Source organism: Corynebacterium sp. 2571A (assembly GCF_055700935.1).
Genome location: NZ_JASTTE010000005.1, coordinates 47,173 through 104,843, shown reverse-complemented (window position 1 = coordinate 104,843; position 57,671 = coordinate 47,173). Strand labels below are relative to the sequence as shown.

Sequence of the window (57,671 nt, the reverse complement as noted above, 5' to 3'; positions counted from 1 at the left end):
CCGTGGAGACCACCAGGCCCATGCGCCGGCCCTTGTAGGCGCCGGGCTTGCCGAACAGCGTCACGTCAGTCTCCGCGACCGCCATCGCCTGGCCCACGCCCTGGTAGGCGACGTCCTCGATGTCGTCGTCCGCGTGCAGCACATACGCCGCCCCGGGAGAGACCAGCGTGACGTCAATCGGGTAGCCCAGGATGGCCCGGGCCTGCAGCTCAAACTCGGAGAAGCGCTGGGTGTAGCCGGTCAGCATCGCGGTATCCGACGGCCGCGGGGACACGGAGGAAAAGTACACGTCATCGCCGGCGACGAAGAGTTCCACTCCGTAGACACCGCGCCCGCCCAGCTCGTTGGAGATTCGCGCCGCGACCGAGCGGGCGTTTTCCAGCGCGCGCTGGCTCATTGCCATCGGCTGCCAGGACTCCACCAGGTCGCCGTGCTCGTGGCGGTGCCCGATGGGCTCGCTGAACCAGGTGGCCATCTCCTTGGTGGACGGATCGATAGACCGCACCGCCAGCAGCGTGACCTCGTAGTCGAAGTCCACGAAGCGCTCCGCCACCACGCAGTCTGAGTCTGAGGACACGCGGCGAACCTTCTGCCAGGCGCTGGCGATTTCCTCCGGCTCGCGGACCAGCATATGCCCCTTGCCCGAGGTCGACACGTCCGGCTTGATGATGCACGGAAAGCCGAGCTCCTCGACCGCGGCGACGAGCTGTTCCTCCGAGTTCGCGAAGCGGTAGGCCGTCGTGGGCAGACCCAGCGACTCCGCCGCGCTCCGGATCGATTCCCGGTCCCGGGTGAGCTCGCAGGCGCGCGCGGTGGGCACCACCACGGCATCGGTCTCCGCTTCTAGGCGGGAGAGGGCGTCGACAGCCACCATCTCCACCTCGGGGACTACGAAATCCGGCTGGACCTGGGAGGCGATCTCCCAGACCGCCTGCGGGTCGGAAATCTGCGCCACGTGCGCCACGTGGGCGATGTGCAGCGCCGGCGCGCCCGGGTAGGAGTCCACCGCGTGCACCTCAAGCCCCAGGCGCTGGAACGCGGCCGTCAGCTCCTTGCCGAGCTCACCACCGCCGAGCAGCAGCACCTTCGTGGCGTTCGATGTCAGCGGCGTTCCGATATGTTGTGCAAAGTCCATAGATTGCTCCTCCAGAAGCTGTGAGACACCACAGCAAACTCTGCGCCCCATTATCGCATAGCGCCAACTATCTGCCGCATTGGAACAGGCCATAGCCTTGCACATGTGCCGGTCCCCCAACGCACAAACTCCCGCCCAGCTGCCAGCACAGCATTCGACGGGGGTGTGTGTTCTATTAGTTTTTCTGCCTGTTTAGGCGTCCTCGAGGACGTCGTGGCGCACGATGGTCTGGTCGCGGCCGGGGCCGACGCCGATGTAGGAGATGCGGGTGCCGGACAGTTCCTCGAGGCGCAGGACGTAGTCCTGGGCCTTCTGCGGCAGTTCCTCGAAGGTCTGGCAGCCGGTGATGTCCTCGTCCCAGGCCGGCATCGTCTCAAAGATGGGTTCGGCGTGGTGGAAGTCGGACTGGGTCATGGGCATCTCGTCGAAGCGCTTGCCATCCACGTCGTAGGCCACGCAGATGGGGATCTCCCCGATGCCGGTCAAAACGTCCAGCTTGGTCAGGAAGTAGTCGGTAAACCCGTTGACGCGGGTGGCGTAGCGGGCGATGACGGAGTCGTACCAACCGCAGCGGCGCTTGCGGCCGGTGTTGACGCCGATCTCCCCGCCGGTGGTCTGCAGGTACTCGCCCCACTTGTCGAAGAGCTCCGTGGGGAACGGGCCCGCGCCCACGCGGGTGGTGTAGGCCTTGATGATGCCCAGGGAGGTGGTGATCTGCGTCGGGCCCACGCCCGAGCCCACCGAGGCGCCGCCGGCCGACGGGTTGGAAGAGGTCACGAACGGGTAGGTGCCGTGGTCCACGTCCAGCATGGTGGCCTGGCCGCCCTCCATGAGGACGTGCTTGCCGTTGGACAGGGCATCGTTGAGCTCCAGCTCGGCCTCGATGACCATCGGGCGCAGGCGCTCCCGGTAGCTCAGGAAGTACTCAACGACCTGCTCCGGATCGATGGCCTTGCGGTTGTACATCTTGACCAGCATCTGGTTCTTGATGTCCAGCGCGGAGGTGACCTTCTGGCGCAGGATGGACTCGTCGAAGATGTCCTGGACGCGGATGCCGATGCGCGCGACTTTGTCCGCATACGCCGGGCCGATGCCGCGGCCGGTGGTGCCGATGGCGCGCTTGCCCAGGAAGCGCTCCTGCACGCGGTCGAGCGTCTGGTGGTACGGCGCCACCAGGTGCGCGTTGGCGGAGATCTTCAGGCGGGAGGCTTTCGCACCGCGGGCTTCCAGCCCGTCGATCTCGTCGAAGAGGGCCTCCAGGTTAATCACGACGCCGTTGCCCAGGATCGGGGTGGCGTTTTCCGACAGGATGCCGGCGGGCAGGAGCTTGAGCTCGTACTTCTCGCCGCCGACCACGACGGTGTGGCCGGCGTTGTTGCCGCCGTTCGGCTTGACGACGTAATCGACCTTGCCGCCGAGGATATCCGTCGCCTTGCCCTTGCCTTCGTCGCCCCACTGGGCGCCAACAATGACGATTGCTGCCATGGTTGCTAGTTCACTTCCCCATTGTAATTGGAGTCAAATACGCACTAACTCTACCTGCTTAGCCATCCGCGTGGGCGCTCCTACCCCGGCGAAGTAGCATAGAAAACATGCGTGTAATGATCCTGCGCTGCGGCGCGCCCCAGTTTTTGCTGCCCCACGATACGGAATCCAACTGGGAAATCCTGGATTGCAGCGCCGTGCCCACGCGCAAGGAGCTCAAGGCCGTGGACGCCGCCGCCCGCGAGATCCTGCCCGAAGACCCCACGCCGTCGCTCGACGAGATCGCCGCCCAGCCCGACGTGGCACACCTGGGCGCGCCGGCGCCCGCGCCCCAACCGGTGCCGGAGGCCCTGCGCGTGGTCGTCATCGGCACGGATGCGGCCCTGTCCGCGGTGATCACCCGGCTCATGCGCGCCGACACCATGTGGGTCGAGGTCGCCTACGTGCCGGTGGAAGAAACCTCCGCCGCCGCCCAGAATTGGGGCCTGCCCCAGCACACGGACGACGCCTTTCGCCTGGCGCTCGACGGTGCGGTCGCGCCGGTACCCACCATCCGCAACGACGCCGGCCAGGCCGTGGCGGGATCGGCCACCATCGGCCAGTGGGACCCCGGCGCCATGACCGGAGAAATCATCGTGGACGACCACGTGCTCGTCCGCCAAGACGGCCAGGCCCTGCGCGGGGGCCAGAAAGGCATCTACGGCGCGAAATTGGTGCCCATGGTGGACGCCCCCGGCATCGTGGCCGCGGCGGCGCCAGTGGCCCGCCAGGGGCTGCTAGAGCGCCTGCGGCGAAAGGGTGCCGAGGCGCAGCCCGGCCCGGTCGATCCCACCACCGTGGCCACCGGGCGCGCCGTCCAAGCCGGCGGGCCCGAACTACGCGTGACCGTGGACGGGGTCTCCCGCCCCCGCCCGGTCGACCGAGTGACTTTCTACCGGCACCTGCGCGACCTGCAGGTGGTGCGGGTGGCGCGCCCCTAGCACCTAGAGGTCGTGTTCGTCCTCGTCGTAGATCTCCGGCGGGTAGGCCGGGGTCTGCGAGGTCGGGATAAGCACGGCCACGGCGGACTCGCGGGACATGCCGCAAATCATCAGCAGGTCCACCACGATGGAACGCGTCTGCGCCAGGATGGCGTAGGCCGACAGCTGGCTGCGTCCTTCCACGATGTCCATGCTCGCCCGCGCACCCGCCCGCCGCAGCCGCTGAACCAGGTGGGGCAGCTCCTGGGCCTCGTTGAGACCGCGCCGGCTGCCATAGATCTCGGCCAGCTCCTCCATGACCGAGCACAGCTCCTCGATGAGCTCGATTTGGACCGGGGAGACGCTGTCGCCATCCTCCGTAATCACCAGCGCGCGGCGGGAGAGCACGCGCACCCCGCGCACACCGTTATCCACCGGCACCAGGATGCGTTCCAGCGAGCGGATATTGCGCCGCGAGCCCCACATGATGGGCGAGACCTCGGAGGCCTCCCGGCCCTGCTTGGCGGCATCGGCCAGCTTCTCGATATTGGTCTGCGTGCCGAAGACGGCCTGCCGGGCCTCCTCGATGATCTCCACATCCTGCTTTTCGAGCCCGCGGGAGACGTCGTAGAGCACGCTGGCGGCGATGCTAAGCACCTTGCAGACTTCCCGGCGCGCCTGGGCCAGCGGCGAGTTCGGGATCAGCGCGATGGTGATGACGCCGATGGCGGAGCCGATGAGGGCATCGATAGCGCGATTGAGCCCTCCGGCGCCTTCCGTGGGCGGGAAGATGGTGGCAATCAGGATGGAGCCAAAGACGATCTGGTTGGTCAGCAGCGGCGACTTCGTCATGAACGAGCCGAGCAGCAGGGTCGCGCCCACGATCACGGTGATCTGGAACGGGCCCTGGCCGACGAATTGAAAGAGGATATCTCCCACCGCCACGCCGGTGATGCCGCCGATGGCCATCTCCACCGCGCGCTTTAGCCGGTCGCCGCCGGACAGGCCCAAGATGATCACCGTGGAGATCGGCGCGAAGAAGGGCTGCGCGTGGCCCGCGATGTCGTTGGCCACCCAGTAGGACAGCCCGGCGCCGACGGTGGCCTGCAGGATAAACACGAAGCGCGAGCGCACGCGGTTCAACCGGGCCATTAATGACCGGTCGATACTGCGCAGGCGCTCGCGCGTGGTGAGTCGTTTTCGTTCTTCGGCCATGGGCGCCATTCTAGGACACTTTTATAGCGCCGCGGCCCGAAAAGACTGCTTTAGCGGGAAACCGTCTTCCCCACGGAGTGCAGGTCCTGGCACGCCTCGATGACGCGCTCGGACATGCCCTGCTCCGCCTTCTTCAGGTAGGAGCGCGGGTCGTAGACCTTCTTGTTGCCCACCTCGCCGTCGATCTTGAACACGCCGTCGTAGTTGGTAAACATGTGGCGGGCGACCGGGTTGGTGAACGCGTACTGGGTGTCGGTGTCCACGTTCATCTTGATGACGCCGTAGCGCAGGGCCTCTTCGATCTTTTCCTTCTCGGAGCCGGAGCCGCCGTGGAAGACGAAGTCGAAGGGCTTAGCGCCCTCGTCCAGGCCGAGCTTCTTCTGCGCGGTCTGCTGGCCTTCCAGCAGGACCTCCGGGCGCAGCTTCACGTTGCCCGGCTTGTAGACGCCGTGGACGTTGCCGAAGGTGGCGGCCAGCAGGTAGCGGCCGTTCTCGCCGGTGCCCAGGGCGTCGATGGTCTTTTCAAAGTCCTCGACGGAGGTGTAGAGGTTGTCTCCGGCCTTGGCCTCCACGCCGTCTTCCTCGCCGCCGACGACGCCGATCTCGGCCTCCAGGATGATGTGGGCCTTGCGGGCCTTTTCCAGCAGCTCCTGGGCGATCTCCAGGTTCTCATCGATCGGGATGGCGGAGCCGTCCCACATGTGGGACTGGAACAGCGGCAGCTCGCCGCGGTCGACGCGCTCCTGGGAGATGGCGATGAGCGGACGGACGTAGTCGTCCAGCACCTCCTTCTGGCAGTGGTCGGTGTGCAGCGCGACGTTGATGCCGTAGTGCTTGGCGGCCTCGTGCGCGAAGGCGGCCAGCGCCTGGGCGCCCGCTACCTTGTTCTTGACGGCCAGGCCGGAACCGAACTCCGCACCGCCCGTGGAGAACTGGATAATGCCGTCGGACTCGGCCTCAGCGAAGCCCTTGAGCGCGGCGTTGATGGTCTCCGAGGAGGTGCAGTTGATGGCCGGGAAGGCGAAGCCAGACTGCTTCGCCTCATCCAGCATGGCGTTGTAGACCTCTGGGGTAGCAATAGGCATAGAAGTGAATCTTCCTTACTTGGTTCGCGTTTGACTTACTGCACTACCAAGTATGCCTGTGATTTGGCTTGCGCGCCGCAGGTCCCGGTTAAGGAAAGGTGTGAGTTTGTACCTAGCCGGTGTCTGGCCCCGGCTAGGGGTGGCTCGTGATTGCTAGGACCGACGGTCTGCGCGGTCGCGGGCAACCCGGGCGGCGGCCTCCATCAGCATCCAACCGGACAGCTGCACCGACAGGTCGCGCTCGGCGATGCGGATAACGCCGACCTTCTCGCCCAGGGTGGTCGGGCCCAGGCCGAAGTTGTGGGGCAGGCGCGCGTCCGCGGTCCAGTCCGTGCCGAAAATCGGCAGGCCGTCGACCTCTAGGCGGTGCTCCCAGACCGAGGCGGCCGAGGACATCACCAGGCGGGCGGCGAGCTTCTTCGCCGCGCGGTTGGCGGGCGAATCCCCCGGCAGGCGCACGGCGGCGTCCGCCAGGTAGCGCACCAGGATGCCCTTGAACAGGCCGCCGTCGCCGTCGCCGGTATCCCAGTCGATGACCCCGGCCGGGGTGGCCATATACGAGGCGATGGCCTGGATGAGCCCGCGGATGCGGGTCAGGTACTGCACGGTGTCCTCGGCGCGCTCGGCCTCCTGGACCGAGTCGAGGTGTTCCAGGGAGGAAAAGCCGGCGCGCTTGCGCAGGGCCAGTGCTATCTCCAGGCAGGCGCCCAAAACCACGCCTTGGCAGTAGGGGTGCAGGTTGCGCACCCACTCCGGGCCGTCCATGCGCATGCGGACGCCGTCCATGATGAGCCCCTGGTCATCGACCAGGTTGTCGTAGATCCACTCCACAATCTCCTGGGCCTCGGAAAGGTGCCCGGTGCGCGCCAAGAGGATCGCCGCCGGCCCGTTGGAGGGCACGTTGAAGAAGTTCTCGCCCTCGCGCCACGGCAGCACGCCCAGGTGCTCGTCGCGGCCGGCGCGGATGTCGTCCTGCAGCTCCGCGAGCTTCGAATAAGGCTTGACCTTGCTCAGCTGCCCGGCGCGCTGCAGGGCGAGCGCCAGCCAGGCCTTGTCGTCGAAATAGCGGTTGTTCTTCAGCGGGCTGAGGTTGCGCACCCGGATGCCGCGCACGGTCTCCGTAATCCGCTTGCGCCGCATCTTGGTGTTGTGGCGCTGGGCGGCATCCACCAGGCAGTCCAGGTAGTGCGCCTGCCACCAGTAGTGCCAGTGGAGGAAAACCTTTTCCTTACCGGTGGGCGGCCAGCGCACAATGGCCAGGTTGGTCTTCGGCAGTCCCCACACGCGTGCCGCGTGGCGGTCATTGATGGCGGTTTCTGCCAGATCCGCGCGGTGTGCCCACTTTTCGTCCACTCAGGTGCCCTAAAACTAGTCGATCTACTACTTCCAGGAAGTCTAGCGCGCTGCCAGCTCACCCGTGCAATTTTGCGCAACCGGCTGGCGCGCCCGCCTACCAGCTCTGGGCTAGATCCGCGTGCTGGCGAATCCAGGCATGCATGGCGATGCCGGCCGCCACCCCCGCGTTGATGGACCGGGTGGAGCCGAACTGGGCGATGGAACAGGTCATCACCGCCCCGTCCTGGGCGGACTGGCTCACGCCGGGGCCTTCCTGCCCGAACAGGAGCAGGCATTTCTCCGGCAGCTCGGCGGTCTCCAGCGGCACGCACCCGGGGGTGTTGTCGATGGCCACGACCGTCAGCCCCGCCTGCACCGCCCACTCCAGCAGCTGTTCCACCGTGTCGTGGTGGGCCAGGTGCTGGTAGCGGTCCGTGACCATGGCGCCGCGCCGGTTCCAGCGGCGGCGGCCGACGATGTGGACCGTGTCCACCGCAAAGGCGTTGGCCGTGCGCACGACCGTGCCGATATTCGAGTCGTTCTCGAAGTTCTCAATGGCGATGTGCAGGCTGTGGCGCCGGCTATCGATGTCGGCGACGATCGCCTCGCGCCGCCAGTAGCGGTAGGCGTCCACCACGTTGCGGCGGTCGCCTTCGGCCAGCAGCTCCGGATCGTAGCGCTCTGCCTCCGGGCCGGTGGGCCACTGCCCTTCCCACGGGCCGACCCCGTGCCGGCCCTCGTTCCATTCGGTGGGGCCGGGCTGTTGGTCGACTTCGGTGCCGCGGGCGTCCGGCTTAGGCAAGGTCGAGGTCCTCCAGGCCCAGCAGGAAGCGGTACTCCAGGCCCTCGGCTGCGATGGCCTGGTCCGCGCCGGTGGCGCGATCCACGACGGTGGCAATGCCGACGACCTCGGCGCCGGCCTCGCGCAGCGCGGCCACCGCGGTCAGCGGGGAGTTGCCCGTGGTGGTGGTGTCCTCGACCACCAGGACCTTCTTGCCTTCCACGTCGGCGCCCTCGATGCGGCGCTGCATGCCGTGCTTCTTGGCCTCCTTGCGCACCACGAAGGCGTCGATCGGGCGGCCGTCCGCGTGCATGATGGAGGTGGCCACCGGGTCCGCGCCCAGGGTCAGGCCGCCGACGGCGTCGAAATCCCAGTCCGAGGTCAGCTCGCGCAGCAGCGCGCCGATCAGCCGGGAGGCCTCGTGCTGGAGGGTCGCCCGGCGCAGGTCGACGTAGTAGTCCGCTTCCTTGCCCGAGGACAGAGTCACCTTGCCATGCACGACGGCCAGCTCCTTGACCAGCTCGGCTAGTCGGCTCTTCTTCTGCTCGTCCAGGTTCATGAGGTCAAAAACTCCTTTACTTTGCCCGCGCGGGGGCGAAGAATGCGTCCGCTGCTCGCGCTCCTGCGATTTTCGTCGTTTTCTAGCTTAAGACACCCCGCGGGTGAAAACCACGCCGAGGGGCAGCCTAAGGGTTGCGGTCGTCGCCGCTATCGCTTACGGGGTGCTCCGGGATATCGCCGATGGGGCCTAGCTCGGCCTCGATCTCGTCGAAAATCGAGGAGCCGCGGCCCAGGTCGCGCGGCAAGCGGGCGACGGATTCGTCCGCCTGCGGGCGTTCCTGCCCGTCGGCGATGGCGTCCACCTCGTCCGCGCCCAGCGCGCGGTGTTCCATGGACCCGTGCGCGGCGCCGGCGCGGCGGCTGGGCAGCACCATCGGTTCTTCCGGGCGCTGGACCGGCGGGCGCGCCATGTCCTCGGTCGGGTTGGGCACCGCGGTCGGGCCCGTCGGCGCGACCGGCTGCGGCGGGGGCACCACACGCGTGGGATCCCCCTGTTCCGGGTGGTAGACCAGCCCGGCCGCGGGGCGCGGCGGCAGCACGCGGGCAACATCGGCCAGCACCGCCATCGGGGCGAGCATCTCATCCCACTCGGCGCTGCGGGCAGTCTTATCCGTCTGGCCCAGCACCCATTCGTTTTCCATCCACACCGCGGTCACTGCCTCCGGCAGGTACTCCAGCCCGGTGGCCAGGCGGTCGTCGTTCATGCGCTCGACCACGCCCGGTTCCGTGGCGTAGACGCTAAAGCCGGCGATCTCGGTCGCGGCAACCAAGTCCTCCGAGGCCTCCTCCGCCAGCGGCAGGCCCGTGCGGCGGAAGTCCACCACCACGTCGGAGCTCGCGCCGGTGCGCAGCGCCATCACGTTCACCCCGCCCAGGTCGAGCAGGAAAAGCTCGTGGCCGAAGACCGTGCCGTGGGCGATGTCCCGGGGGCGCGCTCCCCCGGCGGCCGCGCCCCGCGTCCACTCATCCGCCAGGTAGGAATCCTCCTTGGCGAAGTCGAAGCCGTGCTGGTTGGCCCACGCCTTGCGCTCGCGCCGCAGCGCGCCCGGCAGGAGAGGACGCCCGATCTTCTTCTTCGGCGCCGCCTTCGTAGCAGTCTCCGGCTCCGGCTCGTGCGTGGTTTCGGGCGCGGGCTCCTCCTGCTCCTCGGCGGCCGGGGTCTCTGGCTCCTCGGCGACTACTGCGCCTGCCTGTGCCCCCGCCTCCGGGTCTGCCTGGTCGGCCGTGCTGGCGTCGTCGGCATCCTCGGCGCCGTCGGCATCGTCGGCTGCGAGTTCGTCTGCGGGGCCCGCGGGTTCCTCGTAGACGATGTCCGGCGCCGGCGAGGCATCCGGCTCCGGTACCTCGGTCGCCTCCGGGGTGTCGTGATCGGGGGCGGCCGGGGAGGCATCGGTGGCGTCTGCAAGGCTGTCGTCGCGGTTGTCGTCGCGCTCGGCCAGCGAGCGCTGCTGCGCGGCCTCCTGGGTCTGGGCGGCGCGCCACAAAAAGACCGCGCCCGCGGCGGCCAGCAGGGCCAGGATCAAAAGCAAAATAGGTGTCATTAGCGCCCTAGTTTACTGCCTGACGCCGGGGCGCGGGGTCTTAGGCACCGAGGGAGACGCGGTCGCCGCGCTCGACCGGGTTGGTGGCATCCGCCGACCACTGCGACCAGCCGCCCACGTAGTGGCGCGCGCCGTTAAGGCCCACCCAGTCCATGGTGGCCAGGGCCAGGCCGGAGTGGTTGCCGGAGCCGGAGTAGACGATGGCGCCGTCGACGTTGTCCTGGTTGATGCCGGCGTTGTGGAAGACTTCGAGGATCTCCTCCTGGGTCTTCCAGGTGCGGTCCGCGTGGTGGAGGTAGCGCTCCGGCACGTTGACCGCGCCCGGGATGTGGCCGGCCTTCAGGTCCAGGTTCTCGCGGCGGCCGGCAAAGCGGTTGGGCTCGCGGGTGTCAATCAGGATGCCGTCGTGCTCCTTGACCTCGTCGATGGTGGCGACCATGTCCGGGTTGGGGTCCACGGTGGCGTTGGTCTCCACGGAGATATTGCCCGGGCCGGTCAGGGTGGGCAGCTGCTCCCGGCGCCAGTGGGCCAGGCCGCCGTCGAGCACGCGCACGTCCTCGATACCCGCCCAGCGCAGGATCCACCACGCGCGGCCGGAAAACAGCCCGCGGCCCTCGTCGTAGACGACGACCGGGCGGTCCTTGCGCAGCCCCCAATTCACGAACCATTCCTGCAGCTTGTCCGGGTCCGGCAGCGGGTTGCGGCCGTTGCGGGAGCCCGGCAGGCCCGCCATGGCGGCGGAGACGTCGCAGAGCTGGGCGGTCGGGATGTGGAGTGCGTGGAACTGGTTTCGGGCGCTGTTGGCGCCCGAGCCCCACAGGCAGGCCAGAACGGTGAGGCGATCGCCGGCGTAGATGGCATCGTAAAGCTCGCGGGGGGAGACCAAAATACTCATGTTCCCCACTCTAGAGCCAAAGCGGACTCCCCGCCCGCCGGGGCGCGTCGACTAGGCCGCGCGCAGGCGAAAGGCCCCGGCTACCCCGCCTTGAGAAGTGGGGCGGCCGGGGCCTTAACGCGTGTGCCTTAGTCCGCCGGCTGCTCGGTGGACTGCAGGTCCAGGGACTCGCCGTCGGCGGCCACGGTGACCTGCACGGTGTCGCCGTCGCGGATCTCGCCGGCCAACAGCTTGCGGGCCAGCTTGTCGCCGATGGCCTGCTGGATAAGCCGGCGCAGCGGGCGGGCGCCGTAGTCCGGGTCGTAGCCGCGCTCGCCCAGCCAGGTCTTGGCCTCGTCCGCCACGTCCAGAGTTAGGCGCTTGGCGGCCAGGCGCTCGGCCAGGTTGGCCAGCTGGATGTCCACGATGCCACGCAGCAACTCAGTCGACAGGCTCTCGAACATCACCACGTCGTCCAGGCGGTTGATGAACTCCGGCTTGAAGGCCTTCTTCACCGCCGCCATGGTCTCCTCCTTGGTGCCGCCGGCACCCAGGTTGGAGGTCAGGATGATGACCGTGTTGCGGAAGTCCACCGTGCGGCCCTGGCCGTCGGTCAGGCGACCTTCGTCCAGCACCTGCAGCAGGACGTCGAAGACGTCCGGGTGGGCCTTTTCCACCTCGTCGAAGAGCACCAGCGTGTACGGGCGGCGGCGGACCGCCTCTGTGAGCTGGCCGCCGGCCTCGTGGCCAACGTACCCCGGAGGGGCACCGACCAGGCGGGAGACGGAGTGCTTCTCCCCGTACTCCGACATATCGATGCGTACCATCGCCGAGGCGTCATCGAACAGGAAGTCCGCCAAGGCCTTGGCCAGCTCGGTCTTACCGACGCCGGTCGGGCCCAAGAAGAGGAAGGAACCGGTCGGGCGGTTCGGGTCCGCGACCCCGGCGCGCGAGCGGCGCACCGCGTCCGAGACGGCCTTGACAGCCTCGGACTGGCCCACCACGCGGCGTCCCAGGATCTCCTCCATGTTCAGCAGCTTCTCGGTCTCACCCTCGAGCATCTTGCCGGCCGGGATACCCGTCCACGCGGAAACGACCTCCGCGATGACGTCCGGGCTGACTTCCTCGGTCAGCATGGAGTTGCTCTCCGACTGGGTATGCGCCCGGGATTCGGCATCCGCCAGCTGCTTCTCCAGCTCCGGGATGCGCCCGTAACGCAGCTCCGAGACCAGCTCGTAGTCGCCGTCGCGCTCGGCGATCTCCGCCTTGCGCTTGAGCTCCTCGAGCTCCTCCTTGGCCTCCTGGACCTCGTCGATAGCCTTCTTCTCGTTAGCCCAGCGGGCCTTGAGCTCGCCCAGCTTCTCCCGCTCATCCGCCAGCTCCTGCTGGAGCTTGGCCAGGCGGTCCTGGCTGGCGGCGTCGGATTCCTTCTTCAGCGCCAGCTCTTCGATCTCCAGCCGGCGGACGACGCGCTCGAGCTCGTCGATCTCCTGCGGGGAGGAATCAATTTCCATCCGCAGGCGGGATCCGGCCTCATCGACTAGGTCGATGGCCTTGTCCGGCAGGAAACGGTTGGTGATATAGCGGTTCGACAGCTCCGCCGCCGAGACCAGCGCCGAGTCCTGGATGCGCACGCCGTGGTGCACCTCGTAGCGCTCCTTCAGACCACGCAGGATGCCGATGGTGTCCTCCACCGAGGGCTCGCCCACGTAGACCTGCTGGAAGCGGCGCTCCAGGGCCGCGTCCTTCTCGATGTACTTGCGGTACTCGTCCAGGGTGGTCGCGCCCACCAGGCGCAGCTCGCCGCGGGCCAGCATGGGCTTAATCATGTTGCCCGCGTCCATCGAGCCCTCGCCCGTCGCGCCGGCGCCGACCAGGGTGTGCAGCTCATCGATGAAGGTGATGATCTGGCCCTCCGAGGCCTTAATCTCATCCAGCACCGCCTTCAGGCGCTCCTCGAACTCGCCGCGGTACTTCGCGCCCGCGACCATCGAGCCAAGGTCCAAGCTAATGAGGGTCTTGCCCTTCAGCGACTCCGGCACGTCACCGGCCACGATGCGGCGGGCCAGACCCTCCACAATCGAGGTCTTACCGACGCCGGGCTCACCGATGAGCACCGGGTTGTTCTTAGTACGACGCGACAGCACCTGCACCACGCGGCGGATTTCCTGATCGCGGCCAATAACCGGGTCGATCTTTCCTTCCCGCGCCCGGGCGGTCAGGTCGGTGGAGTACTTCTCCAGGGCCTGGAACTGGTCCTCCGGGTTTTCCGTGTTGACCTTGGCGGCCCCGCGCACCGACGGGAACGCGCCCTTAATGGCGTCGTAGGTAGCGCCGCGGCTGGTCAAAAGCTCCGCCGCGTCCGTCTTCGAGCCGGCGATGGCTGCCAGCAGCACCTCGGTCGAGACGTAGTCATCCCCTAGCTCGCCCGCCAACTCCTGGGCCCGGGTCAGCACGTTGAGCGCGTCCCGGTTGAAGTTCGGGTTGGCCATATTCGACCCCTCGGCCTTCGGGTAACCGTCGACCAGGCCGCGGGCCTCCTGCAGCACGGTCTGCGGGTCCACGCCGGTGGCCTTGAGCACCGGGGCGGCGATGCCGTCCTGCTGGTCCAGGATGGCCGCCAGCAGGTGGGCCGGGCGGATATCCGGGTTCCCGCCCGCGGAGGCGGTCTGCAGCGCCTGCTGCAGGGCCTCCTGAGTTTTCGTAGTTGGGTTGAATGAATTCATAATCTGCTTTCTCCTTTAAGTAAATCTCCCTACCTCGGGGCGATGATCCCACTGTAGAGGCTTCACTAGATGTAACGCAGAAAAACTTGAGTATATTCCACTCAACTTTCGAAAATCTTATTTTTCTTGGGTTTCGGCCGCCTTCTTGGCTTCGGGTTGGTTCGGTGGCTACCCTCGTAGCCACCCTCGTGCTCGTCCTCGCGCCAGCCGCTGGGCTGCTCCTCGTCGCTGTCGCGGCGTTCGTTCTCCCGGTCAGAGAACGTCGCGCGGCGCACCTTGGCCGAACCGTCGAAGTTGGAGCCCAGGGCGCCACCCATGATGCCCAGCGAGGTGGTAAACCACGCGATATCCACGTAGTCACGCCAGCCAACCGCTTCGCCGAGCTGCTCGGTTAGGTAGTCCGGCGGGATGACCACCACGGTCAGCGCCGCCATGCCGCAGAAGGTCAGCGCGAACATCATCAGCACCGTCACCAGCACTGTCAGCCCCGTCGAGGCGTTGTCCAGCCGCGCGCGCTGCCGGGAGGTCTGGTGGGAGACCCGGTGCCACATGCCGTTGTAGATGACCAGCCAGGTGGACAGCACCACGATGGCCACCACGCTGACCAGGGCCAGGCGCTGGGGGCTGAGCGCGTGCGCCATCTGCCAGACCGAGCCGTAGAAGATACCGAACCCGCCGGTGGCGACCGTGACCGCCAGGCAGCTGGCCAGGGCGGTCAGCATCCGGCCGGGGCGGTTGGTGCGCACCATGCCGCCGACGAAGCGGGCGCGCTGGCCGGTGACGAAGGTGGCATCGGCGTGCTCATCCGCGCCGTCGACGTGCGACGGGGCCACCTCCTTGCCCGGCCCCGACCACTGGCCACTTTGCCCGAAGGCCCGGACCCGCTCGGCTAGGTTCTGGCGGCCGAGCCGGAAGCCGAAGGCCGGCAGGCTCACGATGGCGGCATCGCCGGCCTCCCCGACCACCTGCGCGGCCACGGGGTCGCCGTCCGCGGTCATCGGCATATCCGTGACGTAGACGAACCGGTCCCAGCCATAGCGGGTCCGAATAGCCTCCGCCGAGGCCGACAGCGCGATGTTGCCGGAGCCATCCGTGGGCACCGACTCCACCACCACGTCCGCATCACTTAGTTCTTGATTGACCACTCGGGCGGGCAGGCCATTATCGACCAGCACTCCCCACTTGGACACACGCGTCACGCACCTTTTCTCTCTATATATTCGGGGAAGCTTATTCTACGCGCGGGGCCGGCCGCGGATCGAACCCTGGATCGACAAAGCCGCCGCGACCCCTGTGCGCTCGGGGTGCGGCGGCTGGCGGCGTAGAGCTTTTAGGACTTCTGCCCCACGTGGCCGATGCCTTCCTTGAAGATCGTGCCGCGCGGCGGCAACCAGCCGGCAAACCGGAAGGTGAGGTAGATGCCGACGGCAATCGCCAGCGAGATCCAGCCCAGGCCGGCGGTGAAGCCGTAAATCACGGCGATCGGGGCCACGACGGTCATGCCAATCTCGAAGGGGCCGAAGCCCACGTAGGCCATGCCGTATTCCGACAGGGTGCCGGACTCCAGCTTCGGGTCGACGATCTTGAGGATGGCGATACCGGTGGCGACGGTGGCCGTAGCCCAGCCCCAGCCGAAGATGCCGCGCTCAATCCAGCGCTCGCCGAAGAACTCGGCCGGGAACCACAGCAGGAAGAAGGTGCAGTAGATGGTACCCAGCACGAACAGGACCAGCAGCGGGATCCAGTAGCTCGCGATGGCGGCCGGCACGATGGCGGCAATACCGAAAGCAATCAGGTAGTCGGTGGCGGCACCGGAGACCGTGGAGATGGCCTCGCGGTCCAGGTAGTCGTTAGCGCCGATGGCGTTCATGATGGCGCGGATGATGAGTCCGACGACCATGGACATGGCGAACAGCGGGATGGAGACGTTCTCCCAGACCGAGGAGATAGCCGAGTTGATGAGGTAGGCAATCATGACGGTCAGAACGATGAAGCCCAGGTGCAGGGTCAGCGGCTCAATCGCGGACGGGTTGGTGGTCGCCCGCCCCAGGGACGGGCGGTCCTCCACGTTGCGGATGTAGCCGCGGCGCAGCTCCTCCGGCAGCTCCTTCGGGACGTGGGAGACCTTGCCGCGGCGAATGCCCCAGTTGCCGGCGACGACGCCGCCGATAATAGCGGCCAGCGTACCCACGGTAGCCGAGGTGAAGCCCAGCGACGACGCGGCCTCCGCGCCGACGCCCTCCAGCGCACCGCCGACCGCCGCGGCGGTGCCGAAGCCGCCGGTGAAGCCGACCGGCAGCATCATGCCGAACCAGTTCGGGGTGTCAAAGGCCGGCATGAACAGGAAGACGCCCAGCAGGATGAACAGGCCCCACTGGCCCGTGAACATCATGGTGGAAAAGCCCCACATGTTGCGCGCGCCCTTGCGCATGGAACCGCCGACCTCCATGGAATACGCCATGGAGGCGAAGACGACGGCGATCAGCAGGGAGGTGTAATCACCCAGCGCGTCGGAGAAATTGATCCAGCCCAGCACCTCGGGGCCCAACAGCAGGCCCAGTAGGCCAGCCGTGATCGGGGCGGGCAGGAGCAGGTCCTGGAAAATGAACTTGACCTTGTGACGCAGGACGTTGCCGATCACCATGAGCAACGAAATCCAGCCCACGTCCAACATCAGGGAATAAGCAGAAAACTCTTCCACCGGCTATCCTTTCACCTTCATCGTGAATTGCCGCCGCCCACCGTGGGCCGCGGCCGCTCCCCGCGGGGCGCCGGCCTGTGAATCCGCCGTGGAACCGCTGTCACCGCGGCACGCCAAATTCGAAAAAGCTGACTTTTGGGGGAGGTCTGACCGTGAACACATTACTTGCTTACGGGTGATATACAACATACCGGGGTGTTTTATTTGGACCCCATTACCCCCGAATAAAAAGGGCCAATCCTCGGCAAACCATTAGACTAGCGGGCATGCACTCAGCCGAAGTTGTGGTCATCGGCGCCGGTCAGGCCGGGCTCGCGTCCGCCCAGCAGCTAAAGCGACGCGGCGTGTCCACGATCGCCCTCGACGCCAACCGCGGCCCCGGCGGCGCCTGGCGCCACCGCTGGGATTCGCTCACCCTGGGCAAGGCGCACGGGATTGCCGATCTCCCCGGCCTAGCCGCCCCGGCCGGCGACGACTCCACGCCGGCCTCCCGCGTCGTCGCCGACTATTACGGCACCTACGAAGACCGCTTCGGCCTCGACGTGCGCCGCCCAGTCCGGGTGGAAAACGTGCACTACGATGCCACCGCCCGCCTCTTCCACCTGGCGACCACCGCGGGCAGCTTCCACGCGCCGGTACTCATCAATGCCACCGGCACCTGGGACAGCCCCTTTATTCCGCACGTTCCCGGCGCGGCGAAGTTCCGGGGCCGCCAGCTGCACACCAAGGACTACACGCGCGCGGCCGATTTCGCCGGCCAGCGCACCCTCGTCGTCGGCGGCGGCCTGTCCGCCGTGCAGTTCCTGCTGGAGCTCGAAGGCGTCACGGAGACCATCTGGGCCACCCGGCGCCCGCCGGACTTCGTCGCCACCGCCTTCGATGCCCGCTGGGGCCGCGCCGTCGAAGACAGCGTGCGCGCCCGCACCCACGCCGGCCAGCGCCCCGCCTCCGTCGTGTCCACCACCGGGATTCCGCCGTGGCAGAACTACCTGGACGCCGTCGACCGCGGCCTGCTGGTCTCCCGCGGCATGTTCAGCGCCATCGATGCCACCGGCGTCACCTTCTCCGCTCCCCGCGACTCCGCGACGGGCGGCCCGGAGGTCCACGACGCGGACGCGCAAACCCGCGCGAAGGCCTGGCGCCCCTTTCCCGCCGGCACGCACATCGAGGTCGACGCGATCTTCTGGAACACCGGCTTCCGCCCGCACCTGGGCCACCTGGCGGGACTGCGGTTGCGGAGTGCGCGCGGGGGAATCGAGATGCTCGACGAGGTCACCCCGGCCGCCAACCCGCGCGCCTTGCTGGCCGGGTACGGCTCCACCGCCTCGACCGTGGGCGCCACCCGCGCCGGCCGGCTGGCCGCTAAGCGTGCGGCGGAGATTTTGGGCGAGGCTTAGGGTTTCGGGCCGGTTTTGGGCTGGTTTTGGGCTGGTTCTGCGAGTTCCGATCAACTTTTGACCCGCAGCTCCCCTCCGGAGGCGAAAACTTGATCGGAACTCTCCTAATCGCGGGCCCGCCGACTCGCGCCGGCTAGCGCCGGCTAGCGATAGCGCGCCCAGGATACCTCCCGGATAATGCCCGAGTGCCAGTTCCACACCCCGTTGGATGACATGGGCGCCGGCCGCGGCTGCGTCACCTGCTTGACCACCCGATTGAGGTGGTAGTGCACGCAGCTGCCGCTGTAGCGCAAGACGGTGTACCCCGCCTGCGTGGCCTCGTTGGCCTTCCACCGGTCCCGGATGAAGGTGTCGGGCGACTCCGCGGTGTGAAACTGATAGCCGTCCACCTCGATGAGCATCTTCAGCTCCGGCAGGTAGAGGTCAAAGAAGTACTGCCCTACCCGCACGTTGGTCTCCACCCGGTGCCCGGCGTCCCGCAAGGCCCGCACGAGTTTGCGCTCGAGCGGGGAATCGCTGCCGATGGAAGCCCGCCCAATAAGGTCACGCGCCCGCTTGCTGAGCCGCAGGCCGGAGTTGTGCCGCTCCAGCACGCTCTTCGCCTTTCTGCCCTGGTAGGTCTGCTCCAGCAGCTCGATGGCCTCTTCGTCAGCGCAGTGGTCAATAGCTTGGGCAGGTATATGCACCCGTGCCCCTTCCATCTGGAGCACTGCCAGCCGCTGGGTCCGGTAGCCGGCCACGTACGCAGACCGCGGGAGCTTGCGCGAGGCCGCCAGGTGCAGCGGGAAGCTGAGCGGCTGGCCCAGGTAGATCTCGCGCGCGGTCGGCCCGGTGGCCACCGCGCGGGGCCAGCGGCGCATAATTATTGCCAACAGCTCCCCCGGCGTCGGCTCCCGCGTCAGGTACAGCCCCTTGGCAATCTTGACGTAAACTCCGGCCGCCGCGCGCCGCCACAGCGTCTTGGCGTCCACGCCGGACACGACGATGTCGTCCATAAAGTATTCCCCCCTGCGCTACAGGCTAGCAGCGGAGGGCGCGTGGCCGGGGCGCGCGAGAATCCTGCCGGAGCGCGCGAGAGTTCCGATCAATTTTTCGCGACGGGAGCGTGCCCACGGACCAAAACTCGTCCGGAACTCTCGTTGCGCCCCGCTTGCGAGCCCCACGCCCCTACACCCCCTACGCCCCCTGCACCCTGCACCCAGCCCCTTCCCCTTTGTTGACACGTCCACTACAATGGCGGGCATGAAAGCCTTCGGATTCTTAAGCTTCGGACACTACGCATTCGGCAACCAGCGCGGCCCCTCGGCCAGCAAGGTCGCCCGCATCCACCTCGACCTCGCCCAGGCCGCGGACGAGCTGGGCGTGAACAACGCCTCCTTCCGCGTGCACCACTTCGTGCCTCAGGCCTCCGCCCCGATGCCCCTGCTGGGCGCGGTGGCCGGCAGCACCAAGCGCATCGAGGTGGGCACTGGCGTTATCGACATGCGCTACGAAAACCCGCTCTACCTGGCCGAGGAAGCCGCCGCCCTGGACCAGATCGCCGACGGGCGCGTCGCGCTGGGCATCTCCCGCGGCGCGCCGGAGGTGGCCGAGCGCGGCTGGGAGGCCTTCGGCTACCGCGCCCAGGCCCCCAACGGCGCCGACCTGGCGCGTGCGAACTTCGAGCGCTTCCTGGCGGGCATCGATGGCACGGGCATGGCCACCGCCGCGCCCCTGGACCGCCAGTACCCGAACATGTTCCAGCCGGGCTCGCAACTGCCCGTCTTCCCGCACTCGCCTGGGCTGCGCCGCAATATCTTCTGGGGCTCGGGCACCTACCAGTCGGCGGAGCAGGCCGCCCGCGACGGGGTGAACCTGATGTCGTCCACCCTGGTCTCGGAGACCTCCGAGCAGACCCTGGGCGAAATCCAGGCCGAGCAGATTCGCCGCTACCGCGCGGCGTGGGCCGCGGCCGGCCACGATTGGGCCCCGCGCGTGAGCATCTCCCGGTCCATCTTCCCCATCGTCGACGGCGCCGACCACCAGCTTTTCGGCATGCAGGCCACCAGCCACGACCAGGTGGGCATCCTGCCGGACACGGGCGCGTCCACCTTCGGCCGCACCTACGCGGCGGAGCCGGACAAGCTCATCGCCCAGCTGCGCGAGGACCCGGCCATCGAGGCCGCCGATACCCTGCTGCTGACCATCCCGACCGCCATGGGCCTGGAGACCAACGTGAAGATCCTGGAGAACTTCGCGAAGCACGTCGCCCCGGAGCTGGGCTGGCAGCCCAACACGGAAGGCCCGGTCACCGGCTACGAGATCTAGCCCGCCCGCGCCGGCCGGCCGAACCGACCCAGTAGACTGAGGGGCATGAATTCGCGTGTGGAGACCTACGGGCTGGCGGCTGCCTTTTCCCTGGAGGAAGCGGCAGAGCTTATCGAGGCCGGCCACCCGGACGCCGATCGCCTCCACCGCGCGGTGCACGAGAACCTGTTTATAGACGTGGTCGAGTCGCGCCAAGTCTTCTCCTGGGACCAGCACCGCGTCCACGCGGACTTCCTGCCCGCGCTGGCCTGGCTGTTGCGCTCCGTGCGCGTCGAACCGGGCGAGCTGGTCATCCCCGCCGCGGTCACGAAGCGGCTCGAGGACATGGCCCGCGCGCACCGCCGCCACGGCTTCCCCGCCGAGCTCTATTCCACGCTGGCTGGCGCCTTTGGGAAGGCGCTGCAGGATGTGGGGGCGTCGACGACCATTTCGCGGCGGCTTTCCAGCGTCTTCACGCAGGTCTGCGAGGTGATGCGCTCGGCCCACCACGCCGCGGACGTCGCCGGCGTCCCGCCGGCCTACGCGGGCCGCGTGGTGGCGGTGGGCAAGCCCAACCGGGCGACCGCCATCGTGCACGTGGAAATCGGCACGGCCGTGGACTGTGCACCCGGCCAGTCCGTGCCCGTGACGTCTTCCCTGCTGCCCGGCACCTGGCGGGAGATGACCCCGGCCGCCCCGGTGGATGCGACCGGACAGCTGGAATTCCACCTGGCCGCGGCCGGCGATGCCTCTACCTCCCTCATCCGTTCCCACCCCGGGGATTGGTGGACGCTCGGCGCCCCGGCCCAGGATTTTGCCGACGGGGCCGCCAACGCCGAGGTCCTGGTCAGCCGCAGCACCGGCTGGGCCGCGCACAAGGCCCACCTGCTAGCGCTGTGGGCCGACGTCGCCGCGGGCAAGGTGCCCGAGCCCGCGCGCATCGATGTCATTCGGCTGGCAGCTAGCCCCGGCGCCTTCTACGACACCCATTTCCAGGAGAACTTCGCCGCGCTGGCGCCCTGGGTACACTTCCACCACCTGGCCGAAAGCCCGCGGGATCCGTGGCTGCTGAGCCCGGCGGATCCGGCGCAGTCCCTCGACGTCGCGGTCACAGACGATGCCGCGGCGGCCATCAGCGCCATCGCCGGCGGGCGGCCCACCCACGTGGTCGGCCCGGGCATCACGCGGCTAGCCAGCCGCGTCGGGGGCGAAGCCGCGGACTGGCAGCCGGCAGGTTTCCAGGCCTAGCCGTGCGCTGCTTTAGGTCCGCGACTCCAGCACCGGCAGGGAGCGGCGCACCTCCGCGACCTCGTCGGCGTCAATGTCGGCGTAAATGATCTCTTCCTCGTAGCCGGCCTCGGCCAGGCGCTTGCCCTGCGGGTCCACGATGACCGAGTGGCCGATGCCCGTGGGCCCGGAGGGGGTGCCCGCCTCGTCGTTGCCGCCCGGGCGGGCCTGGCCGGCCGCGCACAGGTAGCTGGTCGAGTCCAGCGCGCGGGCCGCAGACAGCAGGCGCCACTGCTCGAGCTTGCCCGGGCCGTCGGCCCAGCTGGTAGGCACGACGATGAGCTGCGCGCCGCGCTGAGCCAGGGCACGGAACTGGTCCGGGAAGCGGATGTCGAAGCAGACTGCCACGCCGACGGTCCACTCGCCCACCTCGAAGGTCACGAGGTCGACGCCGGGGCGCACGGTGTCGGACTCGCGGTAGTCGAAGGCATCGTAGGTGTGGATCTTCGCGTAGCCGCGGTGGATATCCGGGCCGGTAATCAGCGCGGTGTTGTAGACGCGGTTGATGGTCTTGTCGCCTTTGACGTAGCTGTCGGCGGGGCTGAACATGCCCGCCACCACGGTCACGTTCAGCTCCTTAGCGAGCGCGTGCAGGCGCTGAGCAAATTCACCATCTAGGTCTTGGGCGCCCTCGTCGAGGCGGCCCGTGGCGAAGGCCTGCATGGTCGCTTCCGGTAGCACCACCAGTTGCGCGCCGTCGGCCGCCGCTATGCGTACCTGACCTTCGGCTTTGGCGAGGTTTTCCGCCCAGTCGGGACCGGTGGTTACCTGGACTGCTGCAATCTTCATGGTCTCCACACTAGGGGGATATCCGCCGGGTTGCGAGGAAAATACTGGCCCTGGATCCGTGACAGCCCTAGCGCCGGCGTGGACGAAGCCTTCAGACTAAAGGCATGAACCAGTTAACTATTAGCAGCTCTGCCCGTGAACTAGTCCGCCGACAACTATCCGCCACCTACCCTTACCCGGTACGAGAGACCTTCCCGCCGGTGGGGCGCTACGGCGCTCGGACGGCGGCGGCGCTCCACCGCGCACACGCCGCCTGGAACGCCCGCACCGCCGGCTGGGAGGCGCGCCGCCAGGAACAATTGACCGACCTCTCCCGCTTCCTCGACCACGCGGTAGGCATCGATGAGACGCTGGCTTCCGCCTTCGAAGGTGGGCAGCTCCGATGACGACCTCGCTCGCCCTCCGGCAAGCCGCCGGGGACCTCGACGCGGCCAGCGGGACGCTCGCCGAACGCTCGGAACGCCTTACCCATGATGGGGCTACGCTATTATGGGCCGGACTAAGCGGCGACGCATCGCTGGTGGCCAGCCGAAACCTGCAGCACTACGCCCGGCAGCTCGATCCCGAAGCGCAGCAGATGCGGCTGGCCGCCGGGCTCCTGCACACTTACGCGGAGCTTTACGCCCACCTAGAAGACCTGGAGGGCCGCGTCGTCCTGGCGCTGGGCGGGGCCGCGGCGACGCCGCTATTGATGGCCCTGCGCGGCATCGGCGACGGGTTGGACTGGGCGTGCGCGCGCAGCATCGACGCGCTGTGCACGGGCACGCTGCCGGAGCCGCCGCAGTGGCTGGGCGATTTTGAGGACCTGAGTGTGAATGCCATCCACGAGCTCAACCTGGTGACCTCCTCCGACTTCGTTCAGGAGCTGGCCCGGTCCAACCCGGATATCCGCCTCCTGGAGGTCTCGGAAGGCCGGATGGTGGCACTCGTCCCGCCGCCCGGGGAGCCGGTGGCAACCGAGCCGGCCAGCGTCACCACCTTCATCGAAGGGGTGGGCTCGGCCGAGCCGGAGAAATGGCAGCGCACCATCGACAGGACGCGGCAGATAGCCCAGGCCACGGGCGGGCCGGCCATCGCCTGGGCCGGTTACGCCGCCCCGCCCGGCCTCGCGCACGGGGTCCACGCGGAGCCCGCCCAGCGCGCCGGCCGGGACCTGTCCCGCTTCCAGCGTTCGTTGCGGCAGCGCTACCCGGAGGCGCGGCAGACCGTGGTGGGCTATTCCTACGGCAGCGTCGTCGCCGGCTCCGCCGCCGCCCAGTCGGAAGGCTTGGAAGCGGACAACCTGGTCCTGCTGGGCAGTCCCGGCGCGGTGGCCGAAAGCACGCGGGACTACCGCCTGCACGGCGACGACCCGCAGGTGCATGCGCTGACGGCGAAAGGGGATCCGATCGACGCGGTTGCCTCACCGTGGGGCGGTATCCACGGCCCCGATCCCACCAGCCGCGGTTTCGGGGCGAGCCCCTGGCCCGACCCGGTTTATGGCGATCACGGTTCGTATTTCTCGGATCCGCGGTTCTTTTCACACCTCGGCGACATCGCCCGTGGGAAGGCAGGAGGTTAGAACAGGCCGGTCGGCTTCTCGGAGTAGGACACGAGCATGTTCTTGGTCTCCTGGTAGTGATCCAGCATCATCAGGTGGTTCTCGCGACCCAGGCCGGACTCCTTGTAACCGCCGAAGGCGGCGTGCGCCGGGTAGTTGTGGTACTGGTTAATCCACACGCGGCCAGCCTGGATGGCGCGGCCGGCGCGGTAGCAGATGTTCTGGCTGCGCGACCACACGCCGGAGCCCAGGCCGAAGTTGGTGTCGTTGGCGATCTGGATGGCTTCGTCGAAGTCCTTGAAAGTCGCCACGGACAGCACCGGGCCGAAGATCTCCTCCTGGAAGATGCGCATGTCGTTGGTGCCCTTGAAGACGGTCGGCTCGATGTAGTAGCCGTTTTCCAGGCCGTCGAGCTGGTTGACGTTGCCGCCGATGAGGGTCTCGGCGCCTTCGTCCGGGCCGATTTTCAGGTACTCGGTGATCTTGTCCATCTGCTCCTGGGAGGCCTGCGCGCCCATCATGGTCTCGGTGTCGAGTGGGTGACCGATCTTGATCTTCTTCACGCGCTCGATGGCCAGCTCCAGGAACTTGTCCGCGATGTCCTCGTGGACCAAGGCGCGCGACGGGCAGGTGCAGACCTCGCCCTGGTTCAGCGCGAACATGACGAAGCCCTCGACGCACTTTTCCAGGTAGGAGTCGTCTTCGTCCATGATGTCCGGGAAGAAGATCGACGGGGACTTGCCGCCCAGCTCCAGGGTGACGGGGATGACCTTGTCCGCGGCGGTCTTGTTGATGATCTTGCCGACCGGGGTGGAGCCGGTGAACGCGATCTTGGCGATCCGGTCGGAGCCCGACAGCGCGGCGCCGGCTTCGTCGCCCAGGCCGTTGACCACGTTGAGCACGCCGTCCGGCAGGATATCGCCGATGAGATCGAGGAGCAGGAGGATGGAGGCCGGGGTCTGCTCGGCGGGCTTGAGGACAATGCAGTTGCCGGTGGCCAGGGCCGGGGCGATCTTCCACGCGGCCATCAGGAGCGGGAAGTTCCACGGGATAATCTGGCCCACGACGCCAAGCGGCTCGTGGAAGTGGTAGGCCACGGTGTCCTCGTCCAGCTGGGAGATGCCGCCCTCCTGGGCGCGGATGGCGCCGGCGAAGTAGCGGAAGTGGTCCACGGCCAGCGGGATGTCCGCGGCGAGGGTCTCGCGCACGGCCTTGCCGTTTTCCCAGGTCTCGGCGACGGCGATCTTCTCGAGGTTTTCCTCAATGCGGTCCGCGATGCGCAGGAGCACGAGGGAGCGCTCGGCCGGGGAGGTCTTGCCCCAGGTCTCGAAGGCCTTCTCGGCGGCATCGATAGCCAGGTTGATGTCAGCCTCCTTGCCGCGGGCGACCTGGCAGAAGACCTCGCCGGTCACGGGGGTGATGTTGTCCAGGTACTCGCCGTCGACCGGCGGGACCCACTGCCCACCGATGTAGTTGTCGTAGCGCTCGCGGAAGTTAACAATTGCGTCCGGGGTGCCGGGGTTTGCGTACTGCGTCATGGTGTGAAGTCCTTCAACTGGTAGTCGGCATTGAAAGTGGCTTATGTGAAGACGTTCGCACGAAGCTCCGCTTAGTGAGCCCAGTCACGAATTCTTGCCCGCCATCATATCCAGTTGACGCGCCCGCCGCTAGGGGTTTTCTTTTCCCAGCCAAACCACCAGCCAAATCACCTGCCAAACCACCAGCTGAAAGAAACAAAATCCCTGCCCCCGCAGTCGGGGAACAGGGATTGACCCGGCCGTGCACATCGCACAGCGCACAGCGCACAGGGCGCGGTCTAAACAGAGCGCAAACGCCCACGCTTAAGCCGGGCGGTGCTTGCCACCGCGGCGCGGGGACCACATGACCACGGAGGTCGAGCGCGGCACGTGGACCAGCTCGCCGCGCTGCGGCTGGCTGCTGCGCTTTTGTAATTCGGCGCGCAGCTGCGCGACCTCGTTTTCCAAGTCGTCGCGCTCGGCGGCCAGCTTGTCGCGCTCCTCGGTCAGCTCGATGATCGCCTTGATGCCGGCCAGGTTGACCCCGTCTTCTTGAGAGAGGTTCTGGATCTTGCGCAACATCGAGATGTCGCGGTCCGAGTAGCGACGGCCGCCGCCACTCGTGCGGGCCGGGGTGACTAGCCCCAGGCGGTCGTAGGTACGCAGCGTCTGGGCGTGCATACCGGACAGTTCCGCGGCTACGGAGATGACGTACATGCTAGAAAACTCGCTCATAGCTTCTCACCTCCTAGTTCCGCGTGGTGTCCCCGGCCCATCCGGCGCGGGGGTTGAACCCGGAGTCCTTTTCGGCCTGGGCGTAGGAGCGCAGCGCGCTGGAGGCGGCGGCGTCCAGGTTGCTCGGAACCTTGACCTGGACGGTGACCAGCAGGTCGCCGGACTTGCCGCCGCGGGTCGGGATACCGCGGTTGCGCACGCGCAGCGTCCGGCCGTCCGGCGTGCCCGCCGGGACCTTGACGCGCACCGGGCTATCCAGGGTCGGCACCGCAATGGTGTCGCCCAACGCTAGCTCCGCGAAGGAAACCGGCACGGTAATTTCCAGGTCGTCGCCCTTGCGGCTAAAGACCGGGTCGGGTTTCACGTGCACGGAGACGAACAGGTCGCCGGCCGGGGTGCCGTTGGGTCCGGCCTCGCCCTGGCCCGCCAGGCGCACCTTCTGGCCGTCGATGACGCCGGCCGGGATGCGCACGGTGATAGAGCGGGTGCGGTGGACGGTGCCGGTGCCGTTGCAGGTAGAGCACGGATCGGTGACTGTCTGCCCGGTGCTGCCGCAGTTCTGGCAGGGCGCGGAGAACCCGAAGCTCCCACGGTTTTCCGAGGTAAAGCCGGTGCCGTTGCACTGGGTGCAGGTGGTGGTATGGCCGGTCTTCGAGCCTGAGCCGTGGCAGGTGGTACACGGGGCCTCGCCGCTGAGCTGCAGCGGGATGGTGCTGCCCTTGGCGGCTTCGCGGAACTCGAGGGTTATTTCCGTTTCGACGTCCGCCCCGCGCGTCGGCCGAGCTGCGTGGCCAGCACCACCGCCGCGGTTGAAAACGCCACTGAAGATATCCCCAAAACCACCGCCTCCAGTTTGTCCAGCGTTCCCGAAGAGGTCGGAGAGGTCGAAGTCTTGCGCCCCGTGCGTTTGGCGAAACCCGCCGGGAAATCCGGCGCCTCCTGCCCGGCCGAAACCGCCGCCCCTGCGCAGCATGGCCTTAAAGTCGTCGTACTCCTTGCGTTCCTTTTCGTCGGAAAGGACGTCGTACGCCTCGGCGGCTTTCTTAAACTTCTCCAGCGCCTCCGGGTTGTCCGGGTTGGCGTCCGGGTGGTTTTCCCGGGCTAGTTTGCGGTAAGCGTGCTTAATCTCGCTAGCGCTCGCGGACGAGGAGACCCCCAGATCCGCGTAATAATCTTTGTCTGCCCATTCTGGTTTAGCGCTCACTGGGCATCTCCTCCTTTCGAGGTGAAATAGTGTTTCTCATCCTCGCTATGTGGTTACTAAAAACTTTATCTAAGACTAAATAAAAGGGGCGCCGAGGATAACCTCCCCCGGCGCCACCATTAGGAACTAGCTCTGCTCGGACCCGTGCGAGTCCGCGCCGCCGTCCGCCGCATCCGCGGATGCGGACGAATCACTGGGGTCGGCGATGATGACCATCGCGTTGCGCACCAGCCGGTCGCCGACGCGGTAGCCGCGTCGCAGCACGGTGCCCAGCACCTTCTCGTCGCCGCTGGAGAGATCCTGCACTGCCTCGTGGATCTCCGGGTCGAAGGCGTCGCCCTCTTCGCCGAAGGCGGCGAGCTTCTGGCCCTGCAGCACGTTGTTGAGCTTGTCGGCCATGGACTTGAGCGGGCCGTCCTCCAAGTCCCCGTGCTGGCGGGCCAGCTCGAGGTCGTCGAGGATGGGCAGCAGCTGGGCGATGACCTGCGCCTTGGCGTTGTCGATCACGCTTTGGCGCTCGCGCTCGGTCCGGCGGCGGTAGTTGGTGTACTCCGCGTTCAGACGCTGCAGGTCCTCGGTGCGTTCGGCCAGCTGTGCCTCGAGGTTCGGCTCGCCGGCCGCCTCCGGGTCGACGTCGCCCTCGACGTCGGCCAGGGCCTCGTCGACGTCTGCCTCGAGCGTGGGATCCAGCACGGCCTCTTCGGCGGCGTCCGCCTCCGCGTCGGCCTGGGCTTGGTCGCCTGCGGCCGACTGGGCATCGGCAGCCTCGGCGGCAGCTTCCTCAGCACGGTCCGCCGAGGTAGCCTCCGGATCGGTGTTGTCCGGGTCGCCGGGGTTATCCGGCATTCCGTTGAACTGAGTCATTACTTGTCGCCATCCTTGTTGTCGGTGTTGTCGGTGTCCTCGTCCACGACCTCAGCGTCGACGACGTTCGGATCTCCCTGGGCGCCAGCGTCACCGGCCTGGCCTTCCTGGCCGGCCTCGGCAGCCTGTGCCTCGTAGATCTCCTTGCCCATCTCCTGGGAGACGGTGGACAGCTTCTCCACGGCGGACTTAATAGCCTCGATGTCGTCGCCCTTGAGGGCCTCGTCGACGGCATCGGCAGCCTCGGTCACCTTGGTCTTGGACTCTTCGGAGACCTTGTCGGAGTTCTCGTCCAGGAACTTGCGGGTCTGGTAGGAGGTGGATTCCGCGTTGTTGCGGGTCTCCTGCTCCTCGCGGCGCTTCTTGTCTTCTTCGGCGTGCTGCTCGGCGTCCTTGACCATGCGGTCAATCTCCTCCTGGGACAGGCCGGAACCATCCTGGATCTTGATGGTGTTTTCCTTGCCGGTGCCCTTGTCCTTGGCGGACACGGAAACGATGCCGTTGGCGTCGATGTCGAAGGTGACCTCAATCTGCGGAACGCCGCGCGGTGCCGGAGCGATGCCGCCCAGCTCGAAGGAGCCCAGCAGCTTGTTGGCGGAAGCCATCTCGCGCTCGCCCTGGAAGACCTGGATCTGGACGGAAGGCTGGTTGTCTTCCGCGGTGGTGAAGGTCTCGGACTTCTTGGTCGGGATGGTGGTGTTGCGCTCGATGAGCTTGGTCATCACGCCACCCTTGGTCTCAATGCCCAGGGACAGCGGGGTGACGTCCAGCAGGAGTACGTCCTTGACCTCGCCGCGCAGGACGCCGGCCTGCAGGGCAGCGCCCACGGCGACGACCTCGTCCGGGTTAACGCCCTTGTTCGGCTCGCGGCCGGTCAGTTCCTTGACCAGGTCGGACACGGCCGGCATACGGGTGGAGCCACCCACCAGGACGACGTGGTCGATATCGCCAACGGACATGTCGGCGTCCTTAATGACCTGGTTGAACGGAGCCTTGGTGCGGTCCAGCAGATCCTGGGTGATCTTCTGGAACTCGGTGCGGGTCAGGGTCTCGTCCAGGAACAGCGGGTTCTTGTCAGCGTCCACCGTGATGTACGGCAGGTTGATGTTGGCCTGCTGGGAGGCGGACAGCTCAATCTTGGCCTTCTCCGCGGCCTCGCGCAGACGCTGCAGAGCCATCTTGTCCTTGGTCAGGTCAATGCCCTGGGCGCTCTTGAACTTCTCGACCAGCCAGTCGACGATGCGCTGGTCCCAGTCGTCGCCACCCAGCGAGTTATCGCCGGCGGTGGCCATGACCTCGACGACGCCGTCGCCGATTTCCAGGAGGGAGACGTCAAAGGTGCCGCCACCCAGGTCGAAGACCAGGATGGTCTGCTCCTGCTCGCCCTTCTCCAGGCCGTAAGCCAGTGCGGCGGCGGTCGGCTCGTTGACAATACGCAGGACGTTCAGGCCTGCAATCTGGCCGGCTTCCTTGGTGGCCTGGCGCTGTGCGTCCTCGAAGTAAGCCGGCACGGTGATGACCGCGTCGGTGACATCCTCGCCCAGGTAGGACTCCGCGTCGCGCTTCAGCTTCATCAGCGTGCGGGCGGAGATCTCCTGCGGGGTGTACTTCTTGTCATCAATGTCGACGGTCCAGTCGGTGCCGATGTGGCGCTTGACGGAGCGGATCGTGCGGTCGACGTTGGTCACCGCCTGGTTCTTAGCGGACTGGCCGACCAGGATTTCCCCGTTCTTGGCGAATGCCACGACGGACGGGGTGGTGCGGGAGCCTTCCGAGTTAGCGATAACGGTGGCCTCGCCACCTTCCAGCACGGAAACCACCGAGTTAGTGGTACCGAGGTCAATACCTACTGCGCGTCTCATAGTTTTTTCTCCTTCTAAGTGTTTGTTTCTCTTAAGTTGATTGCCTGTGGCTCAACTTCTGATGAGTACGTCAGCCACTCTAACAGAAGGTTGCTTCAAGTTGTTCCAAACCTGAGTGCTGGCCACTCAATCTACACAACGCACCAACCGCCAAAGTTGTTCCCACTCGACTCAACTTTTTTAAAATATCCCTGTTTTTCCAGGCCAGAGCACATCGTCCACCTTCGGTTCCGCGAGCGTGTCCGAAAGTTACCTCCAACAAGTATCCGAAAGAGGATAGGCAAGAGGCGCAAAACTCGGCAGACTGTAAAGCACAGCAGCCGGGAACGGTCGCAACAGCAACGGGACTGGCTGGTTTTTCGACCACCCCGGGCTGCTCCTACTCGAGAGATTCAGATTCTTCTACACCGAAAGGAACTATCATGTTCGACTTCCTGACCGACCTCAGCTCCGCCATCGACTTCGAGCAGCTCATCAAGGGTATCTCCGGCCTGATCGACGGCTCCTCCGAGGGCGCCGAGGGCGAGGGCCTGTCCTCCGCTTTCGAGGGCCTGTCCTCCTCCGAGGACTCCGCTTCTGAGGCTGCCGAGTCCACCGAAGCTGCCTCCAAGTAAGCCTTAAACCTCCACTAAATAGAGGCACGAGACTCTTTCACTGAACTTCCCCCGCCACCCGAGTTCGCGTCGCTCCTAAAAAGAGCACCGCATGGGACAGACTCGGACGGCGGGGGTTTCCTCTATCTTCAGCCCGTGGCAGCACACAACACTGGCGCCAGCACCGCAGCGCTAACGATGCCACCTGTCCCCACCGCACCACGTCCACCTTCCTGATTCCACCACTCCGACTCCGCCTAGCTCGGACGATCCCTTACGGACTAACGTTGAATACAGAACTTTCATCAAGACCGCACCTCGTTCCGCTCGCCAAAGGAGTCCGCATGTCGGCGCTACGCCCCCTGCCTGCCCTGCGCAAGCTCCGATCCGTGATGACGCTGGAACGGGCAGCAATCGTGGTAGGCGCCTTTTGCCTGCTGCTCAGCCTGCTTGGGGCAGCTATGGAGCCGCCGGAACTCCAGTTGGTCTCCGTGGTGCTGGGAATAGTGCTCAGCTGCGCGACCGTGGGGGCCTACCGCTACCCGCTGGCAATGACGGCGCTGTTTCTCATCATCTGGATGAGCGCCTCGCTCAGCACGCACAACACCTACCTCAGCTGTATTTTTATCGTTCCGGTCTTGGCAGCCATCGTGGCCTACCACGGGCGGGTGTGGCTCACCGCGGGCGCGGGGCTGACGATGTGGGTGGCCGGCCTCATCGATCCGGCCTCAGACCAAACCACCGTCAACCTCCCCACGGCCGCCACCTGGGGCATTTACGTCAGCCTGGGCATCGTCATCGGCAGCGCCTACGGGCACTCGGCCCGGCGCTACAAATCGGCCATGGTGGAGTGGGACCGCGACGTACGCAGGCGGCAAAACGATCTCGCCGAGATGCTGCACAACTCGGCCGTGTCCAGCATGACCGTCAACACCATGCAGCTGGAGGCCCTGAGCCTGGAATACGCCAAGGATCCCAAGCTCGCCGAGCGCCTCGATGAGCTCAGCGACTCCATGCGCTCGACCATGTCGGAGATCCGCGCCTTGACCAGCGTCCTGCGCAGCGCCAACGACGATCCCCAGTCGGTGCTCGGCATCGGCGACAAGACCGGCAAGAAGCCCACCACGTTCGCGAAGCTGCTGACCGAAGAAGCCGCCCGGCTCCAGAAGCTGAACCGACGACCTAAGACTACGATCATGCTGGACGACTTCGATCCCAGCTTTAGCCAGGACGTCCTCGACGCGGTCGCCGCCATCGTCAACGAGGCGTGCATCAACGCCGTCAAGTACTCCCCTCCGGGTGCGGAGATTAGACTGACCGTCCGGCCCTATCTGGGATGGATTAGCCTGACCATTTCCAACCCGATCGCGACGTCACGGGTGGCCGACAACTCGATGTCCTCGGGCATCGGCCAGGCCTCTATGCACCGGATCGCCACCACGATCGACGCCAAGCTCGCCAGCACAGAGAACGACGGCGCTTGGGAAGTCACGTTATCTCTTCCGCCACATAGCTATACACGTCGGTAATCTCACATAACCTTGGCGAATATCATTGAGTTAAGTTATGCTAACGCTTGTTACCATCTCAACCACTCTCTAGAACACTCCCTGGAAAGGACCCCCAATGAACGCTCTCGCAGGTTTCCTCGCCCCGTTGCTCCTCTCTTCGCAGCTGATCGGCGGCGCCCCCGCCCTTAGCTCCCAGGACGCACCGGTTACCGTTGCCCCGTACGAGTCCGCCGCTGAAAAGGCCTTCGGCTGCCCGTCCCCGTTTTGCCCGGGCCGGTAATTAACCTCCTGGTCGTCGACGACGACCCGCTGGTACTCGAAGCGCTAGGACACTACTTCGCTAGCGCGGACGACATGAAGGTGGGCGCTACCGCCGAAAATGGAAAAGCCGCCCTTGCTCTGCTCGGGGAGCAAGATTTCGACGTCATCGTGGCAGATATTCACATGCCGGAAATGGACGGCACGACGCTGCTGCGCAAGGTCGGGGAGATGGACAATCCCCCGGTCTTTATCGCGATGACCGCGATGGACAATGACGACACTCTCTTGGACGTCATGTCCCATAAGGCGGCCGCCTATATCCTGAAGAGCTCGAAGCCCGCCTATATTTTGGAGACGGTGCGCGAAGCCGTCAAGGGCGGCACGGTGGTCACGCCGCAGTCGCTGACCCGCTTGGTCGAGCACCTGCCGGAGCTCCAGAACACCACCACTATGCGCCCGACGGCCGCACTGGATAGCCACGATATTCCCCCGGCACAGCTCCGGGTGCTGGAGCTGCTGTGCGAGGGGCAGTCGAACGCGGAGATCGCGGCATCGACGGGCTACGCCGACGGCACCATTAAGAAATACATCTCCTACCTGCTGGCCGAATTCCAGGCCAAGTCGCGCCTGGATCTGGCCATCAAGGCGCTCAAGGCCGGCTACGGCCAGTAATAGCTGCCCACCCCGCCCTACCCCCTAGGTCGGGACTTCCTGCGGAAACAAATCAGCCTTTCTACCCCCATTAGGCAATTTTGCCTACACACTAGCGTCAGTTGTGTGGGTTTCTTATAATGACCGCAATAGCAAGCAATATTACACCCTCCCGCTTGTGGTTGCTTAGGTCACAAAGGGGGTAGGGTGGCTGCACAACATAACGGTCGTTCCGCCCGGGGCGTCCGCAACCACGAGTCTTAGTCTTAGCTCTAGTGCCTGTGTGCTAGCTCCAGACCTAGTTCTATCTCTTTGTCCTCTAGCCAGGTAAGGAAGGTGAGCGTTGAACGTCTTTCTGGCGCGGATTCGCCGCGCGAGTGACCGGCCTCCCGTATAGATAGCCGGCACACTCCGCCGAAAAGATTGGTCCAACCTGCGGCACGCGCACCCGCGTGCACGGCAAGCGTATGGCTGCTTTCCCCGCCAGGGACTTCTGCCCCACCCCAGTGGGGACGAGGTTCGACGCGGCGGAAGCGTTAAATAACACTTTCCATTTCCACCCGGCCCGGGTATCCCCCGGGACGCTCGACTAACCCGCATGCCAGCTGGGGATAGCCGCAGCGGGCCACCACCACCGGCCCGGGTCTCACCGCATACAGAGGTAGAACCACAATGACTTCTCCCGCCAACACCCGTTTGCCCGAATCCGACGACGTCGAAGCCATCGTCGAATCCGCCGTCCGCCAGGCCCGCACCTGGCTCGCCGCTAGCGCCAACGAGAAAGACCAGGCCACCGAGCAGCTCGCGGACCTGCTGCGCGACACCGACGGCGTCAAGTTCACCATGGACTTCGTCGACCGCGTTATGCGCCCGGAAGACGACAAGGTCGCAGCCCACGCGCTGAAGAAGATTAACGAAAACTTCGACCCGGCCTTCCTCGGCAAGATCAACGCCTCCCTGATCGGCCTGGGCGGTTTCTTCGGACCGATCCTGCCGAACCTCGTGATGCCCCTGGCCCGCATGCGCATGCGCCAGATGGTCGGCCACCTGGTCGTCGACGCTGAGTCCGACGCCCTCAACAAGACCCTGGACAAGGCCGCCGAGTCCGGCGAGCAACTCAACCTGAACCTGCTGGGCGAGGCCGTCCTCGGCGAGGACGAGGCCCGCTCCCGCGCCGAGCGCACCCTGGCTCTAATCCGCAACCCGCGCGTGACCTACGTGTCCGTGAAGGCGTCTTCCATCGTGGCCCAGCTCAACCCGTGGGACATCGACGGCTCCGTCGAGCGCCTCAAGGAGCGCCTGCGCCCCCTCTACGAGGAGGCCGCCAAGCGCAGCCCGAACGTCTTCATCAACCTGGACATGGAGGAATACCACGACCTCCACCTGACCATCCGCCTGTTCAAGGAACTGCTCAGCGAGCCGGAATTCAAGGAGCTGGAGGCCGGCATCGTTCTGCAGGCCTACCTGCCGGACACCTTCGCCGCCCTGCAGGAGCTGGCCGAGTTCGCCAAGCAGCGCGTGGCCGAAGGCGGCGCCAAGATCAAGATCCGCCTGGTCAAGGGCGCCAACCTGTCCATGGAGCACGTCCAAGGCGAGGTCCACGGCTGGCCGGTCGCCCCCTACATCACCAAGCCGGAGGTCGACGCCAACTACTTCCGCCTGCTGGACTACATCCTGCGCGAAGAGTTCGCTGATTCCGTGCGGATTGGCGTGGCCACCCACAACCTCTACACCGCCGCCCTGGCCGCGGAGCTGGGCAAGAAGCGCGGCGTCATGGACATGATGGACTCCGAGATGCTACAGGGCATGTCCCCGGCACAGCAGGAAGCCGTCCGCAAGGTCTTCGGCGGCCGCCAGATCCTCTACACCCCGGTCGTGCACATGGAAGACTTCGACGTCGCCGTGTCCTACCTGGTCCGCCGCCTGGAGGAGAACTCCGCCCCGCAGAACTTCCTCTACGCGCTGTTCGCCCCGGACGAGGCCCGCAGCGATCACCTGACCCCGCTGCAGGATCAGGAGGCCCGTTTCCGCCGCGCCGTGGAAGACCGCTGGGATACCTTCGCCGGCGCCCGCCGCCAGCAGGACCGCAACGCGGAGGAAGGCCAGGGCCGCCAGGCCCCGGTCACCGGCCGCTTCGTCAACGAGCCGGACACCGACCCGGCGCTGCGGGCCAACCGCGAGTGGGCCCTGAAGTGGCTGGACACCGACCCGGGCGAGCACTCCGTTGACCAGGTCACCGACCCGGCCGAGGTGGAAACCGCCGTGGCCAAGGCCAAGGCCCTGGCCGATAACTGGGGCTCCAAGACCGGTCACGAGCGCGCTGAGGTCCTGGAGACCATCGGCGATCGCCTGGCCGATTACCGCGGCCGCCTGGTCAGCGTCATGGCTCACGAGGCCAACAAGACCGTAACCCAGTCCGACCCGGAGGTCTCCGAGGCGATCGACTTCGCCACCTACTACGCGCACTCCGCGCGCCTGCTGGACGAGGCCCGCTCCAAGTTCACCCCGAACCGCGTGACCGTGGTGACCCCGCCGTGGAACTTCCCCGTCGCCATCCCGGTTGGCGGCGTGCTGTCCTCCCTGGCCGCGGGCTCGACCGTCATCATCAAGCCGGCCCCGCAGGTGGTCCACTGTGCCCAGGTCGCCGTGGAGGCCATCCACGCCGGCCTGCAGGAGCACGGCTTGGACACCGACCTGGTCCAGCTGGTCTACACCGATGAAAGCGACGCAGGTAAGATGCTCATCTCCCACGACGACGTCGACGCCGTCATCCTGACCGGCGCCTCCGACACCGGCGCCCTGTTCCGGTCCTGGCGCCCGGAGATGAACCTGATGGCGGAGACCTCCGGTAAAAACGCCCTGATTATCACCCCTGCCGCCGACCCGGACCTGGCCATCGAGGACCTGTACCTGTCCGCCTTCGGCCACTCCGGCCAGAAGTGCTCCGCGGCCTCGCTGGTCATCTTCGTCGGCGCCGCCGGCACCTCGGAGCGCCTGCGCAACCAGCTGCTGGACTCCGTGCGCACCCTGATCCCGGGCCCGGGCTACGAGGTCAAGACCACCATGAACGGCCTGGCGGAGCCGCCGAGCGAGAAGCTCTACCGCGGCCTGACCCAGCTGGAGCCGGGCGAGAAGTGGCTCATCAAGCCGGAGAAGCTCAACGAGGAGGGCACCCTGTGGTCCCCGGGCATCCGCGACGGCGTCCAGCCGGGCTCCTGGTACCACCTCAACGAGTGCTTCGGCCCGGTGCTGGGCATCATGCACGCCGAGACCCTGGAGGAGGCCATCGAGTGGCAGAACTCCACCGGCTACGGCCTGACCGGCGGCATCCACTCCCTGGATGACGAGGAAATCGACTACTGGATCGACCACGTCGAGGTCGGCAACGCCTACGTCAACCGCGGCATCACCGGCGCTATCGTCCAGCGCCAGTCCTTCGGCGGCTGGAAGAAGTCCGTCATGGGCCCGGGCGCCAAGGCCGGCGGCCCGAACTACGTGCCGCAGATGGGCACCTGGGAGGACGGCGAGCTGCGCGCCCGCGACGTGGACATCAAGGCCAACATCGCCGGCGAGCTGCGCCAGTGGACCGACCGCCTGGACTCCGTCCTAGACGAGGGCGACGCCGCCTGGCTGTGGCGCGCCGCGGAGCTGGACCAGCTGGCCTGGCAGGAAGAGTTCGGTCGCAACCACGACCGCACGGCCCTGATTTCGGAGGCCAATATCTTCCGCTACCGCCCGCTGCTGTCGGCCCTGTCCGTCCGCGTCGGCGAGGGCTACAAGGTCCGCGACGTCGCCCGCCAGCTGCTGGCCACCGCCATCACCGGCACCCCGATCGACCTCTCCGCCCCGGCGAATATCGCCGCGGACCTGCGCGACATGGGCTTCCGGGCCCGCACCGCCAGCACCGAGGAGTTCGCCAACGAGGTCGCCGAGATGTCCTCGGCCCGCATCCGCGCCCTTGGCGCGGTGGAGCAGCCGGTCCAGGAGGCCGCGGTCAAGTCCAACTCGGTCGTCCTCGACCAGCCGGTCCTGGCCGATGGCCGCCGCGAGCTGCTGCCGTACCTGCTGGAGCAGGCCGTTTCCGTGACCATGCACCGCTTCGGCATCATCCGCGAAATCGGCGATATCCGCCGCTAGGGGCGGTGTCAGCGTTTTCGCGGCCACCGCTTGTATGGCATAGTTGGTTCCTATGGATAGCCAGCATGACGATATAAGGAACGGGAAGACGTCCGCCTCGGGCCAGGCGGACGCCCAACCGGCCAAGGAAAACGCTCAACAAGACGCCCAGAAGGACCAGACCACCACCCTGGTCAGCCAGGACGACCACGGCCTGGGCCGGGAAACCGCGCGGGATACGCCCGGCGACCCGGACAAGAAGGCCCAGGTACTACGCACCGACTTAAAGGCCGCCGCGCTCACCTCCCTGCAGCTCATCGCTGTCATCGCGGGCGTGGCCGTCATCGGCTACCTTCTGCGGTTTATCTGGGTCGGGCTCCTGCCGGTCATCCTGGCCATTTTGGTCAGCACCGTGCTCTTTCCCATCACGGCCTGGCTGCGCCACCACAAATTCCCGCGCGCCCTCGCCGCGGTGACCACGCTGCTGGCATTCTTACTCATCTTCGTCGGCATCTTCTCCGCCATGGCCCCGGTGGTCTCCAACCAGGGCGCCACGCTGGTCAGCCAGGCCGAAAGCGGCATCAATGAGCTGGGCCGCCTGGTGGAAGAATCCCCCATCAACGTCGATGGCGGGCAGCTCGAGTCCGTCATGGACGACGCCGTAAACTTCCTCAAGGGACAGGCCAGCAACATCGCCACCGGCGTGATGACCGGCGTGTCCGCGGCCAGCTCTATCCTGGTGGCCTTCGTCATCATGCTCTTCGTGACGTTCTTCATCATCAAGGACGGCGACAAGTTCCTGCCGTGGCTGCGCAAGTACACCGGCTCGGCAGCCGGCTGGCACATCACGGAGCTAGGTTCGCGCATCTGGTCCACCCTGGCCGGCTTCATCCAGGCCCAGGCCGCCGTCGCCTTCGTGGACGCCGCGCTCATCGGTCTGGGCCTGTGGGCCCTGCAGGTGCCGCTGGCCTTCGTCATCGCCGTGGTGACCTTCTTCGCCAGCTTCATCCCGATCATCGGTGCGGTCACCGCCGGCGCCCTGGCCGTCGTCATCGCGCTGGTCTCCAACGGCCTGACCAACGCCCTGCTGGCGCTCGCCCTCATCGTCATTGTCCAGCAGGTGGAGGGCAACCTCCTGCAGCCGCTGCTGCAGTCCAAGGCCATGGGCCTGCACGCCGCCGTGGTCCTGCTGTCCGTGACCATCGGCTCGACGCTGTCGGGCATCATCGGCGCCTTCCTGGCCGTGCCGGTGGCCGCCACCATCACCGTCATGCTGCGCTACTACGCCGAGATGACCGGCCTGCGCTCCGGCGAGATCGACCCGAACGAGCTGGACATCTCCACCGGCGAGAAGCAGAAGGACAAGGACTCCGATAGCCAGGAGCCCACCCCGCGCCAAAAGGTCGCTGAGCTCTTCCACTCCATGAGCCCGCAGCGCTAACGAAGCTGCGCGCACGCTTTAGCCCGGGCCGGTAACAACCGGTCCGGGCATTGTTGTGTTTTAAGCGTCTCGGCTAGCGCGGCAGCAGGCCCAGGTCGGTGACCGCGGACATCAGCTGGCGGGCGCCGCGGTCCAGCACCCCGGCCCAGGTGCCCACGGAGGACTCGTCGGCCGGGTCGGAGACCTGTTTGAGCAGGGTGCAGGGAACGTCGAAGCGCTGGCAGACCGCGGCCACGGAGTAGCCTTCCATGTCGCACAGGGCGGATTCCTGGGCCAGGCGGTTGCGGGTCTGGGTGTCGGAGACGAAAAGGTCGCCGGTGGCCAGGGCGCGCACCGGCAGGCGCCCGGAGGTGGGCAGCTCGATGCGCTCGGGCAGCAGGTACTTGCCGAGGTCGGACAGGACCTCCAGCTTGAAATCGTGCTTGGTGACCGCGTCCACCTCGAAGACGCCGGCCAGGCCGTCGTGCAGGGCGCCGGCGGTGCCGATATTGACCACCCGGGAGGGCATCTCGTCGCGCAGGCGGGCCTCGGTCAGAACCTCGGTCAGGGAGATTGCGGCCGGCAGCGTCCCAATGCCGGTAATCAGCAGTGCGGCGTCGTCAGGAACGTGCGCCGCTTCGGCGTCGACGGCAGCCACAAACAGCGGTTTATCAGCGATGCATCTCATGTTTTAGATCTTACTTGGACGCCGGCGGACTTAGCACGGCGGCCGGGGTTTAACACGCAGCGCGCTATCGCAGCCGCCGCCCCACGAAGCCGGCGGCCAGGGTGTTGCCCGTGCTCGGGTCGACCAGCAGGAAGTTACCCACCGCGCCGCGGGCGGCGTAGTCCTCGACCGGCAGCTCGACCGGGGTCTGGAGCACCACGTGCGCGATCTCGTTGAGGGTGACCGCCTCCGGGTCTTCCTGGTCGGCCACGCCGTCCAGGTCCAGGGTGCGCTCGACCTGGGTGATGCGGGCCTTGACCACGGCGGTCCCGTAGCGCAGGTGCACCATCGGGCCGGGCTTTAGGTCCTTGTCGGTCAGCGCGACGACGGTGGCGGCGAACTCGCGGGTGGCCTCCGGCCGGTCCGTGCCGGCGATGAGGTCTCCGCGGGCCAGGTCCACGTCGTCGGCCAGGCGCAGCACAACGGATTCGCCGGCGCGGGTGGCCTCTACCTCCCCATCGGTGGTGTCGATGTGGGTAACCGTACTGGTGCGGCCTTCCGGCAGGGTCACCGTGTCGCCCACGGCGATAGAGCCCGCCTGCACGCGGCCGGCATAGCCGCGGTAGTCGCTGGCGTGCTCGCGGATGACGTACTGGATGGGGAAACGGAAGCCCAAGTCCTCGGCCCGGCCGCCGGTAACCGGCACCTCCTCGAGCGCCTGCAGGACGGTCGGCCCGGCATACCAGTCCATCTGGGTGGAGGGCTCGACCACGTTGTCGCCCTTGAGCGCGGAAATCGGCACGACCTGCGTATCGCTCAAGCCCAGGCGAGCAGCCAGGGTGCCGAATTCTTCCTCGATGGCGCGGAAGGTCGCCTCGTCGTAGTCCACCAGGTCGATCTTGTTGACGGCCAGGATGACGTGGCGCACGCCCAGCAGGGCCGCGACGTTGGCGTGCCGGCGGGTTTGCTCGACCACGCCGTGGCGGGCATCGATAAGCAGCACCACGACCTGGGAGGTCGACATGCCGGTGACGGTGTTGCGGGTGTACTGCACGTGCCCCGGGGTGTCCGCCAGGATGAAGGTGCGCTTGTCCGTGGCGAAGTAGCGGTAGGCCACGTCGATGGTGATCCCCTGCTCGCGCTCGGCGCGCAGGCCGTCGACCAAGAGGGACAGGTCCATGCCGTCGAAGCCGCGGTCGGCGCTGCTGCGCTCCATGGACTCCATCTGATCGGCCAGCACGGACTTGGTGTCGTGCAGCAGGCGGCCGACGAAGGTGGACTTGCCGTCGTCTACGGAACCGGCGGTGCACAGGCGCAGCGTCTCGCGCTCTTTGAGCTGATCCACTCCCTGGACCGGGGACGGGCTTTGGGTGGTAGGCATCAGAAATAGCCCTCCTTCTTGCGATCTTCCATGGCGGACTCGGATAGCTTGTCGTCCGCGCGGGTGGCGCCCCGCTCGGACAGGGTGGAAATGGAAATCTCGGCCAGCACCTCATCCGGGGTGGAGGCGGTGGACTCGACCGCACCGGTGCAGGACATGTCGCCGACGGTGCGGTAGCGCACGGTCTTGGTCACCAGCTCCTCGCCCTCGGCCGGCCCGCCCCACTCGCCGGGGGCCAGCCACATGCCGTTGCGGTTGAACAGCTCGCGCTGGTGGGAGTAGTAGATTTCGGGCAGCTTGAGGCCGCGGGCGCCGATGTATTCCCAGATGTCGGACTCGGTCCAGTTGGAGATCGGGAAAACGCGGATGTTTTCCCCGGCCATCTTGGCGCCGTTGTAGAGGTTCCACAGCTCCGGGCGCTGGCGGCGCGGGTCCCAGCCGCCGAAGGAGTCGCGCACGGAGAAGATGCGTTCCTTGGCGCGGGCGCGCTCCTCGTCGCGGCGCGCCCCGCCCAGTACGGCGTCGTAGCCGCGCTCGGCGATGGTCTCAACCAGCGGGACGGACTGCAGGGGGTTGCGGGTGCCGTCGGGGCGCTCCTGCAGGTCGCCGCGGTCGATCCAGTCCTGGACCTTGGCCACGTGCAGGCGGGCGCCGGATTCCTCGACTAGGCGGTCGCGGAACTCGATGACCTCCGGGAAGTTGTGCCCGGTGTCCACGTGGAGCAGCTCGAAGGGCACGGTGGCCGGGGCGAAGGCCCGGCGCGCCAGCTCGAAGACCACCACGGAGTCCTTGCCGCCGGAAAAGAGCAGCCCGACCTTGTCGAACTGGCCGGCTACCTCGCGCAGGATGTGGAGGGATTCGTTTTCTAGATCTTTCAGGTGAGGGGAAAGTGCAGTCATTATTCGTGTAACCCGCATTCTGTCTTGCCGTCAGCGAATACTCGTCCCGAGCGGGCGTCGTCGCCCTCTGCCACGGGGAAGGTCAGGGGCGCGCACCCGATGGAGCGGTACCCCTGCAGGGTAAGGGGGTGGATGATGAGGTCGTGGTCGCGGATGTAGGCGTCCGTGTCATCCAGGTCCCAGGTGATGATCGGCGAAATCTTGAGCCGGCCCGTGCGGTCCAGGCTGAGCGCCGGGGCTTCCGCGCGGTGCTCGGAGTCCGCCCGGCGTAGGCCGGTGATCCAGCCGACGTAGTCGTCCATGGCCATGTTCAGCGGCTCCACCTTGCGCATGCGGTTGTAGGAGGCCACGTCCCAGGAGTACATGCGCGGGCCGTAGATTTCGTCCTGCTCCTCCGGGGTCAGCAGGGGCCGGATGCGGCGCAGCGGCAGGTCCGGGTAGCGCTTTTCGACGGCGTCGGCGGTCTGCAGGGTCTCCGGAAAGTGGAAGCCGGTGTCGATGAAGAGCAGATCCCCGTCGAGCCCAGCCTGGTGGGCCAGCTCGGCGAGCACGGTGTTTTCCATGGACATGGTCACCGCCACGCGGCCCGGCGCGTGGGTCACGGTGAAGTCCATGATGTCCTCCGCGCTGGCGTTGTACAGCTTGTCCGCCCAGTGGTCCACCAGTTCCTGGTTGGCGGCGGCTACCGCGGGCGGCAGCGGCGCGGTGTCCCGGGTTCCTTCCGGACTCTGGCTGGCGTCGCGATAATTCTTACCACCACCCAGCAGGTTCACGTTTGTTGTCATTATTTTAAGTGCGCTCCTTTGGGGTCAGTGCACCTTACTCTAGGGAATGCGCGCGGTTCGCGCAGCCGAAATTCCAGCTCCGGGCACCCGCGGGGGCGTTGTACTTGGGGAACGGGCAGAATATAATTGTCCCCATACTGAACCACTCGGACTATATTTACAGACAGTACGGTCTAGACGAATTGCACTAAGGAGGTCATCATGCCCAGCGCCCTCGGCTCGCGCGTCGCTGTCATCGGCGACGGCCCCGCCGCGCTTTCCGCCACGGAACGACTCATTGGGGCCGGCATGTGTGTCGACCTCATCTCCTCCCGGCCCGCCCCCTTCGGGTTCCTACGCCACTTCGCCGCCCCGGGCACGCCCACCGACGGCACGCCGCACCTGCGGCTTATCGGCAACGTGCGCGTCGGCTCCGACGGCGACATCACCCACCGCGAGCTACATGCACTGAGCAACCATGCGAACCCCGATCTGCTGGTCCTGGAGCTGCACGCCCGCGGACTGGCCATTACTACCTGGGAGGGCTGCTTCCACCCCGCCGCGGCGACCGCGGAGCCCGCGGCGCCCACCGACTGGGACGCCGTAATCAACCGCGCCAGCTTGGCGCCGCTGTGCTTCTAAGCACCAAGCTGTCCCCGATCCCCACGCCGACCACTGTGCGCAGCTCCAGGCCGGTGTCCCAGCCATAGGTTACTATTGCCTGCGTGGAACTTATCCGAATTATTATGAGCCGCTCGAAGCCCTACGTCGGCTTCGTCATCGCAGTGCTCGTGCTGCAGTCAGCCTCGACTGCGGCGACGCTCTATCTGCCCTCGCTGAACGCCAGCATCATTGATGAGGGCGTCTCCCGCGGCGACGTGCCCTATATCTGGCGCACCGGCTCCATCATGCTAGCCGTGGCCCTGGTCCAAGTGCTCACCGCCGTGGCCGCGGTCTGGTTCGGCGCCCGCACCGCCATGGGGCTGGGCCGGGACCTGCGCCGGGAGGTCTTTGCGAAGGTCACCCGGTTTTCCTCCGAGGACCTGCACCGCTTCGGCACGCCGACGCTGATTACCCGGGCCACCAACGACGTCCAGCAGGTCCAGATGGTCTACCTGATGGCGCTCAACTTCATCATCACCGCGCCTATCATGTCCGTCGGCGGCGTCATCATGGCCATCCGCGAAGATGCCGGCCTGTCCTGGCTGGTCTGGGTCTCCGTGGGCGTGTTGCTGGTGGCCATCGGGCTGTTGATCGCCAAGCTGGTGCCGCTGTTTAGCCGCATGCAGCTGCAGCTGGACGCGCTTAACGGCACGGTCCGCGAACAAATCGCCGGCATCCGCGTGGTGCGCGCCTTCGTGCGCGAGCGTTTCGAGACCGAGCGCTTCACCGAGGACAACCGGAGTCTCACCCAGCTGTCGCTGCGCATCGGCCAGCTCTTCGTGCTGATGTTTCCCATCATCACCGTCATCCTCAACGTCGCCACCGGCGCGGTGCTGTGGTTCGGCGGCCACCGCGTCGAGGCCGGCGACGTCGCCGTCGGCTCCCTGACGGCGTTCCTGCAGTACCTGTTGCAGATCCTCGCCGCGGTCATGATGGGCTCGTTTATGGCCGTCATGTTCCCCCGCGCGATGGTCTGCGCCAAGCGCATCACTCAGGTGCTGGCCCACTCGCCCAGCATCGACGAGCCGGCCCACCCGCAGGACCCGCCGGCCGCGGGGACTGGCTGCACCGTCGAGATGCGCGAGGTCAGCTTCAGCTACGCCGGCGCCGAGGAACCCGTGCTCAGCGACATCAGCTTCACCGCGCGCCCCGGCCGCACGACCGCGATCATCGGCTCCACCGGCGCGGGCAAGACGACGCTGCTCTCGCTCATTCCGCGGCTCTACCTGCCAGCTTCCGGCCAGGTGCTCATCGACGGCGCGGACGCCGCGCTGATGTCTAGGGCCGCCCTGGTCGAGCGCGTCAGCATGGTCCCGCAGAAGCCCTACCTGTTCAGCGGCACCGTGGCCAGCAACCTGCGGATGGGCAACCCGGCAGCTAGCGATGCCGACCTGTGGGACGCCCTGCGCATCGCCCAGGCCGGCTTCGTCGAGGACCTCGACATGCCGATTGCCCAGGGCGGCACGAACGTCTCCGGCGGCCAGCGCCAGCGCCTGTGCATCGCCCGCATGCTGGTCGCCCGACCCAAGGTCTACCTCTTCGATGACTCCTTCTCGGCCCTGGACGTGCTCACCGATGCCCGCGTGCGCGAGGCCATGCAGGAACGCACGCGGGCCGCGACCACTATCATCGTCGCCCAGCGCGTGGCCTCCATCCAGGACGCGGACCAGATCCTCGTGCTCGAGGCCGGACGGATCGTGGCCCGCGGCACCCACGAAGAATTGCTCACCACCTCCCCGACGTACCAAGAAATCGTCGAATCCCAAGAGACTGCGAGGGCCTAGACCATGGCTGATACTCCTTCCACTTCCCAGCCCACCGATTCCCGGCCCACCGACGAAGAGCTGGCGGCCCTCGAGTCCCAGGTCTCCGGCGACGACTGGTCCGGGGCCGCGCCCCGCCAGGCCAAACACTTCTGGCCCTCGGCCACCCGGCTGGTGGGCCTGCTCGCGCCGTACAAGTGGCAGCTCGCCTTCGTGGGGCTTTTGACCGTCGGATGCGTCTTCCTCACCGTCTACGCTCCCCGGGTGCTCGGGCGCGCGATGGATGTCATCTTCTCCGGCGTCGTCTCGCGCCAGCTGCCCGCCGGGCTGAGCGCCGAGCAGGCCGTCGAGGGCCTGCGCCAGGCCGGCCACGACCGGATGGCCGACATGGCGGCCGCGATGGATCTGGTACCCGGCAGCGGGATCGACTTCACCAAGCTCGGCCAGCTCATCCTGATTGTCATCGCCATGTACGTCCTAGCCTCGGGCTTCCAGCTCTGGCAGGGGCTGGTGCTCAACCGCCTGGTGATGGACACGGTCTTCCAGCTGCGCCAAGACGTCGAGGCCAAGATCCACGGGCTGCCGCTGAGCTACTTCGACACCACCCAGCGCGGCGACCTCCTCTCGCGCACCACCAACGACCTGGACAACGTCCAGCAGGCCCTCCAGCAGGCGCTGTCCCAGCTGTTCTACGACCTCCTGCTCGTGGTGGGCATTACCGTCATGATGTTCACGGTCTCCTGGCAGCTCGCGCTCGTCGCGCTCCTGGCCATCCCGCTGACCGGGGTCATCATGGCGGTCATCGGCACCCGCTCGCAGCGCCAGTTCGTGTCCCAGTGGCGCTCCACCGGCCAGCTCAACGGGCAGGTCGAGGAGTCCTTTACCGGCCAGGAGCTGTCCCTCATCTTCGGGCGCACCCAGGCCATGCGGGAGGAATTCGATAACCGCAACACCGCGCTCTACGAGGCCAGCGCCTCCGCGCAGTTCCTGTCCGGCATGATGATGCCCATCATGCAGTTCGTGTCCTACCTGTCTTATGTGGCCATCGCCGTCCTCGGCGGCCTGCGCGTGGCCAACGGGCAGATGACGCTGGGCGATGCCACCGCGTTCATCCAGTACTCCCGCGAGTTCAACCAGCCGTTGGGCCAGCTCGGCGGCATGATGCAGCAGATCCAGTCCGGTGTCGCCTCGGCCGAGCGCGTCTTCGAGTTCTTGGACGCCGACGAGCAGTCCCCGGATCCGGTGCCGGGCGCAGGCCGCTCGCCGCAGCGCGCCCGCGGCCTAGTCGAGTTCCGCGACGTGAGTTTCTCCTACGACGAGGAAACCCCGCTTATCGAGGGGCTCAACCTGCGCGTCGAGCCCGGCCAGACGGCCGCCATCGTCGGGCCCACCGGGGCGGGCAAGACCACGCTGGTCAACCTCATCATGCGCTTCTACGACATCGACTCCGGCCGGATCCTCCTCGACGGCACGGACACCGCCGAGCTCTCCCGCGGCGAGCTGCGCAGCCAGGTCGGCATGGTGCTCCAGGACGCGGTCCTGTTCAAGGGGACCATCGCTGACAACATCCGCTACGGGCGCCTGGATGCCACCGACGAGGAGGTCGTCGAGGCCGCCCAGGCCACCTTCGTGGATCGCTTCGTGCACTCGCTGCCGGATGGCTACGACACCGTCATCGACCAGGACGGCGGCTCGGTCTCGGCCGGCGAGCGCCAGCTCATCACCATCGCCCGCGCCTTTTTGGCCCAACCCGCCCTGCTCATCCTGGACGAGGCCACCTCCTCGGTCGATACCCGCACCGAGATGCTGGTCCAGGACGCCATGAACGCGCTGCGGGCCAACCGCACCTCGTTCATCATCGCGCACCGGCTTTCTACCATCCGGGACGCGGACGTCATCATCGTCATGGACAACGGGCGCATCGTCGAGCAGGGCAGCCACTCCGAGCTGCTCGCGCAGCGCGGCGCTTACTGGCGGATGAATATGAAATCTTAAAACCAAGACCTACCCTTTAGGCTAGGTAAGGTACTTCCCCCTGACTTATCCGCAGCCAATGAAGGAGCCCGCCCATGCTAGCCGGCTGGATCGCCGTTGTCCTCTCGTTGCCCGTCTGGGCGTATTTCGGCTACCGCGCCTGGGGCATGTTTACCTTCATCCGCTCCGGCGGGCCCACCCAGCTCAACCGCTTCGACCAGCCGCTGCGGCGCCTGGGCCGCGTGCTGGTGGAGGTCTTCGGGCACACCCACTTCAAGGGGCGCCCGCTAGTCAACGCCGCGCACTGGCTGGTCATGATCGGCTTCCTCTTCGGCATCCTGGTCTGGTTTGAGGCCTATATCCAGGCCTTCAACCCGGCCGGCGGCTGGCCGCTGCTGAGCGACTGGCCGGTCTACCACTTCCTCGAAGAGGTCTTGGCGCTCGGCACCGTTGCCGGCATCGGCTTCCTCGTCGCCGTCCGCTTAAAGCTCGGCCATACTGAGCGCGGCAGCCGCTTTTATAATTCGCAGACCACCAGCGCCTACCTGGTCGAGGCCATCGTCTTTTCCGAGGGACTCGGCATGCTGTTGGTCAAGGCCTCCAAGCTCGCCACCTACGGCGGCGGGAGCTGGGCCACCGATTTTGTCAGCCTCCCGCTGTCGCAACTACTGCCGGCCTCCCCCGGCCTTATCCAGGCCTTCGCGCTGTTCAAGCTGCTAACTGGCCTAGCGTTTATCGTGTTCATCTCCCGCCGCTTTACCTGGGGCGTGATGTGGCACCGCTTCCTGGCCTTTTTCAACATCTTCTTCCAGCGCAACCCGGATGGCGACAAGGCCCTGGGCAAGCTGCCGACCCCGGATCTGGAAGAAGACCTCACCCCGGGCAGCTGGAAAATGCTGCTGGATACCGGCACCTGCACCGAGTGCGGGCGCTGCCAGGATCTGTGCCCGGCCTGGAATACCGACAAGCCGCTGTCGCCAAAGAAGCTGGTCATGGACCTCGGTTCCGCCGCGGTGGATAACTACAACCCGCACGCGGGCGTGGACGTGCTGTCCATGGCCGGGGTCATCGATGACGATGTCCTGTGGTCGTGCACCAACTGCGGCGCCTGCGTCGACCAGTGCCCGGTCGACATTGAGCACCTCGACCACGTCGCGGATCTGCGCCGCTTCAAGGTGCTGGCCGAGTCCGACTTCCCCTCGGAGCTGACCGGCCTGTTCAAGAACCTGGAAACCAAAGGCAACCCGTGGGGCCGCAACAATTCTGAGCGCCGCACCTGGGTGGATCAGGCCCGCGCCGACGGCATTGAGGTCCCCATCATCGGTGAGGACGAGACCGATTTCGCGGACCTGGAATACCTGTTCTGGGTCGGCTGCGCCGGCGCCTACGACGACGCCGCCAAGGTCACCACCCGCGCCGTCGTCGATCTGCTGCACACCGCCGGCGTGAAATTCGGCGTGCTCGCCACCGGGGAGACCTGCACGGGTGATCCCGCCCGCCGCGCCGGCAACGAGTTCCTGTTCCAGATGCTGGCCCAGGAAAACGTCGCCACCCTCAACGAGACCTTCGACGGCGTGCCCGCCGGGCAGCGCAAGATCATCACCACCTGCCCGCACTGCTTCAACACGCTGCGCAACGAGTACCCGGACTTCGACGGCCACTTCGACGTCTTCCACCACACGCAGCTGCTCAACCGCCTGGTCCGCGACGGGCTGCTCACGCCGGTGCCCCGCACCGCGGAAAACCGCAAGCCCATCACCTACCACGACCCGTGCTTCCTGGGCCGCCACAACCAGGTCTACGACCCGCCCCGGGAGCTGCTGGAGGCCACCGGCGTCCAAGTCAACGAGATGGACGCCAACCGCGACTCCGCCTTCTGCTGCGGCGCCGGCGGCGCCCGCATGTTCATGGAAGAAAAGCTCGGCACCCGCGTCAACGAGTTCCGCACCGAACAAGCACTGTCCACCGGCGCCGAGGAAATCGCCACCGGCTGCCCCTTCTGCAACGTCATGCTCACCGGCGGCGTGAAGACCCTCAACGAGGGCAGGACGCCCGTCACCGACGTCGCCCAGATGCTGCGCAGCTCCATCGCCACCGATGCCGACGGCGCCCTGCCACCGGCCCGCCCCAAGGCCTTCCTCGGCGAGCCCATCCGCCTGACCCGCAAGACCGCGCAGCCCACCGAAAACACCACCGACACAGCAGAAACAGCGAACCCAGAAACCGCCACGCCAGCCCAGCCGGCAACCCCAGCGGCACCTGCTTCCAAGGCCCCGGCAGCACCTAGCGCGCCCGCAGCACCCAGTGCCCCCAGTGCCCCCACTGCCCCGAGCGCTCCCACCGCGCCGGCCGCTCCGGCCGCTGCCCCCAGTGCTCCGACGGCACCGGCCGCGCCCAGCAGTCCTTCCGCGCCGGCTGCGCCTAGCGCTCCCGCTGCACCAAGTGCTCCGAGCGCACCTGCCGCTCCGGCAAGCCCCGCGTCTTCGGCTCCCACAGCTCCCCAGGCACCTTCTGCGCCGGCCGCGCCCAGCGCACCTTCAGCCCCGGCCGCGCCGAAGGCTCCTTCTGCGCCCGCTGCTCCCCAGGCACCTTCCGCGCCTAGTGCCCCGAGCGCACCCGCTGCGCCAAGCGCTCCTTCCGTTCCGGCTGCGCCGAAGGCTCCCTCTGCGCCCACAGCTCCCCAGGCGCCTTCTGCGCCTTCCGCGCCGGCAGCGCCGAGCGCACCCAAGGCGCCCAGCGCTCCTAGCGCACCCGCAGCGCCCGCTGCTCCTTCGGCCCCGGCTAGTCGCTCGGCGTCGGATGCCGAGCCGGGCACTGAAGCAGACTCCGACCAGGACGACTAAGGCGGGCGTCGGCTGCGGCATCGTGAGTGAGCTGCGTGACGCCGCTTGAGTTCTGGGAAAAAGGCCTGTTCCGGCTAAGGTATAGCAGGTGTTCAATAGCGACTCCGGCGCCGCCCTGATTCTGGCGGCGAGTGACGAAGGAATTACGAATTCGCTGGTCTCCTTCGCGTGGATTATGGCCGCTGCGCTGGCCGCGCCCCTGGTTTCCTTCATGACTGGGCGGCGGCTGCCGGCGGTGCCGCTGCTGCTGATTTTCGGCATGATTATCGGCCCGTCGGTGCTGGATCTGGCCCACGAGGACCCGGGCATCGAGATGCTCAGCGAGATTGGCGTCGGTGCGTTGTTCTTGCTGGCCGGCTTCGAAATCAACATCGCCTCGCTGAAGTCCAAGGAAGCCCGCACGGCGGCCTCCACGTGGGCGATGTGCCTGGCGGCGAGCCTGCTGGGCGCGTGGGCGATCTTCCGCTTCGATAACCTGCCGCTGGCCATCGTCATCGCCATCGCGGTGACCTCAACGGCGCTGGGCACCATCACGCCGATGCTCAAGCAGAACGGCATGATGGGCACCCAGGTGGGGCGCTCAGTCATGATCCACGGCGCCATTGGTGAGGTCGGCCCCATCCTGGCGATGGCGCTGCTGCTGTCCACGCGTTCTACCTGGCAGACCGGGCTTATCTTGCTGGGCTTTTTCGCCATCGCGGTGGCCCTGGCGATGGTGCCGGGCGTGGTCGCCAAGGCCATGCCGCTGGTGCGCAACGCCTTTCTGCAGGGCGCCGGGTCGACGAACCAGACCATCCTGCGGCTCATCATGCTGGTGCTCGCCGTGTTGATGGCGGTGGCCGCGGTCTTCGAGCTCGACATCGTGCTGGGAGCGTTCGCCGCGGGCATGATTTTCCACCAGATCATCCCGAACGAGTTCCACCAGCGCCTCGAGCACCGCCTGGACGTGTTGTGCTATTCCATGCTCATCCCCGTCTTCTTCGTGGTCTCCGGCATGTCGATCGACTGGAACGTCATCACCAGCCGGCCGCTGCTCGTAGTGAGCATCCCGCTGCTCATCCTCGTCACCCGCGGCCTGCCGGTCTTTTTGCGCGAGAACCTCCACCACACCGGCTCCGAAATCGAGACTGTGCGCGAGCGCCTCCAGGTCGCTTTCTACGCGGCCACGGGCCTGCCCATCATCGTGGCGGTAACTTCCATCGCGGTCAGCTCCGGGATCATGGACAACGAGCAATCCTCGCTCTTCATCGCCGGCGGCGCCCTGACCGTGCTCATCTTCCCCATCCTGGCCAGCCTGTGCCAGGAAAAGGACCCGGTCACCGGCAAGCGCTCCACCTACCGCGCCCGCGTCGTGGAACAGACGCCGGCGCAGGATTCCGAGCCGACCTCCCTGGCCGAGCTGCGCGACCGCGACAACGCCGAGCACGAGAACCTCAAGCGCCACGAGGCTAGCCACAACGGGCAAGGGTCCGGGGCTGCTGGCTCTGAGGCTGTTGGGGACGGCAACGCGCAGGATGGCGACTGCGGCGGCAAGAACGGATAGACTTTTGGGTATGAGCTACGACGATTCCCTGCGCCTGTCTGATGCCGAACGCAACGACGCCCTGACCGCGTTGGCCAAGGCCGTCGGCGAGGGCCGCCTGAGCGTGGACGAATTCGAGGAACGCTCCGATTCCGTCATGGGGGCGCGCACCAGGCGCGACATCGTCCCCCTGTTCACCGACATCCCGGACCAGCCCATCGCCGAGCCGAAAATCTACTCCCGCGCCGACGTCGAGCGCGCCTGGGAAGCCGGCCGCAAACCCAAGCTGGCCACCGGGCTCATCGGTAGCCTGCTGCTAACCATCGGCGGGACCTCCGCGTTCATCGGCGCCTTCGGCGCGGCCGGGGTCGGTGCCGCGGTCGGGCTGATGTCTGCCTCCGTCGCCGCCTTCCTGCTCATCCCGGTGCTGTGGATCGCGCTATACGTGCTCAAGGTCGGCCCCAGTTCCTGGCATGCGCCCAGCCCGCGCCAGGTAGAGCGCCAAAAGCGCAAGGAAATCCTGGCCACCCAGGCCGAACAGCGCGCCCTGATGTGGGCCCACAACAAACAGACCGCGGGCGAGCTGACCGGCCAGGCCCTCGACTTCGCCAAGCGCCGCGTGGACAACTGGAGCCAGTCCAAGGACGCCAAGAAGCACAGCGATTAGGGCACTCCCGGCCTAAATCTCGTCACCGCGGTCGAAAAAGTGGCACAATTGCGGCATGACTACCACGCCAAACCGCCGAGTTTTTGACCAATCCGACAAACTCAAGGGTGTCGCCTACGACATCCGTGGGGAGGTCTCGGCCGAGGCAGAGCGCATGGAGCTCGACGGCCACAGCATTTTGAAGCTCAACACGGGCAACCCGGCGGTCTTCGGCTTCGACGCCCCGGACGTCATCATGCGCGACATGATCGCCGCGCTGCCCACCTCCCAGGGCTATTCCACCTCCAAGGGCATCATCCCCGCCCGCCGCGCGATTGTCACCCGCTACGAGCTGGAGGAATTCCCGCACTTCGACGTCGGAGACGTCTACCTAGGAAACGGTGTCTCCGAGCTGATTTCCATGACCACCCAGGCGCTGCTCAACGACGGCGACGAGGTCCTCATCCCGGCCCCGGATTACCCGTTGTGGACGGCGGCCACCTCCCTGGCCGGCGGCACCCCGGTGCACTACCTGTGCGACGAGGAAGACGACTGGAATCCGTCCATCGAGGACATCAAGTCCAAGGTGACGGAGAAGACCAAGGCCATCGTGGTCATCAACCCGAACAACCCGACGGGCGCGGTCTACTCCCGGCAGACGCTGCAACAGATAGTGGACATCGCCCGCGAGCACGACCTGCTCATCCTGGCCGACGAAATCTACGACCGGATCCTCTACGACGGCGCGAAGCACACCTCCATTGCCTCCCTGGCCCCGGATCTGCTGTGCATTACCTACAACGGCCTGTCCAAGGCCTACCGCGTGGCCGGCTACCGCGCCGGCTGGATGGTGCTCACCGGCCCGAAGAACCACGCCTCCGGCTTCATCGAAGGCCTAGAGCTGCTCGCCGGCACCCGCCTGTGCCCCAACGTCCCGGCCCAGCACGCCATCCAGGTCGCGCTCGGCGGGCGCCAGTCCATCTACGAGCTGACCGGTACGGGCGGCCGCCTGCTCAAGCAGCGCAACATCGCCTACGAAAAGCTCAATGAAATCCCCGGCGTCAGCTGCGTGAAGCCGATGGGCGCACTTTATGCCTTCCCGCGGCTGGACCCGAACGTCTACGAGATCCACGATGATTCCAAGCTGATGCTGGACATCCTGCGCGCGGAGAAGATCCTCATGGTGCAGGGCACCGGCTTCAATTGGCCGGACCCGGACCACTTCCGCGTGGTCACCCTGCCGTGGGCGTCCCAGCTGGACAGCGCCATCGAACGCCTGGGCAACTTCCTCGCCAGCTACCGCCAGTAACCGCCGGACGCGCGCCCGTCCGCGGTAGCCGCGGTAAGCACGCCAGGCCCAGCCCCGGAGTGATTTTCTTCGCTGCCGGGGCTGCTATCTGCGCGCATAGAATTGAAAACATTTACTATTAGTGGCTATGGCACGACACTCAGTAAAGCCGGCCGGTCTAAACCTGTGGCAGCGCCTCCTCGTGGGCGTGTTGGGGCTGGTAGTAGCCGCCACCGCCGTGGGGCTCGTCTGGCTCTGGCCGAGCTCCGGCCCGGACACGAGCGAGGACTTCGACCGCGCGTACTCGCTGAACCAGCCGCGGGTGACCGGCACCGTCACCCAGGTCGATTCCAACGCCTGCGCTTCCGCGGCCACCGGCACGGCCTTTGATACCCCGCCGCGCACCACCGCCGCGGAGGCCGCCGGGGCCCACGATGATTCTTGCCGCCGCGCCCTGGTGGACCTGGAAGACGGGCCGGATGCGGGGAAGATGACCCAGCTGGTGCACTACGGCGTGGCCGGCGAGCCGGTACTTGAGGTCGGCGACCACATCACCATGACCTTGTCGGAAAACCCCGCCGACGGGCAGGCCCACTACGCCTTCGCCGACTACGAGCGCGGCTCCCCCCTGTGGGCCTGGGGCCTGGTCGTCGTCGCCGCCATCCTCATCTTCGCCGCGTGGCACGGCCTGCGCTCGCTCATCGGCCTGGCCTTCAGCCTGGCCATCGTCTTTTTCTTCCTCCTGCCGGCCATCACCGCCGGCCAGCCCGTCATCCCCGTCACGATTGTCGCCTGCGCGGCCATCCTGGTGGTGGCCATCCCCCTGGTCCACGGCTGGAACTTCAAGTCCGCCTCGGCGCTGGCCGGCAGCCTGGTCGCCCTGGCCGTGGCCACAGTGGTGGCCATCATCGCCATCCGGACGTCCCACCTGCAGGGCTTGTCCTCCGAGGACAACCTCAAGCTGCTGCTCTACCTGCCGCAGCTGTCCGTGGTCGGCGTGCTGCTGGCCGGGTTCATCGTGGGCGCACTCGGCGGGCTCAACGACGTCTCCATCGGGCAGGCCTCCACCGTCCACGAGCTGGCGGCCATCGACCCCGAGATGCCGCGGCGGCGTCTGTTTATCTCCGCCATGAAGGTCGGGCGCGACCACATCGCGTCCATGGTCTACACCATCGTGCTGTCGTATACGGGTGCCGCGCTGCCACTGTTGCTCCTCATCTCCGCGGCCGATGCCTCCGCCGGCCAGGTCTTGAGCAGCGACGTCATCGCCACCGAGCTACTGCGCTCCGGGGTGGGCGCGCTCTCCCTGGTCAGCGCCGTTCCGGTCACGACGGTGATTGCGGCGTTTACACACTCCGACCCAGGGCCACGAGATCCCAACCGGCCGCCTGCCATTCACGCACATTAAGCACGTTGCGCCCGTCGATGATGTGTTGGCGGGCGACCAGCTTGCCGGCGGCTACTGGGTCGAGCTCGCGGAACTGCTTCCACTCCGTGGCCAGGATGACCAGCTCGGTACCGCTCAGAGCCGTGTCCACGTCGGAGGCGTAGTCCAGCGTCGGGAAGACCTTCCGGGCGTTGTCCATGCCCTCCGGGTCGTAAACGGTCACCGCCGCGCCCGCCAGGGACAGCGAGCCGGCCACGGATAGGGCCGGCGAGTCGCGCACATCGTCCGAGTTCGGCTTGAAGGAGCATCCCAGCACGGTCACGCGGTGGCCCAGCAGGGAGCCGGCGAAAGACTCTTTGGCCAGGTCCACCACGCGGTCACGGCGCCGCATGTTGATGGCGTCGACCTCGCGCAGGAAGGTCAGGGCCTGGTCCGCGCCGAGCTCGCCCGCCCGCGCCATGAACGCGCGGATATCCTTCGGCAGGCAGCCGCCGCCGAAGCCCAGGCCGGCGCCCAAGAACTTGCGGCCGATGCGCTCGTCCAGCCCGATGGCATCCGCCAGGGCCACGACGTCGGCGCCGGCGATCTCACAGATCTCCGACACGGCGTTGATGAACGAGATCTTGGTGGCCAGAAACGCATTCGCCGAGACCTTGACCAGCTCGGCGGTCTGCAGGTCCGTCACGATGAAGGGAGTGTCCTGGCGCAGCGGCTCGGCGTAAATCTGGCGGGCAATCTCTTCCGCGCGGGTCTCGCCCTCCCGGCAGCCGATGACGATGCGGTCCGGGGTGATGGTGTCCTTGACCGCGTAGCCCTCGCGCAGGAACTCCGGGTTCCAGGCGATCTCCACCTCGGTGCCCTCCGGGGCCAGCTCGTTAGCCATCTGCTGGAGCTCCGCGGCGGTGCCCACCGGCACAGTGGACTTGCCCAGGATGAGGTGCTGGCCTTTGAGCAGCGGGACCAGCTTTTCGATGACCGCGCGGACATAGGTCATGTCCGCCGCGTAGGAACCGTGGCGCTGCGGGGTGCCTACGCCCAAAAAGTGGACGTTGGCGAACTCGGCGGCCGCGGCGTAATCCGTGCTAAAGCTCAGCGTCCCGCCGCCTAAGTTGCGCTCGAGTACCTCCGGCAGGCCCGGCTCGTAGAAGGGAACCTTCCCCGCTGACAGGGAGTCGATTTTTGCTTGGTCCACGTCCACGCCGAGAACCTCGTGGCCGAGTTCGGCCATGCAAGCGGCGTGCGTCGCACCCAGGTATCCGGTGCCAATCACAGTCATGCGCATAAGCGGTTATCTTAAGCGCCCGAGTTGAACAGAGGATTAAATCTGGGTGCCGGATCCTAAAACCTTAGCGGAAGTTCAGGTAGGACTTCGACGGGGTCGGCCCGCGCTGGCCCTGGTACTTCGAGCCCAGCGCCCCGCTGCCGTAGGGATCCTGCGCCGGCGAGGTCATCTTGAAGATCGCCAGCTGGCCGACCTTCATGTTCGGCCACAGGACGATCGGCAGGTTCGCCGTGTTCGACAACTCCAGGGTGATGTGCCCGGAAAAGCCGGGGTCAATAAATCCCGCGGTGGAGTGCGTGAGCAGGCCCAACCGCCCCAAGGAGGACTTGCCCTCCAGGCGGCCGGCCAGGTGCGGCGGCAGCGTGAACTTCTCCAGCGTGGCGCCCAGGACGAACTCGCCTGGGTGCAGCACGAAGGCGTCGCCGTCGGCCACTTCGACCAGGCTGGTCAGATCCGGCATCTCTTCTTTCGGATCAATGTGGGTGTACCGGGAGTTGTTGAACACGCGGAAGTACTTATCCAGGCGCACGTCCACGGACGAGGGCTGGATGAGCTCGGCATCGAAGGGCTCGATCTGCAGCGATTCATCCTCGATGGCGGCCCGGATATCTCGATCTGATAAAAGCACGTCTCCGAGTCTACTAGCAGGTAGGCGACCCGGTTTTCACCCGGGGTCAGCGAGGGTGTAGAGTGTTTCCCAGCGCTTGATGTATGCCCAGCAATGGGCACACAATTCAAGCTCTGCCGGCGTAGTTTAATGGTAGAACATCAGCTTCCCAAGCTGAGAGCGCGAGTTCGATTCTCGTCGCCGGCTCCACGCATAACCAGTAATTACACGCTAACCCACTGGCCCCACTGAGGGACTAGTCGATCCACTAGTCGATCCAAAGTCTAGCGCACCACCTTTTCATACAGGGCAGCCTCCTTATCCGGCTTCCACTCCTGCGCCAAAGTATGCCCCTGAATAACCCGGTAGGCGTCCCCGTTGTAGGTGAAAACCTCACCCGCCAGCACGGCCTTACCCGGCCCCCATTCCGGCACAGTTTCCCCGGAGTCTTCAGAGTCTCCAACCGCAGCAGAGTCTCCAGACTCTCCCGACTCTTCGCCCCGGCCGGTTTCTTCCACCCAGTACCGTTCATCAATCCCCGGCGCGCCCGGTTCCCACACGTTGAGCTTCTCGCCGGTGGGGTCGAGCACGTCACGCCAAATCTTGCCATTGTGCTGGGTTTTATCGTCATAGCGGTAGTGGGTGGACCCGCGTAGTGGGTGCCAGGGCTCCCAGTCGCGTACTTCCCCGCTTTCTTCCTCGGCGGGCTTTTCCACCAGCTCCGGGTGCTCCTGCGCGAGCTGCTGCACGATTTTTGTCGCGGTTTCTGCTTCTGCTTCCTGCTTAGCCTGCTCCACGGCTGGTTGTGCTGCGCGGCGGTCGGTTTCTGTGGTGACAATCCACGCTTTCAGCTGGGCAAATTCCCCATCAGAGAGGGATTTAATAGTGTCTTGCAATGTCACGATTTTCTCCTTATTCGATGGTGAGGAACGGTTCACGGGTCAGGCCGGAGCCGGTAATCATGTCAGTGGTGGTAGCGCCAGCCTGTTTGACAGTCAGGATGACATTCCCGTCGGTCAGCGACGAGCAGTTGAAGAACGTCTCGGTAAAGTTGGTGACCAGCCCGGTGTCCATCTGCGGCACCGTTTCGAGCGCGAAACACGCCGCGAACATATAGCCCATGTCCGTGACGTTGCTGGTATCCATCTGCGGGACCGTTGTGAGCGACTCGCAACGCTGGAACATAGTTCTCATTGTGGCCACACTGCGCGTGTCCATTTCCGGCACCGTCGTGAGCGACGAGCATTTGTTGAGCATGTAGGCCATGTCCGTGACGTTGCTGGTATCCATCTGCGGGACCCGGGTCAGCGACGAGCATTCCTGAAGCATGGCTCGCATTCCGGTGACGCTGCCGGTGTCCATTTCCGGCACCGTCGTGAGCGACGAGCATTTGTTGAGCATATAGCCCATGTCCGTGACGTTGCGCGTGTCCATCTGCGGCACCGTTGTGAGCGACTCGCACCCCTGGAACATAGTGCTCATTGTGGCCACACTGCGCGTGTCCATTTCCGGCACCGTCGTGAGCGACGAGCATTTGTTGAGCATGTAGGCCAT

Annotated in this window: 47 protein-coding genes and 1 tRNA gene (1 of these 48 running past the window's edge); 21 read left to right on the top strand and 27 right to left on the bottom strand. The window is 66.5% G+C overall.

The genetic code is table 11. The features are described 5' to 3' along the window. Positions 1–1,135, bottom strand: partial view of a formate-dependent phosphoribosylglycinamide formyltransferase gene (gene purT, locus QQS53_RS10580; RefSeq protein WP_472775798.1) — the 5' portion only. 242 nt of this gene lie to the left of the window's left edge; only the first 1,135 of its 1,377 coding nucleotides appear in the window; its start codon is at positions 1,133–1,135; its stop codon lies off the left edge, out of view. Positions 1,136–1,327: 192 nt separating this feature from the next. Then, positions 1,328–2,620, bottom strand: coding sequence for an adenylosuccinate synthase (locus tag QQS53_RS10575; protein ID WP_290223428.1), 1,293 nt, complete (start codon positions 2,618–2,620; stop codon positions 1,328–1,330). 107 nt (positions 2,621–2,727) lie between these two features. Here QQS53_RS10575 and QQS53_RS10570 point away from each other — a divergent pair, with 107 nt between their 5' ends. Continuing rightward, entirely contained in the window at positions 2,728–3,600 is an 873-nt protein-coding gene (locus QQS53_RS10570) for a hypothetical protein (protein WP_472775797.1), read from the top strand. Positions 3,601–3,603: 3 nt separating this feature from the next. On the opposite strand, the gene QQS53_RS10565 is transcribed toward QQS53_RS10570, so the two are convergent. The 10 genes from QQS53_RS10565 to QQS53_RS10520 form a co-directional block, all read right to left on the bottom strand. Next, positions 3,604–4,794: an FUSC family protein gene (locus QQS53_RS10565; protein ID WP_472775796.1), complete on the bottom strand. Its 1,191-nt coding sequence runs from the start codon at positions 4,792–4,794 to the stop codon at positions 3,604–3,606. Positions 4,795–4,844: 50 nt separating this feature from the next. After that, positions 4,845–5,879 (bottom strand): class II fructose-bisphosphate aldolase, encoded by a 1,035-nt coding sequence (gene fbaA, locus QQS53_RS10560; RefSeq protein ID WP_472775795.1) that lies wholly within the window; start codon positions 5,877–5,879, stop codon positions 4,845–4,847. 153 nt (positions 5,880–6,032) lie between these two features. Next, on the bottom strand, positions 6,033–7,232 hold the full coding sequence (locus QQS53_RS10555) for a glycoside hydrolase family 76 protein (RefSeq protein ID WP_472775794.1): 1,200 nt from the start codon (positions 7,230–7,232) through the stop codon (positions 6,033–6,035). Positions 7,233–7,329: 97 nt separating this feature from the next. Then, on the bottom strand, positions 7,330–8,016 hold the full coding sequence (locus QQS53_RS10550; protein WP_472775793.1) for a TrmH family RNA methyltransferase: 687 nt from the start codon (positions 8,014–8,016) through the stop codon (positions 7,330–7,332). Further along, positions 8,009–8,554 (bottom strand): orotate phosphoribosyltransferase, encoded by a 546-nt coding sequence (gene pyrE / locus QQS53_RS10545; RefSeq protein WP_472775792.1) that lies wholly within the window; start codon positions 8,552–8,554, stop codon positions 8,009–8,011. The genes QQS53_RS10550 and pyrE overlap by 8 nt, the downstream gene beginning before the upstream one ends. A 127-nt stretch (positions 8,555–8,681) precedes the next feature. After that, entirely contained in the window at positions 8,682–10,097 is a 1,416-nt protein-coding gene (locus QQS53_RS10540) for a hypothetical protein (RefSeq protein ID WP_472775791.1), read from the bottom strand. A 40-nt stretch (positions 10,098–10,137) separates the two neighbouring features. Beyond that, complete coding sequence (locus QQS53_RS10535) at positions 10,138–10,992, bottom strand: sulfurtransferase (protein ID WP_472775790.1); 855 nt, start codon at positions 10,990–10,992, stop codon at positions 10,138–10,140. Between the two features lie 128 nt (positions 10,993–11,120). After that, the gene (clpB, locus tag QQS53_RS10530; protein WP_472775789.1) at positions 11,121–13,697 is read right to left on the bottom strand and encodes an ATP-dependent chaperone ClpB; all 2,577 of its coding nucleotides are present in this window, start codon (positions 13,695–13,697) and stop codon (positions 11,121–11,123) included. 101 nt (positions 13,698–13,798) lie between these two features. Next, complete coding sequence (locus QQS53_RS10525) at positions 13,799–14,887, bottom strand: hypothetical protein (RefSeq protein WP_472775788.1); 1,089 nt, start codon at positions 14,885–14,887, stop codon at positions 13,799–13,801. Between the two features lie 140 nt (positions 14,888–15,027). Then, entirely contained in the window at positions 15,028–16,398 is a 1,371-nt protein-coding gene (locus tag QQS53_RS10520) for a sodium/glutamate symporter (protein ID WP_472775787.1), read from the bottom strand. A 266-nt stretch (positions 16,399–16,664) separates the two neighbouring features. Here QQS53_RS10520 and QQS53_RS10515 point away from each other — a divergent pair, with 266 nt between their 5' ends. Next, on the top strand, positions 16,665–17,795 hold the full coding sequence (locus QQS53_RS10515) for an NAD(P)-binding domain-containing protein (RefSeq protein ID WP_472775786.1): 1,131 nt from the start codon (positions 16,665–16,667) through the stop codon (positions 17,793–17,795). Between the two features lie 143 nt (positions 17,796–17,938). Here QQS53_RS10515 and QQS53_RS10510 read toward each other — a convergent pair whose 3' ends face one another. Next, the gene (locus QQS53_RS10510) at positions 17,939–18,790 is read right to left on the bottom strand and encodes an endonuclease domain-containing protein (protein ID WP_472775785.1); all 852 of its coding nucleotides are present in this window, start codon (positions 18,788–18,790) and stop codon (positions 17,939–17,941) included. A 247-nt stretch (positions 18,791–19,037) separates the two neighbouring features. On the opposite strand from QQS53_RS10510, the gene QQS53_RS10505 reads away from it, so the two are divergent. Both QQS53_RS10505 and QQS53_RS10500 read left to right on the top strand, forming a co-directional pair. Then, positions 19,038–20,102: an LLM class flavin-dependent oxidoreductase gene (locus QQS53_RS10505; protein ID WP_472775784.1), complete on the top strand. Its 1,065-nt coding sequence runs from the start codon at positions 19,038–19,040 to the stop codon at positions 20,100–20,102. A gap of 45 nt (positions 20,103–20,147) precedes the next feature. Next, positions 20,148–21,329 carry a 2-polyprenylphenol hydroxylase gene (locus tag QQS53_RS10500; RefSeq protein WP_472775783.1) on the top strand — a complete coding sequence of 394 codons (1,182 nt, stop codon included), beginning with the start codon at positions 20,148–20,150 and terminating at the stop codon, positions 21,327–21,329. A gap of 12 nt (positions 21,330–21,341) precedes the next feature. Here the strand turns inward: QQS53_RS10500 and QQS53_RS10495 are convergent, their stop codons facing one another. Further along, the gene (locus QQS53_RS10495) at positions 21,342–22,157 is read right to left on the bottom strand and encodes a carbon-nitrogen hydrolase family protein (protein WP_472775782.1); all 816 of its coding nucleotides are present in this window, start codon (positions 22,155–22,157) and stop codon (positions 21,342–21,344) included. Positions 22,158–22,261: 104 nt separating this feature from the next. Here QQS53_RS10495 and QQS53_RS10490 point away from each other — a divergent pair, with 104 nt between their 5' ends. Beyond that, positions 22,262–22,543 (top strand): hypothetical protein, encoded by a 282-nt coding sequence (locus tag QQS53_RS10490; RefSeq protein WP_472775781.1) that lies wholly within the window; start codon positions 22,262–22,264, stop codon positions 22,541–22,543. Further along, positions 22,540–23,718, top strand: coding sequence for an alpha/beta hydrolase (locus QQS53_RS10485; RefSeq protein ID WP_472775780.1), 1,179 nt, complete (start codon positions 22,540–22,542; stop codon positions 23,716–23,718). Before QQS53_RS10490 ends, QQS53_RS10485 begins: the two co-directional genes overlap by 4 nt. Here QQS53_RS10485 and exaC read toward each other — a convergent pair. The 5 genes from exaC to dnaK form a co-directional block, all read right to left on the bottom strand. Further along, positions 23,715–25,235, bottom strand: coding sequence for an acetaldehyde dehydrogenase ExaC (exaC, locus tag QQS53_RS10480; RefSeq protein WP_472775779.1), 1,521 nt, complete (start codon positions 25,233–25,235; stop codon positions 23,715–23,717). The genes QQS53_RS10485 and exaC overlap by 4 nt on opposite strands. Positions 25,236–25,538: 303 nt before the next feature. After that, positions 25,539–25,949: a heat shock protein transcriptional repressor HspR gene (locus tag QQS53_RS10475; protein ID WP_472775778.1), complete on the bottom strand. Its 411-nt coding sequence runs from the start codon at positions 25,947–25,949 to the stop codon at positions 25,539–25,541. A 13-nt stretch (positions 25,950–25,962) separates the two neighbouring features. Continuing rightward, positions 25,963–27,153 (bottom strand): molecular chaperone DnaJ, encoded by a 1,191-nt coding sequence (gene dnaJ, locus QQS53_RS10470; protein WP_472775777.1) that lies wholly within the window; start codon positions 27,151–27,153, stop codon positions 25,963–25,965. A gap of 126 nt (positions 27,154–27,279) precedes the next feature. Continuing rightward, entirely contained in the window at positions 27,280–28,017 is a 738-nt protein-coding gene (grpE, locus tag QQS53_RS10465; RefSeq protein WP_472775776.1) for a nucleotide exchange factor GrpE, read from the bottom strand. Beyond that, positions 28,017–29,879, bottom strand: coding sequence for a molecular chaperone DnaK (gene dnaK / locus QQS53_RS10460; RefSeq protein WP_472775775.1), 1,863 nt, complete (start codon positions 29,877–29,879; stop codon positions 28,017–28,019). Before dnaK ends, grpE begins: the two co-directional genes overlap by 1 nt. 422 nt (positions 29,880–30,301) lie before the next feature. On the opposite strand from dnaK, the gene QQS53_RS10455 reads away from it, so the two are divergent. The 6 genes from QQS53_RS10455 (at position 30,302) to QQS53_RS10430 (ending at position 38,452) form a co-directional block, all read left to right on the top strand. After that, on the top strand, positions 30,302–30,493 hold the full coding sequence (locus QQS53_RS10455; protein WP_472775774.1) for a hypothetical protein: 192 nt from the start codon (positions 30,302–30,304) through the stop codon (positions 30,491–30,493). Positions 30,494–30,816: 323 nt separating this feature from the next. Next, positions 30,817–32,001, top strand: coding sequence for a sensor histidine kinase (locus tag QQS53_RS10450; protein WP_472775773.1), 1,185 nt, complete (start codon positions 30,817–30,819; stop codon positions 31,999–32,001). A gap of 97 nt (positions 32,002–32,098) precedes the next feature. Beyond that, positions 32,099–32,263, top strand: a complete 165-nt coding sequence (locus QQS53_RS10445) for a hypothetical protein (protein ID WP_168166941.1) — start codon at positions 32,099–32,101, stop codon at positions 32,261–32,263. Continuing rightward, positions 32,248–32,916: a response regulator gene (locus QQS53_RS10440; protein WP_472775772.1), complete on the top strand. Its 669-nt coding sequence runs from the start codon at positions 32,248–32,250 to the stop codon at positions 32,914–32,916. The genes QQS53_RS10445 and QQS53_RS10440 overlap by 16 nt, the downstream gene beginning before the upstream one ends. Positions 32,917–33,567: 651 nt before the next feature. Continuing rightward, positions 33,568–37,032, top strand: coding sequence for a proline dehydrogenase family protein (locus QQS53_RS10435; RefSeq protein ID WP_472775771.1), 3,465 nt, complete (start codon positions 33,568–33,570; stop codon positions 37,030–37,032). Positions 37,033–37,084: 52 nt separating this feature from the next. After that, positions 37,085–38,452: an AI-2E family transporter gene (locus QQS53_RS10430; RefSeq protein ID WP_472775770.1), complete on the top strand. Its 1,368-nt coding sequence runs from the start codon at positions 37,085–37,087 to the stop codon at positions 38,450–38,452. Positions 38,453–38,525: 73 nt separating this feature from the next. Here QQS53_RS10430 and QQS53_RS10425 read toward each other — a convergent pair whose 3' ends face one another. The 4 genes from QQS53_RS10425 to QQS53_RS10410 form a co-directional block, all read right to left on the bottom strand. Then, positions 38,526–39,119, bottom strand: a complete 594-nt coding sequence (locus QQS53_RS10425) for a nucleosidase (protein WP_472775769.1) — start codon at positions 39,117–39,119, stop codon at positions 38,526–38,528. Between the two features lie 64 nt (positions 39,120–39,183). Then, positions 39,184–40,479: a sulfate adenylyltransferase subunit 1 gene (locus QQS53_RS10420; RefSeq protein ID WP_472775768.1), complete on the bottom strand. Its 1,296-nt coding sequence runs from the start codon at positions 40,477–40,479 to the stop codon at positions 39,184–39,186. Further along, a complete protein-coding gene (gene cysD / locus QQS53_RS10415) occupies positions 40,479–41,378 on the bottom strand; it encodes a sulfate adenylyltransferase subunit CysD (RefSeq protein ID WP_472775767.1) in 900 nt (299 codons plus the stop codon). Before cysD ends, QQS53_RS10420 begins: the two co-directional genes overlap by 1 nt. Next, positions 41,378–42,163 carry a phosphoadenylyl-sulfate reductase gene (locus QQS53_RS10410; RefSeq protein ID WP_472775766.1) on the bottom strand — a complete coding sequence of 262 codons (786 nt, stop codon included), beginning with the start codon at positions 42,161–42,163 and terminating at the stop codon, positions 41,378–41,380. Before QQS53_RS10410 ends, cysD begins: the two co-directional genes overlap by 1 nt. A 201-nt stretch (positions 42,164–42,364) precedes the next feature. On the opposite strand from QQS53_RS10410, the gene QQS53_RS10405 reads away from it, so the two are divergent. From QQS53_RS10405 to QQS53_RS10370, 8 genes are all read left to right on the top strand, one after another. Beyond that, the gene (locus tag QQS53_RS10405) at positions 42,365–42,784 is read left to right on the top strand and encodes a methylenetetrahydrofolate--tRNA-(uracil-5-)-methyltransferase (protein WP_472775765.1); all 420 of its coding nucleotides are present in this window, start codon (positions 42,365–42,367) and stop codon (positions 42,782–42,784) included. Between the two features lie 83 nt (positions 42,785–42,867). Beyond that, entirely contained in the window at positions 42,868–44,589 is a 1,722-nt protein-coding gene (locus tag QQS53_RS10400; RefSeq protein WP_472775764.1) for an ABC transporter ATP-binding protein, read from the top strand. A 3-nt stretch (positions 44,590–44,592) separates the two neighbouring features. Then, a complete protein-coding gene (locus QQS53_RS10395; protein WP_472775763.1) occupies positions 44,593–46,563 on the top strand; it encodes an ABC transporter ATP-binding protein in 1,971 nt (656 codons plus the stop codon). Between the two features lie 74 nt (positions 46,564–46,637). After that, positions 46,638–49,385, top strand: coding sequence for a (Fe-S)-binding protein (locus QQS53_RS10390; RefSeq protein ID WP_472775762.1), 2,748 nt, complete (start codon positions 46,638–46,640; stop codon positions 49,383–49,385). 88 nt (positions 49,386–49,473) lie between these two features. Then, positions 49,474–50,928, top strand: coding sequence for a cation:proton antiporter (locus QQS53_RS10385; protein ID WP_472775761.1), 1,455 nt, complete (start codon positions 49,474–49,476; stop codon positions 50,926–50,928). Positions 50,929–50,938: 10 nt separating this feature from the next. Beyond that, positions 50,939–51,574: a DUF1707 SHOCT-like domain-containing protein gene (locus QQS53_RS10380; RefSeq protein ID WP_472775760.1), complete on the top strand. Its 636-nt coding sequence runs from the start codon at positions 50,939–50,941 to the stop codon at positions 51,572–51,574. A 55-nt stretch (positions 51,575–51,629) separates the two neighbouring features. Continuing rightward, on the top strand, positions 51,630–52,862 hold the full coding sequence (locus QQS53_RS10375; RefSeq protein ID WP_472775759.1) for a pyridoxal phosphate-dependent aminotransferase: 1,233 nt from the start codon (positions 51,630–51,632) through the stop codon (positions 52,860–52,862). A 127-nt stretch (positions 52,863–52,989) separates the two neighbouring features. Further along, positions 52,990–54,249 carry a YibE/F family protein gene (locus QQS53_RS10370; protein ID WP_472775758.1) on the top strand — a complete coding sequence of 420 codons (1,260 nt, stop codon included), beginning with the start codon at positions 52,990–52,992 and terminating at the stop codon, positions 54,247–54,249. Here the strand turns inward: QQS53_RS10370 and QQS53_RS10365 are convergent. Together QQS53_RS10365 and dcd are read right to left on the bottom strand one after the other, a co-directional pair. Continuing rightward, positions 54,188–55,504, bottom strand: coding sequence for a UDP-glucose dehydrogenase family protein (locus QQS53_RS10365; protein WP_472775913.1), 1,317 nt, complete (start codon positions 55,502–55,504; stop codon positions 54,188–54,190). The two genes, QQS53_RS10370 and QQS53_RS10365, sit on opposite strands and share 62 nt — an antisense overlap. Positions 55,505–55,574: 70 nt before the next feature. Beyond that, the gene (gene dcd / locus QQS53_RS10360) at positions 55,575–56,138 is read right to left on the bottom strand and encodes a dCTP deaminase (protein ID WP_472775757.1); all 564 of its coding nucleotides are present in this window, start codon (positions 56,136–56,138) and stop codon (positions 55,575–55,577) included. 115 nt (positions 56,139–56,253) lie between these two features. On the opposite strand from dcd, the gene QQS53_RS10355 reads away from it, so the two are divergent. Continuing rightward, positions 56,254–56,327, top strand: a tRNA-Gly gene (locus QQS53_RS10355). A 74-nt stretch (positions 56,328–56,401) separates the two neighbouring features. Here the strand turns inward: QQS53_RS10355 and QQS53_RS10350 are convergent. Together QQS53_RS10350 and QQS53_RS10345 are read right to left on the bottom strand one after the other, a co-directional pair. Further along, positions 56,402–57,019, bottom strand: coding sequence for a carbohydrate-binding protein (locus QQS53_RS10350; protein ID WP_472775756.1), 618 nt, complete (start codon positions 57,017–57,019; stop codon positions 56,402–56,404). Positions 57,020–57,029: 10 nt separating this feature from the next. Then, positions 57,030–57,671, bottom strand: a 642-nt coding sequence (locus QQS53_RS10345; protein ID WP_472775755.1) for a BspA family leucine-rich repeat surface protein, incomplete at its 5' end; no start/stop codon positions are given.

What these genes read in the sequence shown, in the direction of transcription:
- QQS53_RS10540 (WP_472775791.1), bottom strand. Translation starts at nt 10,097, where the DNA reads ATGACACCTATTTTGCTTTTGATCCTGGCCCTGCTGGCCGCCGCGGGC.
- QQS53_RS10395 (WP_472775763.1), top strand. Translation starts at nt 44,593, where the DNA reads ATGGCTGATACTCCTTCCACTTCCCAGCCCACCGATTCCCGGCCCACC.
- QQS53_RS10375 (WP_472775759.1), top strand. Translation starts at nt 51,630, where the DNA reads ATGACTACCACGCCAAACCGCCGAGTTTTTGACCAATCCGACAAACTC.
- QQS53_RS10490 (WP_472775781.1), top strand. Translation starts at nt 22,262, where the DNA reads ATGAACCAGTTAACTATTAGCAGCTCTGCCCGTGAACTAGTCCGCCGA.
- QQS53_RS10390 (WP_472775762.1), top strand. Translation starts at nt 46,638, where the DNA reads ATGCTAGCCGGCTGGATCGCCGTTGTCCTCTCGTTGCCCGTCTGGGCG.
- QQS53_RS10425 (WP_472775769.1), bottom strand. Translation starts at nt 39,119, where the DNA reads ATGAGATGCATCGCTGATAAACCGCTGTTTGTGGCTGCCGTCGACGCC.
- QQS53_RS10370 (WP_472775758.1), top strand. Translation starts at nt 52,990, where the DNA reads ATGGCACGACACTCAGTAAAGCCGGCCGGTCTAAACCTGTGGCAGCGC.
- QQS53_RS10365 (WP_472775913.1), bottom strand. Translation starts at nt 55,504, where the DNA reads ATGACTGTGATTGGCACCGGATACCTGGGTGCGACGCACGCCGCTTGC.
- QQS53_RS10565 (WP_472775796.1), bottom strand. Translation starts at nt 4,794, where the DNA reads ATGGCCGAAGAACGAAAACGACTCACCACGCGCGAGCGCCTGCGCAGT.
- QQS53_RS10510 (WP_472775785.1), bottom strand. Translation starts at nt 18,790, where the DNA reads ATGGACGACATCGTCGTGTCCGGCGTGGACGCCAAGACGCTGTGGCGG.
- fbaA (WP_472775795.1), bottom strand. Translation starts at nt 5,879, where the DNA reads ATGCCTATTGCTACCCCAGAGGTCTACAACGCCATGCTGGATGAGGCG.
- clpB (WP_472775789.1), bottom strand. Translation starts at nt 13,697, where the DNA reads ATGAATTCATTCAACCCAACTACGAAAACTCAGGAGGCCCTGCAGCAG.
- cysD (WP_472775767.1), bottom strand. Translation starts at nt 41,378, where the DNA reads ATGACTGCACTTTCCCCTCACCTGAAAGATCTAGAAAACGAATCCCTC.
- QQS53_RS10430 (WP_472775770.1), top strand. Translation starts at nt 37,085, where the DNA reads ATGGATAGCCAGCATGACGATATAAGGAACGGGAAGACGTCCGCCTCG.
- dnaK (WP_472775775.1), bottom strand. Translation starts at nt 29,879, where the DNA reads ATGAGACGCGCAGTAGGTATTGACCTCGGTACCACTAACTCGGTGGTT.
- QQS53_RS10435 (WP_472775771.1), top strand. Translation starts at nt 33,568, where the DNA reads ATGACTTCTCCCGCCAACACCCGTTTGCCCGAATCCGACGACGTCGAA.
- QQS53_RS10575 (WP_290223428.1), bottom strand. Translation starts at nt 2,620, where the DNA reads ATGGCAGCAATCGTCATTGTTGGCGCCCAGTGGGGCGACGAAGGCAAG.
- QQS53_RS10405 (WP_472775765.1), top strand. Translation starts at nt 42,365, where the DNA reads ATGCCCAGCGCCCTCGGCTCGCGCGTCGCTGTCATCGGCGACGGCCCC.
- QQS53_RS10410 (WP_472775766.1), bottom strand. Translation starts at nt 42,163, where the DNA reads ATGACAACAAACGTGAACCTGCTGGGTGGTGGTAAGAATTATCGCGAC.
- QQS53_RS10380 (WP_472775760.1), top strand. Translation starts at nt 50,939, where the DNA reads ATGAGCTACGACGATTCCCTGCGCCTGTCTGATGCCGAACGCAACGAC.
- QQS53_RS10450 (WP_472775773.1), top strand. Translation starts at nt 30,817, where the DNA reads ATGTCGGCGCTACGCCCCCTGCCTGCCCTGCGCAAGCTCCGATCCGTG.
- QQS53_RS10500 (WP_472775783.1), top strand. Translation starts at nt 20,148, where the DNA reads ATGAATTCGCGTGTGGAGACCTACGGGCTGGCGGCTGCCTTTTCCCTG.
- QQS53_RS10570 (WP_472775797.1), top strand. Translation starts at nt 2,728, where the DNA reads ATGCGTGTAATGATCCTGCGCTGCGGCGCGCCCCAGTTTTTGCTGCCC.
- QQS53_RS10515 (WP_472775786.1), top strand. Translation starts at nt 16,665, where the DNA reads ATGCACTCAGCCGAAGTTGTGGTCATCGGCGCCGGTCAGGCCGGGCTC.
- QQS53_RS10475 (WP_472775778.1), bottom strand. Translation starts at nt 25,949, where the DNA reads ATGAGCGAGTTTTCTAGCATGTACGTCATCTCCGTAGCCGCGGAACTG.
- exaC (WP_472775779.1), bottom strand. Translation starts at nt 25,235, where the DNA reads ATGACGCAGTACGCAAACCCCGGCACCCCGGACGCAATTGTTAACTTC.
- QQS53_RS10535 (WP_472775790.1), bottom strand. Translation starts at nt 10,992, where the DNA reads ATGAGTATTTTGGTCTCCCCCCGCGAGCTTTACGATGCCATCTACGCC.
- QQS53_RS10505 (WP_472775784.1), top strand. Translation starts at nt 19,038, where the DNA reads ATGAAAGCCTTCGGATTCTTAAGCTTCGGACACTACGCATTCGGCAAC.
- QQS53_RS10485 (WP_472775780.1), top strand. Translation starts at nt 22,540, where the DNA reads ATGACGACCTCGCTCGCCCTCCGGCAAGCCGCCGGGGACCTCGACGCG.
- QQS53_RS10420 (WP_472775768.1), bottom strand. Translation starts at nt 40,479, where the DNA reads ATGCCTACCACCCAAAGCCCGTCCCCGGTCCAGGGAGTGGATCAGCTC.
- QQS53_RS10455 (WP_472775774.1), top strand. Translation starts at nt 30,302, where the DNA reads ATGTTCGACTTCCTGACCGACCTCAGCTCCGCCATCGACTTCGAGCAG.
- QQS53_RS10445 (WP_168166941.1), top strand. Translation starts at nt 32,099, where the DNA reads ATGAACGCTCTCGCAGGTTTCCTCGCCCCGTTGCTCCTCTCTTCGCAG.
- grpE (WP_472775776.1), bottom strand. Translation starts at nt 28,017, where the DNA reads ATGACTCAGTTCAACGGAATGCCGGATAACCCCGGCGACCCGGACAAC.
- pyrE (WP_472775792.1), bottom strand. Translation starts at nt 8,554, where the DNA reads ATGAACCTGGACGAGCAGAAGAAGAGCCGACTAGCCGAGCTGGTCAAG.
- QQS53_RS10495 (WP_472775782.1), bottom strand. Translation starts at nt 22,157, where the DNA reads ATGAAGATTGCAGCAGTCCAGGTAACCACCGGTCCCGACTGGGCGGAA.